Consider the following 57,671-nt stretch of genomic DNA (forward strand, 5'->3'; position numbering starts at 1 on the left):
ATCATTTTGTTGCCATGCACTTGAAGAATTTGTTCTTTGCGGATAATGCCTGTCTCAACGATCGAAGACAATGGGATAGCATATTTCTCCGACCCCAGCTTGATCAGCATTGCGGAAATAATGGATAGCGTAAGCGGCAATTGAACAGAAAATTTCGTTCCTCTACCAAATGCAGAATCTATCGTTACGTTTCCGCCTAGAGAAGTAATTTTTGAACGAACGACGTCTAGACCAACACCGCGTCCGGATATGTCCGAAATTTTATCTGCGGTACTGAAGCCAGCCGCAAAAATAAGCATATTAATTTCATCCGGCGTCAGCAGTTTTGCTTCGTCAGCCGTGACGACGCCATTTTTAATGGCTGTTTTTAGCACTCGTTCATGGTGTATACCGCGGCCATCCTCTTCCACTTCAATGAAGACATGATTTCCGCTATGGAACGCGCGCAAGAAAATCGTACCGGTTTCTGGCTTGCCTGCTGCAATTCTCTCTTCCACCGTTTCGATTCCATGATCAACCGAGTTGCGCAATAGATGAACAAGCGGATCTCCAATTTCGTCGATAACCGTACGGTCAAGTTCCGTATCGGCTCCAGTAATAACAAGATCGATTTTTTTGTCTAGCGATTTAGCTAAATCTCTAATCATACGAGGGAAACGATTGAATACCGAATCCACAGGTACCATGCGAAGCTTAAGTACAATACTTTGAAGATCAGAACTTACGCGTGCCATATGTTCCACAGTTTCAGTCAAATCACTGCGTTTGATTTCACTAGAAAGCTGTTCCAGCCTAACACGGTCAATAAGCAATTCGCTAAACAAGTTCATGAGCGTATCGAGCCTCTCAATGTCTACACGAATCGTCTTCGACACATTAGCTGGTGTGCTGGCAGCAGGTGCCGATCGAGCTTGTCCTTTTGCTGCTTCAACAGATGTAACTGCTGTTTCGGTTTGCGGCGCAGCCGTTTCAGCAACTTCGACAACCTCTACTGCCGCAGCTGCGTTAGATTGGCCAAGCACGGCTAATGACTCTGCATCCAAAGAAGTTACAACAGCGGATTCAATTTCTGAAATATTAAGCAGCTGCGCTTGAAGATCTTCCTGCTGCAAGCGTGAAATCGTAAATACCGTAAAAGTGAAATTGAATTTTTCTTGTTCAATGTCTTGAACAGATGGATCTGATTTAATAACTTCACCATTGCGCTCTAGCAAATCAAATACCATATAAGCACGAACGGCTTTTAGCAAGCAATTATCGCGAATAGCGATTTGAATATGAAAAACATTATGTCCTGTTTCTATCGATTGAAGCAAAATCGAAGATTGAAACTCATCAAGCAGCATCGCCCCTGATGCGCTTGATTCTGCAGCACTTGGTGCATTAGCCGCTACGGTTGGAGCCTGAGTCGCTTTGCTTGCGCTATAATCACTTTTCAAGATGATTTGCAGCGATTCAACGATCGAGGTAACGTCTGCTTTCCCTGTACCGCCGTCCACAATATCCTGAACCATTGCTTCAAGCGCATCTAACCCTTTAAACAAAGTGTCAAAAATAAAGCTGTCCATTTTTAACTTGCTGTTGCGAACGAGGTCAAGCACATTTTCCATTTCATGCGTCAGCGCTGCTAAATCTTCAAAACCCATCGTAGCTGACATTCCTTTGAGCGTATGCGCTGAACGGAATATATTTTGAACGATACTAAGCTCCTCAGGCTCGCTTTCCAGACGAAGCAAATTTTCATTCAAGGATTGCAGGTGATCATTAGATTCATCGATAAACATCGATAAATAGGCATTCATATCCATTTCCTAGCACCTCCTGTTAGTATGGTGAAGCCATTCTAGCCTATCTATTTCAGCACTGCTTGCTTCAGTTGCGATGCAATATGCTGCAGTGGCAATACTTTACTCACACATCCAGCTTCAACAGCCGATCTCGGCATTCCATAAACGACACAGGTTTCTTCAGCTTCTGCTATGGTCGTTTCAATTCCACATTCGGATAACAGCTTCATTCCCTTCGCCCCATCGCTGCCCATGCCTGTCATTATGACCGCATGACGCTTCAGTTCGCGATGTTCAGCCAAGGATTCAAACAATACATCTACAGAAGGACGATGTCCGTTGCGCTGCGGCTGTTCAGTGAGCGCAATCGAGTAGCTAGAAGCATCTTTGACAAGCTCCATATGAAAGCCGCCAGGTGCGATATAGGCAACGCCAGCAACTACTTTCTCTCCCTGCTCTGCTTCTACGACATGAATCTCGCTAAAGCTGTCTAGCCGCTGTGCCAACGATTTGGTGAACTTAGGAGGCATATGCTGAACAATAAGCACCGGTGCTGGGAAATCAGCTGGCAAAGAAGTGATTACCTCATGCAAAGCTCTAGGACCGCCTGTCGAAGTTCCAATGGCTACGATATGTTTAAAGGTAGAAGCTGTCTGGACTGTCTTTGCTTTTTTTGTTGAAGGTGGCTCAGAGAAATGAGATTTAGGTTCAGCCTGCGGTGCCTTTTCGACTGATTTGCGAGGTGCAATCTTAGATTTGGCATCGTTAGGCTTTGCTTCATCTTGCATATTGCTTGTAAGCTTATTATGTAAAGGGGGAACCGAGCGCTGTTGCCCTTGTTTATCTTCCGCTTTCTTGAACGGCAATTTGTTCCGATCTTTAGCAGGAGTAGACAATGCTTCAAACGGCAGCTCCTCATGGTGTAAAATGTTGTTCGAAACTACTTCTTTTTTCGCTTTTGGCAAGCTGCTATCATCTGCTTTTGTTTCTTGTTTCTCGCTAATCGTAATCACTGGCTGATAACGCTTCGTTAATACTGCGATACGCAATTTCTCAAGCAGAACCTCTCCAACTTGGCGAATATCATTAGAGATCGTTGCTGATGGTTTTCTAATGAAGTCGAATGCACCAAATTGCAGTGCTTTAATCGTTTCTCTTGTATTGTCTTCACTTATACCCGAGAGCATAATGACAGGAGTTGGATGATCCTTCATAATAATCTGCAATGCGTCAATTCCGTTCATTAACGGCATTTCAAGATCTAAGGTAACGACATCCGGTTTCCATTCACGAACCGCTTCTATTGCTTCATGACCGTTTTTAGCTGTAGCTACGATCTTAAACTGTGAATCTTGAATGATTAAATCACTAATGATCTTTCGCATAAATGCGGAATCATCTACAACTAGTACGCGATAAGGAACCATTCCATTTCCTCCTCACTTCCAAAGGATTATCTTGAGAGTCTGAACATTTTATGCAGAAATCCTTTGACACCGCCGTTAATTGCAGTATTCTGTGGTATTTCAAGAAATTGCTTTGCGATCCGGTCAATAGCAACGGATGCTTCGCTTCCAGGATAGGCTACAGTAAAGGGCACTTGACGCTTCACAGCTTTTGACACATTTGGGTCATCCGGCAAAATACCAAGATGAGGCAAATCGGATTGAAGAAACCTGTGTGCAACCATGCTAATTTTATCAGCGGTTTGTTTTCCTTCACGGAAATCAGCGGCTCGATTGACAATTAATTTGAAGTGAACATCCACCTCCATCGCTTTAACCATCTTAATTAAGGCGTAAGCATCTGTAATTGAAGTAGGTTCGGGCGTTGTCACAACGATTGTTTCTTGCGCTGCAGTTATAAATTTAACCGTTTCCTTCGATAGGCCTGCGCCAGTATCAAACAAGATCACATCATACCTGCCATGCAGCTTGCTAATCTCATCAGCGAAACGGTCAAGCTGCTCTGTAGACAAATCCATCAAATCTCTAAAACCAGAACCACCTGCAATAAAGTTCAGCCCTTCCGGGCCTTCCTGCACGATTTCCCAAATTGTTTTCTCCTGCTTGAGCAGATGATACAAATTGTACGTGGACGAAACGCCCATAAGCACATCGATGTTGGCCATTCCGATATCTGCATCAAAAACGAGCACTTTTTTACCCAATCGTTGGAGCGCTAATGCAAAATTCAAGCTGAAATTCGACTTTCCAACTCCGCCCTTTCCGCTCGTTACCGTCACTACACGAGTCGTGCGGCCTTCATCTTGAAGCTCCTGCTGCTTGACTAAATTACGTAATGCTTCAGCTTGATCCATCATAAACCGTTGCTCCCGAGCAGCTGCTTAACGTATGAATCCACTTGAAACTTCTCGATATCGTCTGGAACGGTCTGTCCACTCGCCATATAGGTAGGAAGCAATTCAAAATTCATAATGAGATTAAAAATTGCTCCGTAAACCGAAGTTTCATCAAGCTTTGTAAACAACACTTTTCGAACGCCGTATTTGCAAAAATGATTGGCTACTGCTGACATATCCTTCGTCTTGCCAGTCATGCTAAGCACAAGCACCGTTTCGTTAGCCTCGGTCGTTTGAAGCAAGCTGCTGACCTCTGATACATGAAGCTCGCTGCGAAAATTCCTTCCAGCTGTATCCATATAAATGAGCTCTCGCTCTTCAAGCTGCTTGAAAGCACGGGGCAAATCCATCTGCGAGAAAACGACCTCTAGCGGCACGTTCAAGATGTTGGCATAAGTCCTAAGCTGATCCACGGCTGCAATTCGGTAGGTGTCCGAAGTAATGAACCCCACTTTCCTGCCCTGCTTGATTGTTTGTTCAGCTGCAAGCTTCGCAATAGTCGTCGTCTTGCCAACTCCGGTTGGACCAACAAAATGAACCACTCTTACATGACTGCTAATACTGCTGCCACTGTAGGGTTGCAGCCACTCTTGCAGCAGCTCTGCCGCATGCTCCCATACTTGTTCCTTTGAAAAAACGATTTTTTCTTCGGATTCTTTGTCAGAAATAGCTTGTATCAAACGCTCAATCCACTGCAATTCCATTTCTTGTTCTATCAAGTGTTCTCTCAGTGCAATCAAGTGCTCTGACATAGAAATAAGATTGTTTTGCTGTTTCGAGAGTTTTAACATGTATTCTCTTAAATCTCGAATCTCATCAATGATGAATTGCTCTCGTTCTATTTTGTCCTTCTGAGGCTCTGCAATCGGTACTGAAGAAACTGCTTGAACGTTTGGAGGCTCCATTACAGCCGTTGCTGTTCGCTGCGCCGTTTGCAAAATTTGCTCAACGACCGCATCCACTTGAGGATCCGGGTTTCGCTGAGGTTTTGCTTGGGGATTCGATTGATTCGATTCGATAGCGGCGATAACCTCCATCTTTTTCTTACGAAACATCCCCATAAAGCCGCCAACTTTAATTTCCTTCGTATTCAATATAACTGCATCTTTCCCAAGCTCGCTTCGAATCAGAGAGACCGCTTCTGGCAATGCACTGACGACATATCGTTTTACTCTCATAGATTCACCACCCCGACACTCTGAACTTCAATATTTGGTTCAAGCTCACTGTAAGAAAGTACGGGTACATCCTGCATCGTTCTCTCCACAATTTGTCTCAAATACATCCGAATGGTAGGTGATGCGAGTACAACAGGCTGTTGGCCAGCTTGAATCTGACGATTTACATGCTCATTGAGCTTCTGGTAAATCTGTTGAGTGGAAACGGGATCCAGTGCAATATAGCTGCCTTGATCCGATTGCTGCACAGACTCAGCAATTTTTTTCTCAAGCTGCGGTCCAACTGTTATCACTCGTAACATATCGCTACCAGATGAAAACTGCTGTGTAATTTGTCTTGATAGCGACTGTCGTACATACTCTGTCAATATATCAGGGTCTTTCGTATAGTTTCCATGATCCGCTAATGCTTCAAAGATGGTAACTAGATCTCGTATAGACACCTTTTCTCTTAGAAGCTTCGACAACACTTTTTGTACGTCGCCAATGGTAAGAATAGACGGTATAAGCTCATCAATAAGCGCAGGATAGGACTCTTTTACATTTTCTACGAGCTGCTTCGTTTCTTGACGTCCAATCAACTCATGTGCATGTCGTTTAATAATCTCAGTTAAATGCGTAGCAACGACTGAAGGCGGGTCAACGACTGTATAGCCGGAAAGTTCGGCACGTTCCTTCATTTGCTCGTCAATCCAAATCGCAGGCAATCCGAAGGCTGGCTCAGTTGTTTCAATACCAACGACCGAATCGTCCTCAAATCCAGGGCTCATGGCCAAATAATGATTAAGCAGCAAATCGCCGCGAGCGACGGTGTTGCCTTTAATTTTGATGACATACTCATTTGGCTTCAGTTGAATGTTATCCCTGATCCGGATGACTGGTACGACGAGCCCAAGCTCCAGCGCACATTGCCTGCGTATCATGATGATTCGATCAAGCAAATCTCCTCCCTGCTGCGTATCCGCAAGCGGGATAAGACCATAACCAAACTCAAATTCAATCGGATCGACCTGCAAGAGGCTAATTACACTCTCTGGACTGCGAACCTCTTCAATTTGCTGTTCTTCGACAAGCATTTCCTCTTGCTCTTGTTGCTTATGTATAGCTTTCTGCATGTACCAGCCGCCAAAGGCTAGCATAATAGCGAATGGCCAAGTTCTTAATGGACCGATTGGTGTAAGACCTAGCAAAGCGATTGTTCCAGCTGCAATAAATAGCAGCTTCGGGTATTTGAATAGCTGAGCGGTTACATCCTCTGCCAAGTTCCCCTCTGATGCCGCTCTAGTTACGATAAGACCAGCAGCTGTGGAAATAAGCAATGCAGGTATTTGACTGACGAGACCATCACCAATCGTAAGGATCGAGAACGTCGAAAGCGACTCGCCAAAGCTCAAGCCATGAATCGCCATACCAATGATAAATCCGCCAACTAAGTTGATGACTAGAATGATAATGGAAGCAATTGCATCACCCTTTACAAACTTGCTGGCACCATCCATTGCCCCGTAAAAGTCCGCTTCACGTTCGATTTTTGAACGACGTGCTTTCGCTTGATGTTCATTAATCAAACCAGCATTCAAATCTGCATCAATACTCATTTGTTTACCCGGCATCGCGTCGAGCGTGAATCGTGCTGCAACTTCCGCTACCCGTTCAGAACCTTTCGTAATAACGATGAACTGCACGACTACGAGAATGAGGAAGACGATAAATCCAATTGCAATTTCTCCACCGCCAACCCAACTGCCAAACGTAGCTACGACTTCCCCTGCTTCCGCATGTGACAAAATATTTCTAGTAGTAGAAACGTTCAGCGCAAGTCGGAATAAGGTAGTGATTAGTAGAATTGCCGGAAATATAGAGAAATCAAGAGCTTCCTTTGTATTCATTGCAATAAGTAATATCATCAATGCTATCGAAATGTTTAAAATGATGAGTATATCGAGTAGTAGGACTGGGATCGGGATTATCATCATGAGTACAATTCCAATTACGCCAAATAGTATTACAAAGTCCTTTGCTTTCATGACGCCTCCACCTCCCGTAGTGTTATGATTTCAATCGGCCTTTCATCTTATATACATATGCGAGCACCTCAGCCACAGCTTGGAACAGATCTGGAGGTATGACATCCCCAATCTCCGCTCGTTCATAAAGCGCTCTGGCAAGCGGTTTATTTTCCATTGTCACAACACCGTTTTCTTTCGCTATTTCTCTAATGCGAAGCGCTACATGATCCATACCTTTGGCGATGATTCTTGGCGCTTCCATTTTGGTTGCATCATATTTCAATGCAATAGCGAAGTGTGTAGGGTTGGTAATGATGACATCCGCTTTAGGAACCTCTTGCATCATACGCTGCATGGCCATTTTGCGTTGACGCTCACGAATGCGGCTCTTAATGATCGGGTCACCTTCAGATTTTTTGTATTCATCCTTAATATCCTGCTTAGACATTCTCAAACTTTTGTTATGCTCATAACGCTGATAGAAAAAATCTGCTAATGCGAGTACGGCGAGCACCACACCAATTTCTATACCTAGTTTTATCGTTAAACCCGCGGTAAAACTAAATATTTGTTGGATTGGCAAGCTAGCAAGCACTAATATACGGTTCCATTCTTTGGATATGGTCATATATACAAGCACCGCTACAATAAGCAGTTTTAAAACACTTTTCAAAAATTCGACTACTGTTTTAGCTGAAAAAATTTGCTTAAAGCCGTTGATCGGGTTCAATTTGCTTAATTTCATTTTTAGAGGATCACCGGTTAGCAAAAAACCGTACTGTACAACGTTGCCGAGGACACCGACAAGAACGGTTACCGCAAAGATTGGCAGTAAGATTAGCAGCATTTCAATTGCCACATCATTGAAGAGCGACATAATGTTGCCTGTCGTAACATCCATCAACAGCCAGTCTTCAAACAGATTGCCGAAGAGCATCATGATATGTGTCTTGAAATAATTGCCCATCATAATGAAGCTCATAAAAACAAAAATTAATATTAATGAACCCGGTAAATCAGCCGATCTCGCAATTTGACCCTTTTTTCTTGCTTCATCCTTTTTCTTCGGAGTTGCTTCCTCAGTCTTCTCTTGACTGAAAAGCTGCAAATCAAGCTCTAGACGGTAATTTCGCATGGGAAGCTTCCTCCTATTTCACGTCAGGCGGCGGTCCTTGCACGATACCGAATAACTGCTCCAAAGCATCAAACATGATGGAAAACAATCTTTCGAATATGCCAGCAAGACTTGGCATTAACAACACTAGTAAAATCATACCTATAATTAGCTTTAGAGGTATCCCAATTACAAAAACATTGAACTGAGGAGCTGTTTTGGTTAAGAAGCCTAATCCAACATCCGTCAGAAACATCGCTACTACTAATGGCGCTGACACTTGAATGGCCAGCAAAAACGTGTTTGCGAATGTTCTTGTTAAAAAATCAGTAATGCTGCCGCTCATTATTCGGCTAAATAAATCATTGGACAAAGGCATCCATTCGTAACTGTCCATAAGGCCTGTTAATAAAAAATGATGACCGTTCATCATTAAGAAAACAACTAAGATCATCATGTATTTAAAATTGCCGAGCAATGGGGCTGACGTACCTGTATGGGGATCTACGATATTTGCCATTGCAAAACCAACCTGCAAATCCATTAAGGCTCCCGCGGTCTGAACGACCGTGAAGAACAAGTAGACTACATACCCAAGCAGTACGCCGACCAATATTTCTCGAACCAGAACCAAAATATATTCAGCGTCCGGAACCATCGTCTGCTTCACGCCGTACGTCAAGAAAACGATAAACGAGATAAAAAATCCGAGCCCAATTTTGAAAACATTCGGCACGCCTCGCGACGAAAAAACAGGCGCTACGACGAAAAACGCAGTTATTCGACAAAAGATTAACAAAAAAATAGGGAAACCCTGTACGATCGCGTTCATACACTCACAACCTAACCGATGTAATTATGAAGATTGTTCAGCAGATTGTAAGTGAAGTCGATAACCGTATTTAGAATCCATGGGCCAAAAATGATGATGGACACGAAAACCGCTACAATTTTCGGAACAAATGCCAGCGTCTGCTCCTGAATCTGTGTTGTTGCTTGAAATATGCTGACTAGTAACCCTACGACCAAAGCAAGAACGAGCATTGGTGCACTGGCTTTCAAAACAACGAATACGGCCTGGCTGGCCAACCCGATTATGAAATCAGTACTCATCAAAAGTCCCTCCCTGCTAGTATCACGTGTTGAAACTTAACAACAAAGATTTTACGATCAAATACCATCCATCTACTAATACAAATAGCAGTATCTTAAACGGCAAGGAAATCATAACAGGAGGCAGCATCATCATCCCCATTGCCATCAATGTGCTTGCGACAATCATATCGATGACTAGAAACGGAATGAATATCATAAATCCCATTATAAAAGCTGTTTTCAACTCGCTTATGGCGTATGCAGGTATTAGTACTGTGATCGGAATCTCTTCAAATGAAGCCGGCTTCTCTGTTTTCGTATAATTCATAAAAAGCATTAAGTCCTTTTCCCTCGTATGAGAGAACATAAACTTCTTCATCGGAACGGAGGCTTCCTTAAAAGCTTCTGTTTGAGAGATTTGACCTTTTAAATAGGGCTGCAATGCAACATCATTTACTTGAGAGAACGTTGGAGCCATGATAAAGAAGGTAAGGAACATTGCCAGTCCAATCAATACTTGATTGGGCGGCATTTGCTGTGTTCCAAGCGATGTTCTTACAAAGCCTAGAACGATAACGATCCTAGTAAAGCTTGTCATTAGCACCATAATCGCTGGTGCGATACTTAGTACTGTAATTAATAGAAGAATGGATAATGCGCTAGTATCGGGCGTGTCACCGCTTCCGTTGCCAATATTGATGGATACGTCGGGTAACGGCTCGGCAAATGCTTGATTATGTAATAACATCGCAAGCAATTGAACAACAACGATTGATATCCACCACTTATTTTTCATCATCCATCAACCGTTCATTTGATTTAGATTCATGCAATAACGATTCCAATTGCTGCTTGCGGTCAGCTTGCTGACTAAGCTTATTTTGCAACAAATCCTGAAAGGAAGACGTCTTGTTCCACTGCTCGTTCGTAGGATCAGAGCCATTCGGATTGTTGCGATTTTTGAACTTCTTAAGTATTTGTGAGACTAGATCCTTTGACCAAGCCGATTCCTGTTGCCGCTCCAGCGCTGAAATAACAGCACTTGCTTGCTCAGGATCATCTAGCTTGTCAATTAGAGTTATGTTCTCGCCGACGCCAACGATATAAATCCGACCTGCAATCTCGACGACTTGTAACGAGTTATTCTGTCCAAGCGCAATACCGCCGAGTGAACGAAGCGATCGATTCGTTCCCCACATGCGATTGCGCTGCGACAACCATTTAATGACTAAAATAATTAATACGATAACGATGGCAAGCGATACGATAACCCAAATCATGTTGCCCGCTAGATCATTTGTTCCGGTAAACATCATTTGTCCTTCATCGTTTGCGCTGCTGCCGCCTTGTGCCGCAGCAGCCGCAAATTGTGGCCCAATCGCCATCCCAAGAGCAGACACCATTGAAATGCGCGAAGCTATGTTAAACATAATGTCTAACCGTTATCCGAGTGTTTTCTTGATCGCTTCAATTACACGATCAGCTTGGAACGGTTTGACGATGAAGTCCTTTGCGCCTGCTTGAATCGCATCAATTACCATTGCTTGCTGACCCATTGCTGAACACATAATTACTTTAGCATTGCTATCAATTTTTTTAATTTCTTTCAGAGCGGAGATTCCGTCCATCTCAGGCATCGTAATATCCATTGTTGTCAAATCAGGTTTCAATTCCTTGTACTTCTCAACTGCTTGTGCGCCGTCTTGGGCTTCACCGACGACTTCGTAGCCGTTCTTTGATAAAATATCACGAATCATCATGCGCATGAAAGCTGCGTCGTCTACGATAAGAATGCGGTTTGCCATCTTTTTATCCTCCTAGGATGCTATTGTAATTTTTGAATGCGGTCCCATTGGCTCACGATATCCGTTACACGAACACCAAAGTTTTCATCTATGACAACAACCTCGCCTTTTGCGATCAGCTTGTTATTCACTAGGATGTCGACTGGTTCGCCAGCTAGCTTGTCCAGCTCAATAATAGAACCTTGCGACAGCTCCAAAATATCTTTTATCTGCTTTTGGGTCCTTCCTAATTCTACCGTGACCTTAAGCGGTATGTCGAGAAGTAAATTGAGGTTTGTCTCATCTGGCTGAATAATTGGCGCATTGCCAAAATTAGCAAATTGCACAGGCTGTACATTAACATTTCGACTAGCTGCATGACCATATGTATGAGGCCCCGGCGGCTGCATCGACATGTCGTAGCCAGCTGCAGGTGTTTGATACGGCATAGAAGGCATTTGAGGCGCCTGTGAAGCCATATTCATTTGCGGCGGCACAGCGTTCAAATGAGCTGCTGCAGCCGTTTCTTGCATTGCCATAGCTTGTTGTGCTGCCGGCGCTGCTGCAGCCGTTTGAGGCGCTGGAACAGCAGGCTGAGCTGGCTGATCTTCTACCACTCCCATTAATATATCAACCATTTGTTTCGCAAACGGAATGGGCAGCAGCTGCATGATTGTTGAATCTATGAGATCTCCAATCGTAAGCCGGAATGATATTTTTATAAACATATCTACCGGTGGCAAATGCTCCATGCCATCACCGTTATTAACATCTAGAATGTCAATGCCCGGCGGCGAAATATTGACAAAACGATTAAATATCGTTGACATCGACGTAGCAGATGATCCCATCATTTGATTCATCGCTTCTTGAACTGCACTAATGTGAATTTCATTAAGCTCTTCTACAGTGATGTTGGTGCCTTCACCGCCAAGCATCAAATCAGCAATGATTTGGGCATCTTTTGTTTTTATGACAAGTGAATTAATGCCTTGAAAGCCGTCTACGTATTGCACGCTAACTGCAACATGAGGCTTAGGGAAAATGTCAGCAAGCTCATCTTTTCTTACAATAGTAACTTGTGGTGTAGTAATATCTACTTTCTTGCCAAGCAACGTTGACAATGCTGTTGCCGCACTGCCAAATGTTATGTTTCCAATCTCACCCAGAGCAGACTGTTCCATATCGGATAAAAAGTCTGAAAGTTGTGTTCCGACTTCAGTGTGCTGCTCCGGTTCCGGCTCACTGGAGGATTGACGTAGCAATGCATCAATTTCCTCTTGTGACAAATAGTCCTTACTCGTCATAATCTTCTTCCACTCCTTCAGTGACAATCTCATCTACTTGAACAGCTAGCCGATCCTTAACAGAGCCTGCACTGCCAATGAATTTAAGCTTGTCTCCAACTTTAATGTTGAGACCATCATTAACTGATTTATTCAATGAAATAACATCACCAATATTCAGTCCTAGAAACTCTTGAATGGTTAGCGACGATTCGCCAAGCTCGGCTACGATAGGAAGCTTCGCTTTATTTACTCGCTGCTCCAATATTTCAACTTCCTCTGGCGCGCGAGCTTTCTTCTGCGATACAAACCAGTGATGAACAGACAGCCTGGACATAATCGGTTCAATAACGACATGCGGAATACAAAGGTTAATCATACCCGTCGTATCGCCGATTTTGGTGCTGAATGAAATGAGAGCGATCGTTTCATTGGGCGATACAATCTGCATGAACTGCGGGTTCGTTTCCAATGCTTCCAGCCTAGGAGAAATATCGATTACTGTTTTCCAAGCCTCCTGCAAGCCTTCAAACGTTCGACTGAAAATTTTCTCCATAATAATGGTTTCAATTTCAGTTAAGTTGTTGATTTTGGATGGCGCTATGCCTTGTCCGCCTAACATTCGATCCAGCATTGCGTACGCTACGTTTGGATGAACTTCAAGCACCATACGACCTTCCAGCGGCTCCGCTTCAAAAATGTTCAATATCGTCATCTTTGGTATCGAACGAATAAATTCATCGTAAGGCAATTGCTCGACCTGCACGACATTAATTTGAACAAATGTGCGAAGTTGTGCTGAGAAATAGGTTGTCAAATACCGTGCGAAGTTTTCATGAATCCGCGTCAAACTTCTAATATGATCCTTCGAAAAACGTACGGCGCGTTTGAAATTATACACACTGACTTTTCGCGTCGTTTCTTCCTTCTTTAAATCCTCTGCATCCATTTCACCGGAATCCAAGGCAGCTAGTAGCGCATCAATTTCATTTTGCGATAAAACATCAACCAAATATCTCACCTCCTTCGAGGAATGTCTGCGTAGTCAGTTAAAGTGGAGCAAGTGTAAAGTCTGTGATTTCTACCTTAATCAACTTACCTTTAGGAATAATAGGATTGATTAAGTTGAGAAGCTTCGACTCAAGTGCGTCTTCACCTTGAGAACCCTGCAGCTCATCTGCTGTCATATCAGCAATAACACGGTTAATAATTGGGCGAACTTCAATCTCAAGCAGTTTATCAAAATCTTCTTTTGTTTTCTTCTTGTCGAGCTGGAAAGCAAAACTCAAAATAACGACATATTCACGATCTTTCAGATTTCTTCTGAATTCCTTTAATTCAGAAGTTACGGCCACACGCTCATCAGCCGATAAAGCTTTAACCTCAATCGTTTTTGTCTCCGTCGCCTGCTCCTTAGGGTCAGTAAAAAACGACTTGAACAAGATGATTGAAACAATGGCGATTAAAGTTATGGATAACAAAATCGTAATTAACCAAGGTAGCATTTTCTTCATGACGATGGACCCTCCGTTTGCTCACTCTTTTGGGCCGCCGCAATAAGGCCAATTGTGCGAAGATACTGCCCATTAAGCTGCAACAGTTCCGTTGTTTTTTCTTTTACAACCAGCTTCTTGCCCGTCGTAAGTGTAATCACCGTATCCGCTGATTCTTCAATCATTTCAATTAATAAAGCATTTATTGTGACCTTTGTTCCGTTCAACCGCGTTACGGTAATCATCAGTTGCCCCCTCACACCTAGGGGAGGCGTTAAGCCTCCCGCTCGTTATGACTTACTTATCGTTTTAGATTAACTACCTCTTGCAAAATTTCATCAGAAGTTGTGATAATACGTGAATTCGCTTGGAAACCACGTTGTGCAACGATCATTTCTGTAAATTCAGCAGTTAAGTCAACGTTAGACATTTCCAGCTGACCGGCAATGATTGCGCCTGTACCGAATTCAGGATCAGTCGCGAACGTCATGAAATCCTCAATAGAAGCATCCGGATTAGCATTCGCTGTAACACGGTACATATTGCCGCCCAGTTTCTCAAGACCACTAGGATTTACAACTTTGGCTACGCCAAGCTGTGCAACGGCTTCCGTACCATCCGCTGTTACACCCATGATCGTTCCGTCTTGACCAATGGAAAACGCCGTAATTGCCTCATCAAGTACGATAGGCTCTTGATCAACGCTTAGTACGAAATAGCCATCGCCTGTAACAAGCTGTCTATTCGAGTCAAGCGTAAAGTTGCCCGCACGTGTTAAAAGCATTTCAGAATCTTCGCTCGCTCTAACTACGAAAAATCCGTCTCCGTCAATACGAAGGTCTGTCGGTTGGTTCGTTGTCATTGCGCTTCCTGCGGTATGTACGGTATCGATAGAGCCGATAGACACGCCGAGTCCGATTTGTTTTGCGTTAACGCCGCCGCGTACGCCTTCCTCAGGTGCGGTAACGCCCGCAACCGTTTGGCTCAAAATATCTTTGAACATGACGCGACCTGCTTTAAAGCCAACCGTGTTCACGTTCGCAATATTGTTACCAATAACGTCTAGCTTTGTTTGGAAGCCGCGCATACCGGACACGCCCGAATACATCGATCTTAGCATTTTCGTAATTCCTCCTAGGGAATGGATTAAAATCTTATGGGCTTCAAAAAAATGTTAGCACTATAATAAACTGCTTCAATCGGTCCACAGCTTGAGGCTCCCTGATAGGTCCAGCCTTACGATAATATAATAGCGCTGTCTATTTGCGTAAATACGTTGCTTCGCATTTGCGCGCCATCCATTGCAGTCACAACTGTACGGCTTGGGACATTCACAATCATTGCAATGTCTCGGAAAACGATTAATGAATCCTGAGCGCCTTTGGATGCAGCCTCTTCGACCGCATTCATTATTTTGGTTAATGACTCTGGTTGCAAGTTAATGCCTCGCTGCTGCATTCTAACCTCGGCATGATGACTAAACTTTAAAACCTTGCCATTAAGTATTTCTTGAAATTCAGATGGCTGAGCTGAACGGTTGACAACTGTCTTACTAGGCTGCAGAGGTGTCGACTTAACCGGGAAAATATGACCGATTTTTATGCCTTCACTCATTATTTATCAGCCCCTTCCTCAGCACCAGCTGGATCCGAAGGATTCTTGTCTACGCCGTTATCTTCCCCTGTAGAATCCTCTGGCGTTGGTGTTTCACCCGTTGTTTCCGAGATAGAGTTGACATAATCAAGAGCAATCTCGGCTCCGGCTACCCTTGCATAAAGGAGACCATCCTTCGAAATAATGGAATCAACTACGCCTTTGGCGGTCTTGATTGCACCAGCATCATCATATTCATTCCATTCAATCGTTTTACCGATTAAGCTGGATGCTGAACCAATGTTTTGACGCATTAAAGATAGCTCGGTGGACATATTCATCAGCTGCTCTACAGAAGTAAATTGTGCCATCTGAGCGATGAACTCTTTATCCTGAAGCGGCTGCATAGGATCCTGGTTGCGAAGCTGCGTAACTAGAATACTTAGAAATTGATCTTTTCCAAGCGTATCCGTGTTTTTTTTGTTTGCTGCAGCTTGTACATTCTCTTTGCTGTAATTCGGCCAAACTACGCGAGTAGAAACGCTATCTGCCATTTCCGATCACCTCCGATCTCTCTAACCCTCTACTAACTCCACTACGCTTTAACGTTGATGCCTCTGCCAAATCCAAGACCCTGAATTGTCGCTTGTTGAACCATTTCGGTTTCAAATTGAGACTCATTCAAAGTATCTTCAGTGTTCACAGTATTACGATTGGATGACTGCTGCTGATTGCTTCCTTGTCCATGCTGCTGTTGAAACAGCTGCGCAGCTGATTGACCTTGCGAAACCTCAAGCTTATCTACCATAAGGCCTTGTGCTTGAAGCGCTGACCGCAGTTGAGCCATTTGATTATCCAGCATGTCCTTGGCCATTGCCGTATCCGTTTGGAAGATCGCGGTTAGAAGTCCATTTTGCATCGTTATTTTAACGTCTACTTGCCCTAAATGTTCAGGGTATAACATGAGCTTCGCTTCTGAAACGCCATTCAATGTTGTAAGATCAAATTTCTGTACGATCATACCTGTCATGGATTGGGCAAATTCATCAGCGACAACAAATGAAGTAGCTGCTGCTGCATTAGCAACAAGAGAAGTAAACGTCCGCATTGTATCCGGATTGTTTGTTCCAAGCTGCATTTGCGGAATCAATTCAATAGAAGAGTCAGATACATCTGATGCGATTGCCTGCTCCATACCCTGAACTGCAGTTGTTAATAATGCAGGATGGGCGGTTTGCTGTGACAGTCGTTGCAATAGCGTACTAACGTCAGCTTGCTGTACATTTTGAGCCGTAAACAGTTGTTGTGTAAAAGCGGTCGATTTCGTATGAGTCTTAGTCGTATCCACCGGCTCGCCTTCCAAAATCGCTGTTAACGCCTTAAGCTGTTGTGCCACCAAAACCGTTGGCTCTTGCTGTCCAACCAATTTTGTTGTTCCCTGCTGCAGCATCACTTGCATTTGCAGCAACGTATCCTGCAGGCTTGATTTGATATTTACTGCATTTTTCCCCTCTAATGAAATAGAGGAATCTTCCTCACCGCTAGTCGGTTGACCAATCGGTTGCTGAATGACAGGCACTGGAATGCCAAGCAGAGCAAGCAAAGCATTCATTTGATCAAGCACGTCTTCCAACTGTTGGAGCTGCTGATCATCTTCAAGAGGAGCCTTGCCGTCTTCACCATTAGTTGCATCCAATTGTGCTAGCAAACCATCGATGATTGACATGAGGTCAGATAACGTTGGTGCTGCAGCAGCGCCATCCACCAAAGCCATAGCTTCCTTAGATACGTTTGCAACTAAAGGTGCAGCTTGTGTCTGACTGCTGGTGCCAGCAGTTTCACTATTAATTTGCTGCACTAACGTTTTCTGAAACGCTGCTCCGCTTGTATTGCCGCTTGCTTGTCCCGTTGTTGTACCTTGTGCTTGCGGTTGTACTACAGCAACTTGTGAAATGTTCATTTCCATTTTTCTCACCTCCTTTCAAATAGAGGGAAAACATTAGGTCAGACATTAACTTCCTGTCATTAATTTAGCTACAATTTTCGCTGTAGTCGTTTCATTAATTCCAGACATTTCTGCAATAATGGATGATCTTGTTTGATTATCCACCGCATTTAAAATCCGAAGCACTTTGCTTGGACTCACATCTATCATTTTGATAAGAAGCTCTGCAGCGCTCTTTGCATTCATAGCTGTAAACGTTGCACTTAATTGCTCTTGATCAAGAACAGAGGAAGCAGGCTTCGTTGTTGGCGATTTCTGCGAATCAAGTCTTGCTTGAAGCGCGGCAATTTGCAAATCCTTTGCCTGCACGTTATCCTTCAGCTTCATCGCTGCATCAGCTGCCGTCTGAGGATTCATCTTCTCCATAATGCGCACTCGATCGTCAGGCCGCATATTTGCAAATACGAGCACCATTTCATCTAAAGTCATGCTTTGCAAGATTGGAGCAGCTTTACTTGGCGTAATTTTGGAAAACATGCTTGCCAGTTCTTGAATTTTCGCTTGATACTGCTCGTCCTCAAGCAATTGATCATCGTTTACACCTTTAAGCTGGATGTTATCACTTTCCAAGTCCTTTACTTCTTGCTCAAGCGTCGCTTTCGTTTGATTCGCAGCTGCCAGTTCGCTTTCAATTGCAGTAAGCTGTGTTTGCAAATCTGCAATTTTTGCTGACATATTCGCTGTCTTCAAAGCATCATCATTTCCAGGCCCGCCTGCAACCTTTGGCTCGGGAAGCACGTCTTTTAGAAAGGGAACTGAGTTTCCGGCTTCCAGCATTTTATTGCGGAAATCAATATTGAACAAGGTGTACAAAACACCGAGCAATACGATTGCGAATAAAATTGGTGTCATCAAAAACATAATTCTCTCTAGCGTGCTATAGCCTTGCTTTTCATTATCCATACCCGCCAATTCCACTCACTCCCTCTAGCCGGTGTCACGCATCACTTTATGGGGTTGGTATCATGAAACGGACGCTTGCCATCTCATCTAGTTCGTTCTGCTCTTTGATTTGCATCGCATACTGGAACCGATCACGCGCATGATCTTTTGCTTTAAGCCACACTTTCTCATCTTTCATCTTGTCTGAAAGCTTAAGTCGGCTTTGCTCAACCGCCTTCTGTGCATGCAACACATCTTTCAATTTGCTTGTAATGCAAGTGACCAAATAGTCCAAATATTGCTGAATAACTTGAAGCTCAGATAAAGGAACAGCAATCTGTGAAGATTCAAGCAGCTTGCTTTCCCATTCTTGCTGCTTCGCACGCAATTGCTCTAACGACAATTCTTCAGCCGCTAGAGCGCCAATGGCCGATGAAAGAATCCATTCCGCCTGTGTTTTTTCACTAGATTTTAAATCAACAACCTTTTGAAAAGTATAACGAAACGATGCCATCTCGTGATTCAACTCCTGTAGAAGTCATTAATTAAACGACTTTGCGCTTCCTCTAAGCTCACCTTTTCATTGGTCTTTTGCTTTGTGTAGCTCTGAATCGGCTCAATAAATTCTAGCGCCATATCAATTTCTACATTTGATCCTCGTTGGTACGCCCCTATATTGATCAGGTCTTCCGAATCTTTATATGTAGCTAGCATTTTTTTTAGTTCATTCGCCGCATCTTGCTGTTCTTCTGTGACAATTTCCTTCATAACACGGCTGACAGAAGCTAAAACATCGATGGCAGGAAAATGACCCTTATGCGCTAGCTGACGACTTAAAACGATATGACCATCCAATATTCCGCGGACAGCATCCGCGATAGGTTCATTCATATCGTCACCATCAACAAGAACGGTGTAGAAGGCGGTTATAGAGCCTGTTGGCCCTGTCCCTGCACGTTCCAGAAGCTTTGGCAGTGCAGCGAATACAGAAGGTGTGTAACCTCTAGTAGCAGGCGGTTCACCAATAGCCAGACCTACTTCACGAAGAGCCATTGCGTACCTAGTAACGGAATCCATCATCAACATAACGTCCAGACCGCGATCACGGAAATATTCAGCAATGGATGTCGCAATTAATGCGCCCTTCATGCGAATGAGTGCTGGCTGATCTGAAGTTGCAACAATAACGACCGAACGAGACAAGCCTTCTGGGCCAAGATCCTTCTCGATAAATTCGAGCACTTCACGACCACGCTCGCCGATCAACGCAATTACGTTAACATCAGCTGAAGTATTGCGAGCAATCATGCCAAGCAGTGTACTTTTCCCTACACCGGATCCGGCGAATATGCCTACACGCTGACCACGCCCGACGGTAAGAAGCCCATCGATCGCTCTTACACCGATACCGAGTGGTTCAACGACGCGCGGACGTTTAAGCGGATTGCTTGGTTCATTATAAGTAGAATAATGCGGCATACGCCTTGGCAAAAATGAACCATCCAGCGGATTTCCAAGCCCATCGAGCACTTTACCGAGCAGCTCTGATCCGACTTGAACAGTCAAAGGTTTGCCTGTACCTACAACATCACAGCCCGGGCTAATGGACTGAAGATCACCGAGAGGCATTAATATTACTTTATTATCACGAAAACCAACGACCTCTGCCTTGATAGGCTTTGCGCCTTTGGATGGATAAATAAAGCAAACATCGCCTATGCTCGCATCAGGTCCTTCAGACTCCACGGTTAGGCCGATGACCTGAGTGACTTTGCCATTGACCCGAATGGGATCAAGCGGCTGCAAATGCTCGATATACTTAAGCACATCTAAATTATTCACTATCATAGGCTTGACCTCGTTCTTCGCCGCTATGATGAGCAAGATGTATTAATTCTTTTTTGATCTCAGCAAGCTGCGTGTCAATTCGAGCGTCTATGCTTCCAAATGAAGAGCGAATGACACAACCATTGTCTTTAACCGTCGAGTCAGGCAAAATTTGCAATTCCGCTTGAGAATCGATGGCCATATGAAGCTCTTCTCTAGCTGCTTGCACGAATGCAAGCTGTCCAGGTGCAACACATAGAGTAATAACTCCTTGCTCTCTGCGTCTAGACAATGATTTGCGAATGAGCTCGATTGCCATTTCAGGTGCCGTAGATAGCTGCTGCCCAATAATTTTTTCGGCAATCGCACAACTTAGTTCAACAAGAAAGGGTTCTGCTTCCTGAATGATTTGTTCTCTCATTTGGAATGCAGTTTTTAGCACATCCGATGCTTCAGCCAGCTTTTGCTCCCAGATCTCACGCATTTCCTTTTCGGATTGCGCGGCTCCTTCGGCATAACCAAGCTCATAGCCTGATTGCCTGGATGCTTCTGATGCTGATTCATCTTCTGTACGTTTTTCGAGCCACCATACATCGATTTGCTGCTGTGTTTCAGCAAGAAGCTTTTCGCTTTCTTCTGCTGCATCACGCAGTCTCTCTTCTGCGTATAGCTGAGCATCATTTAATATTTGATCTCGCAAAGTTATCGTTTCTTCATCAGGAACGGGTTCCATATCCTCTTCCTGATCCAGCGATTCATTGATTTCAAGATTCCGTTGATGCAACCATTCAAGTTGCTTCAATTGATCAAGAGTAATCACACTCGAAGATTTGATCAAATTAGACAATGATATCGTCTCCTCCACCACGGGCGATGATGATTTCACCTGACTCTTCTAATCTGCGAATCGTAGCAACAATGCGTGTTTGCGCTTCTTCAACATCACGAAGCCGCACTGGTCCCATAAATTCCATTTCTTCTTTGAATGTTTCGGCCATACGCTTCGACATATTGCGGAAGATCGCTTCTCTAACTTCTTCACTTGCCACTTTAAGCGCAAGCTGAAGATCGGAATTCTCGATATCGCGAATGATTCGTTGAATGGAGCGATTGTCGATATTGACAATGTCCTCGAAAACGAACATCCGTTTTTTGATTTCTTCTGCAAGCTCTGGATCTTGAATTTCAAGCGCGTCGAGAATCGTACGCTCCGTCCCGCGATCGACACCATTCAATATTTGAACGATAGAGTCGATACCGCCAGCATTCGTGTAATCCTGGGTAACGGTTGCGGACAGTTTTTGTTCAAGCACTCTTTCTACCTGCGAAATGACTTCTGGCGATGTGCTATCCATCAAAGCAATTCGCCTCGCAACCTCTGCTTGTTTCTCTTGCGGCAGCGATGAAAGAATGTGCGAAGACTGCTCCGATTGCAAATACGATAATACCAAAGCAATCGTCTGCGAGTTCTCATTTTGAATAAAGTTCAAAATTTGTGTAGGTTCCGCTTTTCTAGCGAAGTCAAATGGTCTTACTTGGAGCGTTGCCGTTAACCGGTTAATAACTTCAAGAGCTTTTTGTTCACCAAGCGCTTTCTCCAAAATGTCTTTGGCATAAGAAATGCCGCCTTGCGTGATATACTCTTGAGCCATACAGATTTGGTGAAACTCGCTTAAAATCGTTTCACGATCACTACTGTCCACTTTACGGACATTTGCGATTTCAAGTGTTAGCTGTTCAATTTCTTCATCTCTTAAATGCTTGAATATTTGAGAGGATACATCAGGTCCAAGCGTAATAAGTAAAATGGCAGCTTTCTGTCGACCAGATAATCCTTGCATTGATTTTGACACATGAACCACCTCTATTCATCCACAAGCCATGTGCGAAGAAGGTTAACGAACTCATCCGGTTTTCGTTTGGCAAGTGTTTCAAGATTTTTTCTAGCCTGACTGTCGTTGTTGACACTTTCCAAATCAAGTGTTGGATATTCCACTTTAGCTGGAGCAACCAATTCGATTTCTTCCTCGGCAACCTTCTTGCGTCTGCGTGCTAACATGTAGATGAGTCCGCCAATGATAGCAAGAGCAGCAACACCAATTCCGATAATCCAAGGTGTTGATAGTAGGCTCGATTCCTTAGCAGAACTGCTTCCAGAAAATGTTCTTGCAATAAGAGCAACTTTTTTCTCTATCAATGCGTCATTGGTTACATCTTGACCAGAATCAGCTAGTTGTGCGCGCACCAATGCAGTCAAATATGTCATAATGGCCGTTCTGCTTGCTTCATCATTCATTTGTGACTGTTCAATGCCGATACTAATAGAAAGGTCTTTTAAAACAAAAGGTCCGGATTCGATGTTGTTGTTGATTCGAGTCACATCATAATTCCGAATGGTCGAGTTCGATTCTGAAGAATTGCTGCCCGTCGCAGCCGCTTCGTAGCCTGGTACGTCAGTCTCTCCAGTTCCTGCAACACCGCCAGCGTCTCCTGAATTGCCAGTCGAAGTACTGTTATTCAGCTGTTCACTAATGATAATGCCGTTATTGTTGTTATTGTCTAGCGGCTTCACAACAGATTCTTGCGATGTCTTCTTATCGAAGTTCATGCTGCTAGAAACTTGAACGACTAAATTATCAGCTCCAACGATTGTTCCTAGAAACTGCTGGATATTTTTCTTGAGCTCAGCCTCATATTTGCGCTGAATGACGAATTGGGACTCAACCGCATCTGAATTATTAGCTATTCCGCCAGCAACATCAGAGTAGATTAATTCGCCTTGAGGGCTTGAGATCGTAATATCCTTAATTGCCAAATCCGGAACCGCTGTTTTTACCAGGTTGTAATAGCCGTCGATTTCCTTCTGACTTGGACGATAGCCAGACACGAACTTCATCATAATCGATGCTGATGCTTGCTCCGCGTCTTCTGCAGATAGAAATACACTTTCTTTTGGCAAGTTAACCAAAACCTTCGAACTGTCCACACCTTGCATCGCATTCAGCAACTGTTGAACTTCACCGTTCAAAGCATTCAAATATTTTACATTGAATTCATTTTCGGTTGTGCCAAACTGGCTTGAGCTTGCATTAAATGCTTCAAAACCAATGGAACCGTTTTGAACTAAACCTTGAGAACCTACATCTACTTTTATTCGTGCTGCATCTGTGCTCGGTACTGAAATGCTTTTCCCATTGTTGCTGAGCTGGTAAGGTATTCCGCTTCCGTCTAAGTAAGTCATAATAGCAGCTGCGTCTGTTGTATCCAAACCTTGAAAAGCAATTTCGTATTCCGTTCTCGTAAATACAATCGTTAACAAAATAATTGCTAACAATAGTCCACTAATAGATGCCCCCAACCAAATTTTTTGTTTTCTGCCCGTCTGGCTCCATAATTGTGTAAGCCTACCTCGAAACTGGGCGATTCTCTCGTTCACATTTTCACCTCACCCAAATACTATGCTAGGTCTTCATGATGGTTAAATTTGCATCCGCATCATTTCTTGATATGCCTCGACCATTTTGTTGCGGACTTGTGAGGTAAGCTGCAAACTTAGTTGCGCCTGCTCAGAAGCAATTAAAACCTTTGAAACGTCAACCTGACCTATTAAGTATTTGTCGTTAAGCTTATGAACGTTCTTTTCCTGATCACTTACATTATTAATTGCCGTTTCTAGATATTGACCAAATGATTGCGTCAATTGTGCCGGAGTCGCTTCTTGAACCGATTTAGTTTCAATGAGTTTGGTTGGCTGAACCGGGCTAAGCGACATCGCTTGTATCATCATTACTCCCCCAATACTTCATATGGAATTGTTAATCAATTACTTTCCTATTTCTAGTGCCTTAATAAACATTGATTTGGTAGCGTTTAGCGCGGTTACGTTTGCTTCGTAAGATCTTGTAGCTGCAATCATATCTACCATTTCCTTCGTTACATCCACATTCGGCATATTTACATAGCCGTTTGCATCAGCATCAGGATGCGTTGGATTATAAATGAGCTTGTTTGGCGATTGATCTTCTTTAATTCTCGTTACTTTAACTCCTTGAGCAGCGGAGTTTTCATTCATTTGCTGAGAAAGCACATTTGAGAAGGACTGCTGCAGAGGTTCAATGACAACCATCTTTCGTTTGTACGGCTGGAATTGTCCATTTACAAAACTGCCTCTCGTCGTTTCAGCATTCGCTATATTAGAAGAAATTACATCCATCCGCAGTCTTTGTGCTGATAGAGCCGAAGCGCTGATATCAAACCCTGTGGACAATTTCATCGTTAAGCTCTCCCTTCAATCGCTGTGCGCATCATTCTTACCTCATGATTAATCTGTTGGACATAAAAGTTGTAGCTTAATTGGTTTTTAGCTAGCAAAGACATCTCACGATCGACATCAACATTATTTTCATTGTTGTTCATCGAAGTTGTTTCATCGGTAATAAGTTTGGGTATAGGTACATTAGAAGAACTTGCTCCAATAGCAATATGCTTTTGATTCGTTCGTTTGCCGATCAATTGCCCTTGCGTATTTCCCATTGATTGCTCTAATAATTCCTCAAACAAAACCTCTGACCGTTTGAAATGCGGCGTATCACCGTTTGCCACATTGTTAGAAATGACGCGCTGCCGCATTTCAGCTGCTTGAAGCGCACCTTCCATTCTTCCAAATGCTGCGCCATTCAACAAATTCACGTAGTTTCACCACTTTCACATAGGGGATCTTCTTAACGTATTCAACAGATTACTGCTCATTCCTTCTTTGTTCGACAGTAAATATTAAAAAAATGAGATACATGTGTCGATTTTTGCCGACATGATAATATTCAACAATTTCCTAAATTATTACAATAAGAAAAAAGCCCTATCTTTAAAATCAGATAGGGCAAAAATGGTCTAAACGTCCTATAATTATCGCTTCATCTTATCTAATTCTTGCAATAATTGGTGATTTAATATTTTAATGTATGTGCCTTTCATGCCTAATGACCTTGTTTCTATGACACCAGCACTCTCCAGCTTCCTAAGCGCATTTACAATAACTGAACGAGTAATTCCTACTCGGTCAGCGATCTTCGATGCGACAAGCAAACCTTCCTTGCCATCAAGCTCCTCGAAAATATGCTCGACCGCTTCTAATTCGCTAAATGACAACGAACCGACCGCAACGGCAACGACTGCACGACTGCGAACCTCTTGCTCAATCTCATCCGCGCGCTCCCGTAAAATCTCCATGCCAACAATCGTTGAACCATATTCAGCTAAAATAAGGTCATCGTCATCGAAAGTACCAGACAAACGGGTCAGGACCAACGTACCTAGACGATCTCCTCCGCCAATAATAGGTACAACCGTCATAATTTCTTGATCACCTAACCGCGGAAAAGTTTCGTAAATTCCCGAATCTGGCTTCACATTCGTCATCGATTCCTGCATATCAAGAAACCGAACGTTGCTCTCTTGCGGGAAACGAAGCTCATCAGCTGATAACGTTCGCATGAAATCGTGATCAAACGCATCTACTGCGGAGCAGCCAAGTATTTTACCTCTCCGGCTGACGACAAACACATTGGTTTGAATCGTTGTACAAAGTACTTCTGCCATTTCCCTGAAACTCAGCGCTTTGCCAGCTGCGCGTTGCAACAACCGGTTCAGCGTTCTAGTCTTCGTTAGTAAAGTCATTCTAATGCCTCCCAAAACTCATAACAACTACAGTATATATTGACTCAAATCGCGATTTTGCGCAATGCTTCCGAGTTTTTCTCGAACGTATTCCGGCGTAATCGTCATTTTTTCGAGCGACAGCTCAGGCGCTTCAAAAGATAGATCCTCCAGCAGCTTCTCCAAAATCGTATGCAAGCGACGCGCGCCAATATTTTCAGTATTGCGGTTAACATCTGCGGCAATGGACGCAAGCTCACGAATCGCCTCATCAGTAAATTCGATCTGAATGCCTTCCGTTTCAAGTAGAGCTGAATACTGCTTCGTTAAAGCATTTTTTGGTTCTTTCAAAATACTTACAAAATCGTCCAAGCTAAGACTAGTCAGCTCTACCCGGATCGGGAAACGACCTTGAAGCTCTGGTATCAAATCCGAAGGTTTGGCAACATGAAACGCGCCAGCAGCGATAAACAACACATAATCCGTTTTAACGGGACCATATTTTGTCATGACAGTAGAGCCTTCAACGATAGGCAAAATATCACGTTGAACACCTTCCCTAGATACATCTGGGCCAGATCCACGTGATGGGCTCGCAATTTTGTCAATTTCATCTATGAAAATAATGCCAGATTGCTCAGCTCTTGTAATCGATTCGGTAATGACATCATCCATATCGATTATTTTGTTAGCTTCCTCCTGCGTCAACACCTTGCGAGCTTCCTTTACAGGCAGCTTGCGCTTCTTCGGCTTCTTCGGCATTAATTGACCGAACAGCTCCTGCATATTCATGCCCATGCCCTCTGGGCCCTGGCCTGAAAGCATATCCATCATATTAGGTGAGGAGTCCTCTACCTCAATTTCAATGATTTCGTTTTCCAGCTTGCCAGCCGCGAGCTGCTCTTTAATTTGCGAACGTTTTTGAAAGAGCGCATTTTCCACTTCCGGCTCTTCCTTTTGCTCTTCTGATTGCTGTTGATTGCCAAACAACATTTCAAATGGATTTTTTTGCGATTTAGCCTTAGCCGTTGACGGAGCAAGCAAAGAAACGATGCGATCATTAGCTAGCTTTTCTGCTCTGTCTTTTACTTTTTCCGTTTTTTCTGTTTTCACCATACGTATAGCTGTTTCCACTAGATCGCGGACCATTGATTCAACATCACGGCCTACATATCCGACCTCAGTAAATTTCGTCGCTTCTAGTTTCACAAATGGTGCCTTAACCAGCTTTGCCAAGCGGCGTGCGATTTCCGTTTTACCTACTCCGGTAGGTCCGATCATCAAAATATTTTTCGGAACGATTTCATCGCGCAGCGTTTCATCGAGCAAACTTCTCCGGTAACGATTGCGAAGCGCAATGGCTACAGAACGTTTCGCTGGTTTTTGCCCAACAATATACTTATCAAGCTCCGCTACGATCTGACGAGGCGTCAGTGCATCATTTCCCATTATAAAATCCCTCCGATTTCTATTCTTCGCTAAGACTTTCCGAAGTTTGGCCTTCTATCCAAAATCCTGTTACTCGATTTATACGATCTCTTCAACAATAATATTATGATTCGTGAATACACAAATTTCTGCCGCTATTTCTAGCGATGAACGTGCGATATCCTTTGCTTCCATTTGAGGTGCATGACGCTGAAGCGCTCTTGCTGCCGATAATGCGAAGCTGCCGCCTGAGCCGATTGCTAGAATGCCGTCATCTGGCTCAATGATCTCACCGTTGCCTGAAATAAGCAGCAAGCCGGTTTTGTCCATAACGAGCATCATCGCTTCCAATCTACGAAGGACACGGTCTGAACGCCATTCCTTGGCAAGCTCAACAGCTGAGCGCTGCAAGTTGCCGTGATGCTCCTCCAGCTTTGCCTCAAACTTCTCGAACAAAGTAATGGCATCTGCAACTGATCCTGCAAAACCTGCGACGACTTGACCGCGATAAAGCCTTCTTACTTTTTTAGCAGAGTTTTTCATGACCATGCTATTCCCAAAAGTGACCTGACCATCCCCGGCAATTGCACCTTTTCCCTCATGACGAACTGCGCAAATCGTTGTAGCGTGAAATTGCATTTCCATTGCTTTGCCTCCTCAAGGTTCCAAATAATTAAATTGCCATGCCTTCATTACGCAATATTATTGCAAATGTTCCTTTTTAAATTGCTCAATACCTTCCAAAGCGCGATTCGCAATCATTTCGTTCTTTTCTTTTTTGCTGCGGATCTTCTTCTCAAGCGGTGGAAATAAACCGAAATTAGCATTCATCGGTTGGAAATGCTTGAAATCGGCTGTTGTAATATAATGAGCCATACTGCCAAGCGTAGTTTGCTCCGGCAATACGAGTGGTTCAAGATCTCGAGCTAATCTTGCAGCGTTGATTCCAGCAATCAAGCCGGAAGCAGCAGATTCCACATAACCTTCAACACCGGTCATCTGGCCTGCAAAAAATAAGGTATCGCGGTTGTTAAGCTGATAGGTAGGCTTAAGCAAACGAGGTGAATTGATAAACGTATTGCGATGCATAACGCCGAAACGAACAAACTCAGCATTTTCCAGACCTGGTATTAATGAGAAGACGCGTTTTTGCTCTCCCCATTTGAGATGAGTCTGGAATCCAACTAGGTTGTATAATGTTCCTGCAGCGTTATCCTGACGAAGCTGAATTACAGCATGTGGCAGCTCACCCGTGTGCGGATTTACAAGTCCAACTGGCTTCATAGGTCCAAACAATACGGTTTGTTTGCCTCTGCTTGCCATAATCTCGATCGGCATACAGCCTTCAAAGTAGACTTCCTTCTCAAAATCTTTTACTTCTGCTTTCTCAGCTGTTGTCAGCGCTTCGTGGAAAATTTCAAATTCTTCTTCTGTCATTGGACAGTTCAAATAAGCAGCCTCACCTTTATCGTAACGGGAAGCTAAATAAACCTTGCTCATATCGATCGAATCTTTTTCAACAATTGGCGCTGCAGCATCATAGAAATAAAAATACTCTTCGCCCAGCAGCTCTTGAATTTGTGAAGACAAGCCCGGTGCTGTCAGTGGGCCTGTAGCAATAACAACAATTCCATCCTTCGGAATTTCTGTTACCTCTTCATTCCGTACTTCAACAAGTGGATGCTCATGCAGTCTGCGAGTAACTTCACCAGAGAAACCGTCGCGGTCAACCGCCAGCGCTCCTCCTGCAGGTACAGCGTGCTGATCAGCACAGCTCAAAATAAGCGAGTCTAGTCGGCGCATCTCTTCCTTTAATACTCCAACAGCATTTGCAAGACCATTAGAACGCAAGCTATTGCTGCATACAAGCTCTGCAAATTGATTCGTATGATGAGCAGGTGTTTTTGTGACTGGACGCATTTCATACAAAACGACAGGTACTCCTTGTGATGCAATTTGCCATGCTGCCTCGCTGCCTGCTAGTCCTGCTCCGATGACGGTTACTTTTTGTGGTTGTGACAAAATATATTCAATCCTTTCAGATATAGTTCACGTAGGTTGACCTTTGGCGCTACTACCTTGCCTTCAAAGGTTTTTTTATTGTAAATTAATAATTTCGAACCTTCCAATAATTTCAAACATTTTGAATGTTGTGAAGTTTTTCAACTTTAAAACTTTATAAGCTTTTTGAAGGATGAAAGAGCTTTTAGAGCCTTTCAAGCTTTACAAAACTTTTAAAACACTTTTTGTATTTTAAAACACTTTTACAACAATTTTATAACAGTTTTACAAGCATTTTAAAACATTCAATTCCTTTTTAAACATCAAACCTTTTAAAACTTCAAATCCTTTTAAAACTTAAAACTCCCACAAGCTTTTCGAACCCACCCAAACCCTCCCTTCCAAGGGAGGGCCCCAAGGACTGCGTCCTCTGGACACCTGCAATTGGACTAACCTCTGTGTTAAACAGTCGGTTATCCATCCCAATGCCGTAAGATCGCTTCCGTCACTTCGTGACACGCTTCCAGCTTGCGCTAACATAGATCTCATCCATCAGTTCGTGATACGAGTTCAGCTTGCGCAAACTTTTTTATCACATGACTAAAAAATAGTAGAAGCTTAGGCGCGATTTGAGCGATTTAAGCCATTTGAATCATCAGAATGATTGAAACCATTATAAATCGATTACAGCAGCTTAATAGCCCGTTTAACAACGGTGTCCCCCCTTTGTGAAGGGAGGACGGGTATGGCGGTTGTCATTCGATTCTGTAGTATGGTTGCTAATGCTAGCTCATGCTTAATTAATCCGTATCAGTACCTTGCTCGTCTTCATCCAATACCTCTTCGGAATAATCACATGTTGGGCAAAGCAGCTTTGCTCCGCTGCGATTGCGCTTTTCAACAAGCTTGGACTCGCCGCATTGCGGGCAAGGTTTGTTCGTCGGTTTATCCCATGACACATAATCACAGCCGGGATATTGATCACAGCCATAAAATATACGTCCCTTTTTGCTCCGACGCTCAATGATTTTGCCTTCTGCGCATTTCGGACATGTCACACCGATATCCTTGACGATCGGTTTCGTGTTACGGCAATCCGGGAAGCCCGAGCACGCAAGAAACTTGCCAAATCGGCCCATCTTATAGACAAGGTGGCGTCCGCACTTCTCACAAAGCTCATCAGACACTTCGTCTTGAATTTCAATTTCCTTCATTTCATCTTCGGCAACTTCTAATCTTTTCTCAAAGGATTCGTAAAATGTAGCGAGCACCTTTACCCAATCCTCTGTACCTTCTTCCACATGGTCGAGGTTGCCTTCCATGTTCGCTGTAAACTCCGCATCCAAAATTTCAGGGAAAAACTCTTCCATGAGCTGAATGACAAGATCTCCAAGCTCAGTTGGCATGAATTTTTTCTCTTCCATTGCAATGTATCCGCGCTTCTGAATCGTTTCCAGTGTCGGCGCATACGTACTTGGACGACCTATACCGAGCTCCTCAAGCGTCTTTACTAGTCGTGCCTCCGAAAAACGTGGCGGCGGCTGCGTAAAATGCTGTTTTGGATCTATCGATTCTGATTGAATGACATCTCCAGCGGCTAGCGGCGGCAAGAACTTATGCTCTTCAACCGTGCCGTCATCGTTGCCTTCCACATATACCTTCATAAAGCCGGCAAATTTCACTTTAGAACCAGTAGCTCTAAACGTTGTATCGCCTGCCTGCAAATCCACAGTCATCGTGTCGAGCACTGCCGACTGCATCTGACTCGATACGAAACGTTCCCATACGAGCTTATACAGTCGCAGCTGATCACGACTCAAGAACGGTTTCATTGATTCGGGATCTCTTAATATGGACGTTGGCCGAATCGCTTCATGCGCGTCTTGAGCGTTGCTGTTTTTCTTTGTGTAAATGCGTGGTTGTTCAGGCACAAAAGCTTCGCCATACTTCTCAGATATGAATTCTTTCGCTTCTTCTTGAGCGATAGGCGAGATGCGCGTAGAATCGGTTCTCATATAAGTAATTAAACCGACTGTTCCTTCTTTACCCAGCTCAACGCCTTCATACAGCTGCTGTGCTACTGACATCGTCTTAGAAGCCCGGAAGCCAAGTTTCCTTGCCGCTTCCTGTTGAAGGGAGCTCGTTATAAATGGAGGCGCTGGATTGCGTAGACGCTCCTTCTCTCTCACGTCAGAGACTGTGAGCTTGCTGCCCTTCATCGCTTGGAGAACTTCCTCAACGTCAGCTTCCTTGCCTAACTCACGTTTTTCTCCAAGAATGGAATGATATTTCGCATCAAAAGGAATTCCTGCATGAGTCAGCTTCGCAGTGATGGACCAGTATTCCTCAGGGATGAATGCATCGATTTCGTTCTCACGATCGATGATGAGCTTAACGGCAACCGATTGAACCCTGCCGGCAGACAAGCCCTTCTTCACTTTTTTCCAAAGGAGCGGACTAATCTTGTAACCAACCAATCGGTCCAAAATCCGTCTCGCCTGCTGCGCGTTAACTAAATCCATATTAATCTTTCGCGGTGTCTTAAAAGCATCCTTCACGGCCTGTTTCGTAATTTCATTAAATACAACGCGGCAAGTATCAGTCTCATCCAGCTCCAAATAATGCGCCAAATGCCAAGCAATCGCTTCACCTTCGCGATCCGGATCGGCTGCTAGAAAGACATGTTTTACTTTTTTGCTGGCATCCTTCAATTCCTTGAGAATGCTGCCTTTGCCGCGTATGGTTATGTATTTAGGATTAAAATCATTTTCAACCTCGACGCCGATCTGGCTTTTGGGCAAATCGCGAATATGTCCCATAGAAGCTTTAACGATATATTTACTACCAAGATATTTACCAATCGTTTTGGCTTTCGCGGGTGATTCGACGATAACTAAAGAATCTGCCATGTAAGGCGCCTCCTCTCTCCATTGCAAGCTATAAAGCAATATATATTGATCCGGGCTGCAATTCAATTTTGCGTTTTATACATAAATTTAGCAGAAGTGCGTTCAAATGTCCAAACGGGAAGGCGGAGAGCTCGTGCAACTCATTAATAGATAAGGGCTGATCTCGCAAAAAAGCAATCAATTTACTCTCCTCAGGCGTGAGCTCTGGCTTATTTAATTCCTGTTCGGACTTGCTCGCTGCATCTGCTTCCTTGTAAGCTTTAAGCGCTTCCGGCAGCCAATTCAGCTCATCGATAATATCTTCAACGCAGCTAATAAGCTTTGCTTCTCCGCGTTTGATGAGCGCATTTGGCCCCTCACTCTTTGGCGATGAGTTTGGACCGGGTACAGCAAACAACTCCCGAGACATGTCCATCGCATGCTGTGCTGTTATCAGAGAGCCGCTCTTCGTTGCGCCTTCCACAATAACCGTTCCTACAGATAATGCCGCAATAATACGATTGCGCTGTGGAAATTGTCCAGGATGCAGCGGAGTACCGATCGGCGTTTCTGAGACGAGCAAGCCATGCTCGGCAATTTTGTGAAACAATGATAGATTCTCAGTTGGATAACACTTATCAATAGGCGTAGGAAGAACAGCAATCGTTCCTCCCGCTCCGTACAACGCTGCTTCATGAGCTTTGCTATCGACACCTTTGGCTAGGCCGCTAACCACCGTCAAGCCTGCAGAGGAAAGCTCCTGTGCCAGCGTAGTCGCTGATTGCCTGCCATATGCGGTCGGCACTCTTGTACCTACTACTGCAATTGCTGGACGCTGCAGCAGCTCAAGACGTCCTCTAGCATACAAGACCCAAGGCGGCTGTGCAATCTCTCTTAAAATTTTCGGATATTCGGTATCATAAGGCGTTAATGCGATTGCATTTACTGCAGCAACTGCTTCTGACGGATCTTCTGTCAAAATCCATGGCCGCTCTGCATAACGTTCAGCCGCTGCTTTCGCTTGACCACGATGCAGGCCTATAGCAAGTAAATCTTCTATGCTCCATGATCGTTTATTCCAAAATTCATGGTGAACAGCCTTCTGAATTGCATGCCATCCTATGCCAGGAATTTCGTGAAAGGCAATAACCATTTGTCTACGAATATCTTGTTTTTTAGTCATCAGTACCAAGCCCCTTCTCTACTCGGGCTGGCCTACATACTTATCTATTGTGCGGTAGATAGCATAAGAATGCAAGTCAGCCGATAAAATAATGGCAATCCGCAAAAAAAAAAGCAACCTTCCAACTCCCGTTATCGGGTCGTTGAAAGGTTGCTTACCTTAGATCAAACTATATAATTATTTGCGAGTGATACATTTTTCAAGAAGGCCTTGCTCTTCAAGAACACTCACAAGCGTTGAACCCATCTCAGATGGTGTTGGAGCTACTTTAATGCCGCAAGCTTCAAGCGTTGCGATTTTTTCAGCAGCTGTTCCTTTACCACCGGAAATGATTGCGCCAGCATGTCCCATCCGTTTGCCCGGAGGCGCTGTTGCGCCGCCAATGAAGCCGACAACTGGTTTTTTCATGTTTGCTTTAATCCACTCAGCAGCTTCTTCCTCTGCTGTACCGCCGATTTCACCAATCATGATTACCGCGTAGGTATCTGGATCTTCATTGAAAAGATTCAAGATATCGATAAACTCAGAGCCCTTAACCGGGTCGCCGCCGATTCCTACTGCAGAAGATTGTCCAATTCCACGAGTCGTCAATTGATGAACCGCTTCATAAGTCAATGTTCCTGAGCGAGAAATTACGCCAACATGTCCAGCTGTATGAATGTAACCAGGCATAATGCCGATTTTGCATTCATCCGGCGTAATTACGCCTGGGCAGTTAGGTCCGATAAGAACGGTTTTGCTGCCGTCCATGTAACGTTTAACTTTTACCATATCAAGCACGGGAATGCCTTCTGTAATACAGATAACAAGATCAAGCTCAGCGTCAACCGCTTCCATGATTGCATCTGCAGCAAATGCAGGTGGTACATAGATAACTGAAGCATTAGCGCCAGTAGCAGCTTTTGCTTGAGCAACCGTGTTGAAAACAGGCAATGATACGAGCGTGCCGTTATCAAGTGTAATATCAACGTTTGTGCCACCTTTACCAGGTGTTACGCCGCCGACCATTTGCGTACCGTATTCCAATCCGCCTTTGGTATGGAACAAGCCAGTTGCTCCTGTAATACCTTGGGTAATGACTTTTGTATCTTTATTAACCAAAATGCTCACTCTTAACTCACATCCCCTGAATGAATTCGTATGCGGCCTATGCCACACAGCAAGTTATCTTATTTCACGAGAGCGACAATCTTCTGCGCGCCGTCCGCCATGGAATCCGCAGCCACGATGTTCAATCCCGATTCTTTCAAAATAGTTTTGCCGAGGTCTACGTTAGTACCTTCTAGACGAACAACGAGCGGACGGTCAAGACCGACTTGCTTCGCTGCTTCGACAACGCCATTTGCAATTACGTCACAACGCATAATGCCGCCGAAAATGTTAACGAAAATACCTTTAACTTTTTCATCAGACAAAATGATTTTGAACGCTTCTGTTACCTTCTCAGCTGTAGCACCGCCCCCTACGTCTAGGAAGTTGGCAGGGTCGCCGCCGTAATATTTGATAATATCCATTGTTGCCATCGCTAGGCCTGCACCGTTGACCAAGCAACCGATGTTGCCGTCAAGAGCGATGTAGCTAAGGTCGTATTTGGACGCTTCAATTTCTTTTGCGTCTTCTTCTTCCAAATCGCGAAGCTCAACGATATCTTTGTGACGATAAAGAGCGTTTGAGTCGAAGTTCAATTTAGCATCAAGAGCAATAACTTGTCCGTCGCCAGTTACAACAAGCGGATTGATTTCTGCAATGGATGCATCTTTCTCAACAAAAGCGGTGTAAAGAGAAATCATGAACTTAACTGCTTTGTTAACAAGCTCATTAGGAATGTTGATTGCATAAGCTAGTTTGCGCGCTTGGAACGCTTGCAAGCCAACAGCAGGATCAACGATCTCCTTAATGATTTTCTCCGGGGAGTGTTCAGCAACTTCTTCAATCTCAGTGCCGCCCTCTTCCGAAGCCATCATAACGACACGACCTGTACCACGGTCTAATACTACGCCGATATAATATTCTTTCTTAATGTCGCAGCCTTCTTCGATCAGAAGACGTTTGACTTCCTTGCCTTCTGGACCTGTTTGATGCGTAACAAGCACTTTACCTAGAATCTCACTAGCATAAGCGCGCACTTCATCAAGATTTTTTGCTACTTTAACTCCGCCCGCTTTACCACGGCCGCCAGCGTGAATTTGTGCTTTCACGACAACAACCTTTGTTCCGAGCGATTTAGCCGCTTCAACAGCTTCGTCTACAGTGAAGGCTACTTTACCTTCAGGTACGACGACACCATACTGTTTAAGGACCGCTTTCCCTTGATATTCATGGATATTCATTGTTGAAATCCTCCATTTCACAGACTGAAATCAGTCATATGTACACAAACCTCTATTATTGTAGCACCTTTCCCCGCCAGTTACCTTACTTTCACACATAATTAATACGGCTTTTTTGATATGGGTTTCATCTCAAAATGAGATTAAAGCGATAAAACCAGCTGAAATGCTCGTTTTATAAGGGAAAATACCACGCCATTTAGTATGACCCAATCCTAAAAATCATACCCGAAACATTTTAAATATTGACAATGCGAAGATAACTAAATTATGATATTGGCAAATTCATAACGATGGAACGGAATCGTAAGGAAGCACCTTCATTCACACATATGGGGGTGCTTTTTGTCGTGTTTAGTTTAATTCAGAGCGCAAGCGTTTATGGAGTAGATGGTAAAAGCATTTCAGTTGAGGTTGATATTTCCAGCGGCCTGCCTCAAATCAACGTAGTGGGTTTGCCTGATCCTGCTGTTCGCGAATCTGTTGAACGTGTTCGAGCCGCTCTAAAAAATAGTGGTTTTACTTTTCCTATGGACAGAATTACGGTTAATCTAGCTCCTGCCGACTTGCGCAAGGAAGGCACATCCTTTGATTTAGCCATTGCGGCGGGCATCTTAACTGCAAGCGGACAAATTAGCGTTGCCCCTTTTGAGAATACGCTTCTTCTTGGAGAGCTCTCACTTAACGGCAATGTCCGTCCGGTAGCCGGTGTACTTGCCATGATTGAACAAGCGAAACGACTTGGCTTTACGCGTGTCTTACTGCCTGTAGCGAACGTCAAGGAAGCCATCTGGATTTCTGATATGGAATTGTTTGCGTTAAGCCACCTGAAAGAGCTTGATTTAATCAAAAAGAAACAATCCGACTGGAACGATATTCGTGTCGATCATAGAAACGATTCCAGCTTTAGTCAAAGTGAAAACAAAGCATATCTAGATAAGCAAGATGAAATTGGTGATTATGGAGATGTTATCGGTCAGCATCAAGCCAAACGAGCTATGCTTATAGCCGCGGCTGGCAAACACAATATTTTGCTCAGCGGACCTCCTGGCACGGGTAAAACGATGATGATTCGGCGTCTTCCGGGGATATTGCCCTTATTGACTGAACAAGAAGCGCTGGAGGTTACGAAAATATATAGTGTAGCTGGCAAGCTGCTGGATAGCTCCCACGGCCTTATTACTCATCCACCATTTCGCGCTCCGCATCATACCATATCGTCCGGCGGACTGATCGGCGGCGGCTCTATCCCGAAGCCGGGAGAAGTTACACTCGCTCATCGCGGCGTGTTGTTTCTTGATGAATTGCCAGAATTTCCGAGACAGGTGCTTGAGGTTTTGAGACAGCCGCTGGAGGATCGTATAGTAACCATTTCCCGCTCCAAAGCTGTATTCCAGTTTCCAGCCAGCATTATGCTGGCTGCCTCCTTTAATCCATGTCCATGCGGCTATTATGGGCATGAGTATGGCGACAAACGCTGCACTTGCAGCGCTACACTCATTAGCCGTTATCGATCTAAAATATCAGGGCCATTGCTTGATCGAATAGATTTACAGCTAGAAGTGCCAAGACCTATTTCTCTAGAGCATGCTTCAACTGGCCCATCACTTAATACTGCCCAAATGAAGCAGCTAGTGCTGGGTGCATATGCCTTTAAACAAGATCGCACAGCAGGCATCAGTCTCAATCCTATTGGATCATTAAACGGCGCTGCCCTTCGAAGGTCTGTAAATATAAAGCCAGAAGCCGCAAGCCTGCTGGAAAGTGCTTTTGAAGCGCTTGGAATCAGTATGCGGGCATACGATAGAATGCTGAAGCTGGCACGCACCATAGCCGATCTTGAAGCAAGCGACGCAGTCGATACAATGCATATCGCGGAAGCTATTCAATATCGCGGGCTTGATAAGCCGCTTTCATAATAAAAAAACTTTCTCTGTAGGTTAGCTCCCGTCAGAGAAAGTCCAATTTGTTACCCTTTTAGAACGCTGCCTCAAAATGCTTAAAAGAAGTGACGATCTCATCTGCACGGCTCAACGTTATCGCAACTACATCAAAGCGAATGGATGCATCTGAGCGCCCGACACTGCGTAAATAAACTTGAGCCGCTTCCCTAACCTTCTGTTGCTTGCGATAATCCACCGACTCCGCGGCTGTGCCGTATTTGCCGCCTTCTTTTCTCGTACGCACCTCTACAAATACAAATCTATCAGAATGTTCAGCAATAATATCAATTTCTCCTATTCTACATCGCCAATTCCGCGTGAGAATATTATAATTAGCTTCTATTAAATACAAACAAGCTGCTTCCTCGCCAAGCTGACCCGTAGCTTTCCTATTATCTAGTTTCCGCGTCCCATTCGCTCTTCCCTCATCATCACCCATCTATCATTTCCCTCGCTTTTCGGTCAGAACGATAAACAAAGCTTAAAATTTCTGCGACGAGCGTATACAGCTCACCCGGGATTTCTTGATCGATATCAAGCTTAGAGAGCACTTCTACTAACGAGGAATCCTCTTGAACAGGAATGCCATTTTCCTTCGCTTTCTCAAGGATGAGATCCGCTAAATGCCCTTTCCCTTTAGCAACCATAACCGGAGCAGTGCGCTCGCCTGGCTCGTATTTTAAAGCGACTGCTTTCCTGACTTTCGTTTGTGGCTGATTTTCACTCTGATCGCTGCTCATATACGATAATCGACTCCTTTGTAACGATTGGCTGCAAAGGCGCTCATATCCGTCATTTGCTGGTTCTTAACTGCTGCTGATGCTGCTTCCACCTTCGATTCCCCCGCTTTGGGAAGCGGAGTTGTTCGCAGTGAAAGCAGCTGATAACCTGCTTGCTGAAGGCTGGCAGCAATTTCATTTCGAGATCCTTCTGCAAGCGATGAGATTGCAGGATGATCATTCCACAAGTTTAAACTTACAATTTTGTCCATCACATTTACATCAACCATCGTATCGCCCAGCGTATTCATCGACAAATTAAAGAGCAATCTGCAATTCGAAGCGTCAAGCTCTCCTTTTCGTCCTCTTCTTGTCTGAATGTGAACCGAAGCGGTTTGTTTGCCGTCTGCGTTATTGATTGGAATAAACATCGTCACATGCGTGAGAACGGAGCTGTTCCGCTCAGGAGTAAGCAAAAGCTGCTGGCCTGTTATTTGCTGTACAAGCTGCTGCGCTGTCTCTTTGAGAGCAGGAGGTGTATGATCCGATGAAACAAGAGCTAGCAAGGCACTTTTCAATGATTCCTGCTGAGCAGGCGGAGAAGAATCTGTCATTGGAATGCTGTCTGCAACGGTCGAAAGAACCGCTAAGGCTGCTCGTTCAACCATATGCTTTTGATCCGGCAGCCTTGCTTGCTGAGAATCAGCGGTTTCAAACTCTGCTGCTTTTGCCAGCATTACGGTTGGAGCAGCTTCTTTGTTGTTAGCCTCGACGATAGGAGTCTGCAGCGGTGGTGCTGAAGCATACGTTACAGTCGCCGGCTTCGCAGCAGTTTCCGTTGTTGCTGGCTGAGAAGCCGGCGCTTGCTGACTCAATTGAGTATCCGCTGTAAAAACTTTGGCAAGCTGAAGCTCATGATCGACGCCCATCCATTTCATTATCTGTCCCAGCCAGTTGGGCTGACTTGACTGACTGGCTAATGCTCTAGCCGCATGAGGATTAGCTTGTTGATCCGGAGCTTCGTCCTCAGACATAGCGACAGGTGCTGCTGTTGCCTGCGGCAAGTCCGTTTTGACGATTTGCGCGTTTAATTGCTTTGCAGTCGGAATGTCCTTTGTAACGGCTTCTCCTGATCTTGCTGCACCAGACTCAGCCGTCACTCCACGAAGCAGCTCGAGCCCTTCCGTCAGAAGCGCTTGCACACGTGCAGCTGCTTGAGTTGCGGCTTTTGTTTCAACTGTCCCTTCATCCGAAACACTCGTGAATGAAGTAATTTGCTGCTGCAACGTCTCAAGCAGCTCATGCGTGCTGCGCCCGAACATAACCTGCTGCATCGCACCTACAGTAGCACCAGTCATAGGCAGCCCTCTTTTAAAGGTTGCGGCAGCGGACTGCATCCATTGCTCCGCATCTCCACCAGCCGGCATCGCGGATGCAGCCTGTTGAAAGGCTTGCGCAACATCGCGGTTCAGAATCACGCCTTCCTTCCGCAAATCCTTTACGATCTGCGCTGCCCATTTCTGCTCTGGCAACGCCAGCTGTTTAGCCCATTCCTTGAACGTATCATCAGGCAATCCCACTTGACCAGGTTCAACCTGTTTAAGCATTACAAGCGCTCCGCTTGATTGAGGCTGCACTTGGAGCATTGCTGATTGTCCCACTTGAAGCGGCAGCTCTAGCTTCGCACGCACTTGTACACCGTTAATTTGTACGAGCGCTTCGTTATTTTCCATCACCTGCAAGATGACGCCTCTTACCACTTGTCCAACTTTAAGCTCCACAGCTCGTGTATCCGCACTAGAAGCCTCTCCTAAGAAGCTTCGCATCATTTGACTTATATTCATTTGTTCATTCGCCTCCGTTGCTCCAGCGCCATTCTATGCGTTTGCTCTTTGCACTTAAGCGAGCTCTTTACATATGCATGTACGACTTCATTAAACCTATAAGCCTTATATCGGTCAAAATGAGCAAAGCTTGTAGCCGTTCTCCCCAAAAAACAGCACAAAAACAAAATAACGCCCGATAATTACACTAGGCATCTTTTGCCTCGCACAATCAATCGAGCGTCATATAATATGTGCTGCGAGATGCAGCTAGAAGAGAAGCAGCTGCTCCTCTGTAAATAAATTGCCGAGAAACGATCTGCGATGCAGAGGACTTGGTCCATTAGCTAGCAATCGCTCCCGATGAAGCTTCGTTGCATATCCCTTGTGTATAGCAATGCCATAAGCTGGATGTTCCTGCTCCCATTCGGTCACACAAAGCCTATCGCGCGTAACCTTGGCAACGATAGAGGCTGCAGCGATCGATTGGCTTGTAGCATCCCCTTTAATGATCGAGAGCTGCGGCAGACTAACATCGACCTTCTCCGCATCAACAAGCAAATAGTCAGAAGGAACCTGTAACGATTCCACTGCAATTTTCATTGCAAGCCTAGCTGCCTGCTTAATATTGATTCGATCAACCGTTTCAGCATCAACACGAGCAGCCGACCACGCTACACATTCCTGCAAAATAATATCATACAGCTGGTCACGCTTTTTCTCGGAAAGCTTCTTGGAGTCGTTAACCCCTTCAATCACAAGCCCTGGCGGTAAAATAACGGCAGCTGCCACGACGTCTCCGAACAAGCAGCCTCGGCCAACCTCATCTACACCAGCAATCGCTTTAAATCCTTCTTCCCATAACGACTGTTCATATTGCAGCACGTTACGTTCCCCCGTTTCACATCAATAAGGTGGCGCTTCGAGCGTAATTCTTCCTAGCTTGCCTGAGCGCAAATCACGCAAAATGATTCCGGATGTTTTCTCCAAATCGACGTGTCCACCGCTAACAAGGCAGCCTCTCCGACGTCCGATATCTTCCATCACACGCACGATTTCATCTGAATCCGTAGCGTCCTTAGGTGGCGTTTCAAGCTCATAACGCTCTTTCATGTTAGGCCAGTAACGATCTACCAGCTCACGCATTGCAAAAAAGGCAATATCGTCAACGTTCAAAATTTGCTCTCTAATGGCACCTGTCATAGCAAGCCTGTATCCGACGAGCTCGTCTTCAAACTTTGGCCACAATATGCCCGGTGTATCGAGCAATTCCATTTCAGTTCCAATCTTAATCCATTGTTGTCCCTTCGTAACGCCAGGACGGTCGCCGGTTAAAGCAATAGCGCGTCCAGCGAGCTTGTTGATCAACGTGGATTTCCCGACATTCGGTATACCTACAATAAGTCCGCGAATTGCACGCGGATTTATGCCTTTTGCAATTTGACGTGCAATTTTCTCATGCAAAATTTGCTTTGCCTTGAGCGGAACCTCATTTACCTTTGTGCCTGTTGAGGAATCAATTGCGATCGATTCATGGCCTTCATTACGGAAATAAGCCATCCATTGCTCTGTCGTTTTTGGATCAGCCAAGTCGGATTTGTTTAATACGATCAATCTTGGCTTGCCGTTCAAAATTTCCTCAATCATCGGATTACGGCTAGATAGTGGAACCCGTGCATCCAATAGTTCGATGGCAAGATCGATTAGTTTGAGCTTGTCTTGTATTTGCCGTTTCGCCCGCGTCATATGACCCGGAAACCATTGAATGGTCATTTACTCACCTCATTTAGTCCAGTGCTTTATAAACTCTAGTTTGTTCAGCGGCCAAAAAATAATATCGGCACGTCCAACAACCTCTTTATCCGATACAAATCCGATAACCCTGCTATCTGTACTATCGCTGCGATTGTCGCCAAGTGCAAAAATCGTGTCCTCAGGAACAGTGATTTCAGATACATCGGAATTTATTCCTTTTTCGTTGTATAACTTGCCTTCGGCATGTGCTGCCGCAATTGCTTCTTTTAAATAAGGCTCGTCTATTTTTTTATCATTAATATAAAGGTCATCGCCTTCAAGTCGAATTTTATCACCCGGTACGCCAATCACTCGTTTTATAAATTTTCGGCCTTGCTCTGGAACATCAAACACTACGACCTCACCAAATTTCGGTTCGCGTATCGTATACAAAATTTTATTTACTATTAACCGTTCGCCGGTCTCGAAATTAGGCTTCATGGAAGGTCCGTCGACGATGAATGGTGAAAACAAAAATTGACGAATGAGAAATACGAGAACGACCGCAATGACTAAAGCCTTGATCCATTCTACGACTTCTTTATAAGCTCCGCCCTGTTTTCCTGAGCCGGATGCATGGGCTGCTGCACGGTTTGGTAAATTCTGCTCAATGTCCGCATGTTCCTGCGTATTTTTCATTTCATGATCATTGCCATTGTCCAGCCCGTCATTTCGCTGCTGTGAGTCCATTCAGTCCGCCTTCTTCCCATATGCTGTAATATGTAAATGACCTTTGAGAAAAAACGAAAAGGAGCTTGTTTGCGCAAGCCCCTCTTGTCGTTTGTTCTTAACGAATTTCTTTAATACGAGCAGCTTTTCCGCGAAGACTACGTAGGTAGTACAATTTCGCGCGACGTACTTTACCACGGCGAGCCACTTCGATTTTTTCGATTTTAGGCGAGTTAAGCGGGAAAGTTCTTTCCACACCAACACCGTAGGAAATTTTACGCACTGTAAAAGTTTCGCTGATTCCACCGCCGCGACGTTTGATTACAACGCCTTCGAACAATTGGATACGCTCACGAGTTCCCTCGATAACTTTTACATGAACTTTTAGCGTGTCACCTGGACGAAAGTTCGGTAGACCTTGGCGCAGATTTTCTTGCGCGATTGTTTGCAAAAGATTCATTTGATTCACTCCTTCCACCATAGACGTTCTTATAAGCTCACCGGATTCCTCTGAATCGGTTCATCGCTGATAGCGGACCGTCCGACTTTACGAACAACATTAGAAATTTTACCATAGCTAGCCCAATAATACAACACGATTTTTTTATTCATAAATCATGTATACTAAATGATGACAAACACCGACATGAAGAGGTGACAAAATTGCACCATAATAAACAATCTTTTTGTAACAAAACAAAAGGGGGAATCGCATCTGTACTATTAATATTAACCATTTCTGCACCATTGCAAACCTCTGCTGAATCCTTGGCTTTTAAAGATACGAATGGACACTGGGCTGGCTCCTATATTTCTTGGGCTGTTGATCAGAAATTAGCTCAAGGTTATGGGGATAATTCCTTCAAGCCAAACAAGGTTGTTAATGAAGCTGAGTTTCTTGCTATGTTATTGAGAGCCTATGGATTAGTCACAACATCATCTTCCAGCGCCAGCAATTGGACCAAGCCTTATTACGATTATGCGAATAATTTGGGCTGGCCTATCAATAACGCTTCACAAAATGTCGAATTCCGACGTGGACAAGCTGCGTTGCTTCTAGCTTCCGCGGCAAATGGAAAGGAATTTACAGAGCAAAGCGCAATTCAGTGGCTGCTTGATGAGAAAATATCGAACGGACGCACCTCTGCCACCGTTAGCGGCTTCATACCAGATGGAAAACTTACACGCGCTGAGGCGCTTACCTTCTTCTATAACCTCAAACTTCACTCAAAAGCGTTGTCCGATGCTAAAATTATTAACACCGTTGATCGCCTTCATGAAATAACGTTAAACGATTCGCTGCAAAAGCTTCAACAAACGCTCGGAAAACCGTCAAGAATTGATCCAAGCGAATATGGTTTCTCCTGGTACGTTTATAATAGCAGCTATACCAACTACATGATGTTCGGCATCCAAAATGATCGGGTAATCGCACTTTTCTCCAATGGCAAAGATAGCTGGGCGATGAAGTCGGGCATCCAGATCGGTCAAACGATTGGTAATGCCAAAAAGCTGGTTGGCGAAGCAACCAATGTCGAGACAAATAACGATTATTATGCTTACACTACAAAAAAAGTACATACCGTTCTCTTCATTGACCGACGTGATGGAAACAAAATAGCTGGTGTCATGCAAATGGATCAAGCCGTTTCCAAATCCACAGCGTTAAAATCAGCCAATACATCCAAGCTGGCAGACGCATATGAACAACAGCTCTTTGATCTTACTAACGCTGAGCGCGCTGTTCGCAAAATACCTCTGCTGCAATGGGACAAGCTCGCTGCTGCCTCTGCGCATGGTCACAGCAACGATATGAGTGCACGTAAATTTTTTGACCATACGAATCCAGACGGCTCGTCTCCCTTTGACCGAATGAAAGCAAATGGCGTTAAGTATCACTCCGCTGCTGAAAACATAGCTGCCGGATACAAAAATAGCATTTTTGCTCACTATGGCTGGGTCAATTCAACAGAAGGCCATCGTGAAGCACTATTAAACAGCAAGCTTGAGCGACTAGGTACAGGTGTTGCATTAGGCGGAACCTATAACGTCTACTATACCCAAAATTTTTACACGCCATAATCATCAAATACTTCTAAATAAACAAAGCCGCAACGAAATTCGTTGCGGCTTTGTTTATTAGCTAGGGTCGTACTATTTGCCTGTCTTATTAGGCTCCTGCTTTAACTGTGAAGCCACCCATTTGCGTTCCTTGTCCGTAAGCGGGGCGCTCTTCAGAAGGTCAGGACGGCGCTGCAGCGTCCGCAGCAGCGACTGCTCACGACGCCACACCTCAATATTCGCATGATGACCAGATATAAGAACATCCGGGACATCCCAGCCGCGGAACGACGCAGGCCGAGTGTAATGGGGATGCTCAAGCAAACCTGTGCTATATGAATCTGTAACGGCAGAAGTTTCATTGCCAAGCACTCCTGGCAGTAATCTAACAACGCTATCGATGAGCACCATTGCAGGTATTTCTCCACCCGTAAGCACGTAATCACCAATCGACAGCTCGTCTGTTACAAGATGCTCGCGTATACGCTCATCATAACCTTCATAGTGACCGCAAATAAGAACCAAATGCTGTTCCTTTGCAAGCTCTTCAGCCTTCTTCTGCGTAAACTGTGCTCCTTGCGGGCATAGAAGAATAACACGCGGCTTTATATTGTCATCCAGCTTTAGATCCTCTACTGCAGCAAAGACCGGATCTGGCTTCAAGACCATGCCGCCACCGCCGCCGTATGGATAATCATCAACCGTGTTATGCTTATTGCCTGAATAAGCACGGAAGTTGATTGCTTGAGGGGATACGATCCCCTTCTCTTTCGCTTTTCCTAAAATGCTCGAATTGAACACGCCGTCGAACATTTCGGGAAACAGCGTCAGCACATCTATTTTCATCGGTTAAATCAATCCTTCCATCAAATGGACCGTCACGATTTTCTCTTTTGTGTCGACATTGACTAAGACATCATCAATAACAGGCAAAAGCAATTGCTTCCCCGAGCCTTTCGGACGATCCACTACCCATACGTCATTTGCTCCTGGGCTTAGAATTTCCGAAATCGTGCCCAGCTCCTCGCCTTCCTCGGTAACGACGCGGCAGCCTATAATTTCGTGATAATAATATTCGCCTTCTTCAAGCTCAAGCTGCTGGTCGGCTGAAATTTTCAGTACCCAGCCTTTATATTTCTCAACCGCATTAATATCAGTGAAGCCTTCCAGCTTCAATATGTATACGTTTTTGTTCGCGCGTGAGCTGATTACTTTAACTTCCAGTGAAGCTCCGCTTTCCTCGTTCACCATAAGCAGCTTGTTTCCAGAAGCAAATCTATCCTCTGCAAAATCCGTTTGCGAAAGAATTTTCAGCTCTCCGCGGATACCGTGCGTATTAACGACTTTCCCGACTGTAAACCATTTTTCGTTCATTAGAACCAGCCCTTCATATGTGTATAGCCTTATTATACATGCAAAAACGGCTTCGTTCCATGTTGAAGAACGAAGCCGTAATGATTAGCGACATCCATGGATAAGTGTACATATTGAAAAGAAGGTTAGGACATTCATCCCAACCTTCTCTTTATACGTACATCATGACATAATGTCGACGATGACACGCTTTTGCGATTTCACGGAAGCAGAAGTCACTACCGTGCGAATCGCTTTCGCTATGCGTCCCTGTTTACCGATGATTTTACCGATATCCTCGGGGTGAACCGAAAGCTCGTATATCGTGCCACGGTCATCATCCTTCACATTGATTTGCACCTGTTCAGGATGATCAACCAATGCCTTCGCTATGACAAGAATCAATTCTTTCATCTCAAGGCCCTCCGCTATTCAACAGTTATTTCTGTTGCTTAAGCTCATGGAACTTTTTAAGAACACCAGCTTTGGAAAGCAAGTCACGAACGGTATCAGAAGCTTGCGCTCCAGTTTGCAACCATTTTAGCGCTTTCTCTTCATCAATCTTAACTTGAGCCGGTTGTGCAACCGGGTTATAAGTACCGATTTCTTCGATAAAACGACCATCACGCGGCGAACGGGAATCCGAAACTACTACGCGGTAGAAAGGAGCTTTGTGAGCACCAATTCTTTTCAAACGAATACGTACTGCCATTAAAAATTCACCTCCTTCAAAGAGTAAACAACCATTAAAACGGGAACTTCATATTTTTGCCGAGCATACCTTTCAGGCCCTTCTTGCCGCCCTTAGGTCCTTTCGGTCCCATCATCGATGAGAATTGCTTCATCATTTTTTTCATATCGTCAAACTGCTTAATGAGGCGGTTTACCTCAACGATCGTTGTTCCGCTGCCTGCAGCAACACGCTTGCGGCGACTGTGATTAAGCAGCTCTGGCTTTTGCTTCTCCTCTTTCGTCATGGAGCGGACAATCGCCTCGACGCGGCCGATTTGTTTCTCATCGACCTTCATATCCTTCATGCCCTTCATCTTGTTCATGCCGGGCAGCATATCCATAATTTGATCAAGCGGCCCCAAATTGCGAACCTGCTCCATCTGCTCAAGAAAATCGTCGAACGTAAACTCTGCTGTACGCATTTTACGTTCCATTTCCTTCGCTTTATCTGCATCAATATTCGACTGCGCCTTCTCAATAAGCGATAGCATATCGCCCATGCCGAGAATACGAGAAGCCATACGCTCTGGATGGAACGGCTCCAAGGAGTCGATCTTCTCACCCATTGCTGCGAATTTAATCGGACAGCCTGTAACTGCTTTTACCGACAGCGCCGCGCCACCGCGAGTATCGCCATCGAGCTTCGTTAGTACAACGCCTGTTAAAGCGAGCTGTTCATGAAAGCTCTGAGCAACGTTTACAGCATCTTGTCCTGTCATTGCATCAACAACGAGGAGAACCTCATCCGGCTTTGTGACCTGATGAATTTGCTTAAGCTCTTCCATCAGCTCTTCGTCGATATGTAAACGACCGGCGGTATCAATGATGACATAGTCATTGCCGTTCTCTTTGGCATGCTGTAGTCCAGCACGCGCAATCTCTACAGGTGAAGTCTGATCACCCAAGGAGAAGACCGGCGCATTGATTTGTTCACCAAGCACTTGAAGCTGCTTAATGGCTGCAGGACGATAAATATCACAAGCGATAAGAAGCGGCTTATTGTTGCTCTTCTGAAGCAATTTTGCCAGCTTGCCTGAAGTTGTTGTCTTACCCGCACCTTGCAAACCCGCCATCATAATGACTGTCGGAGGCTTATTAGCCTTAACCAGCTTGCTCTGCGTGCCGCCCATCAGCTCGGTCAGCTCTTTATTTACGATATCGATGACGACCATGCCGGGCGTGAAGCTCTTGGATACATCGAGGCCAATAGCCCGTTCCTTCACCTTCGCAATAAAGTCCTTCACGACTTTAAAGTTAACGTCTGCCTCTAGAAGCGCCAAACGCACTTCACGCATTGCTTCGCTAACATCATCCTCGGAAACCTTGCCTTTGCCCCTCAGCTTGCTGAACACATTTTGAAGCCGACTCGATAAGCTCTCAAATGCTGCCATGTACCGTCACCTCCATTCTTCATGTTTTATTCGGCTAATTTAAATTGTGCAATAACACTCATAAGCGCCTGCTTATCCTGCTCTGCAATGGAAAGCTCGTTAACGCTGTTCACAAGCTGCACAGTTAATTGTTGAAAGGATTCATGTCTTACAAGCAAGCCTAGCTTGCCTTCATAACTTTCTAGCACTTGTTCTGCACGCTTGATGTGCTCATATACCGCTTGTCTGCTAATTCCAAACTCGCCAGCAATTTCCCCAAGTGTGAAGTCGTCGTGAAAATAATATTTGAGAAACGTCCGCTGCTTCTCTGTCAAGAGCGGCTCGTAAAAGTCGAACAACAAGTTTATTCGGGTTGTCTTGGACAAGGCATCTGGTTCATTTGCTTTCATCCCCTCAGCCCCTCCTGTTATTTGCTTGTTCTGCCGACAAGGTAAATACCTTTACACCAGCAACGTCTTTTATAATACATGACACTATAGGCTGCTGTCAAGTATTTTCCCTTGTCACCTTTACGAGCTGTTTTAACTGCTCCAAACCATCTTTAATCGCCGCTTACTCCGCCGTTTTTTCAGCTTCAGAATCATCTTCACGCTGGATTAATCCAGCAAACAAAGCATGAATAAATTGCTCTGAATCGAATTGCTGCAAATCTCCCATTTTTTCGCCAAGACCTACAAGCTTAACCGGGAGGCTTAGCTCATTACGAATAGCAATTACGATTCCGCCTTTAGCTGTGCCATCAAGCTTAGTCAGTACTAGACCGGTTACGCCGCTTTTCTCGCCAAACAATTTTGCTTGGCTAAGTGCGTTTTGGCCAGTCGTTGCATCAAGCACAAGAAGAACCTCATGAGGAGCGTCAGGAAGCTCGCGCTGAATCACGCGGAAAATCTTGTTCAGCTCTTCCATCAAATTTGTTTTGTTTTGCAGCCTGCCAGCCGTATCGCATAACAGAACGTCTACGCCGCGCTGCTTTGCAGCTTGCACCGCATCGAACATCACTGCTGCAGGGTCAGCTCCTGATTGCTGCTTAATGACATCGACACCAACACGCTGTCCCCATACCTCCAGCTGCTCAATAGCTCCTGCGCGGAACGTATCGCCAGCTGCCATAAGCACACTCTTGCCTTCGCTCTTAAATTTATGAGCAAGCTTGCCAATGGTCGTCGTCTTGCCGACGCCATTTACGCCAACGAACAAAATAACAGTGATGCCGCTTGGTGCCATCCGCAAGCCGGAATGATCGTCACCCTTCATCAGATGAATCAGCTTCTCAGAGAGGATCGGCTGTAAATCCGAAGCATCCTCGATCTTCCGTTTTTTCACTTCGGCCCGCAGGTCGTCAATAAGCTGCATGACAGTATTCACACCAACGTCGGCGCCAATTAATATTTCCTCTAGTTCTTCATAAAACTGCTCATCGATTTTTTTGCGGCGTGTGATTAGCTCTTCTACCTTTTCAACAAAAGCCGTACGCGTCTTCGATAAGCCTTCTTTGAAAATATTTGTCACCGCTTCTGTCTTTGTAGCGATGCTTTCCTTCAGCTTCTTAAAAAAACTCATTGTTCCAACTCCCCATCCTCACGTTGCCGTTTTTTCTATAAGTTATGCGGATACCGGCTCTTCATCCTCTAAGCGCACAGAAACGAGCTTCGATACGCCGCCTTCCTCCATCGTAACACCATATAGCACATCCGCTTCCTCCATCGTGCCTTTACGGTGAGTAACGACGATAAACTGCGTAAGCTCTGAAAACTCACGCAAATATTGAGCAAAGCGTGATACGTTTGCCTCATCAAGCGCAGCTTCAACCTCATCAAGCACGCAGAACGGAACGGGTTTCACCTGTAAAATCGCAAATAACAAAGCGATTGCGGTCAAAGCTCTTTCTCCACCAGAGAGCAGCTGTAGATTTTGCAGTTTTTTGCCTGGCGGCTGAGCAACGATGTCGATTCCTGTATCAAGAACACGATCCGGCTCAACGAGCACAAGATCAGCACGGCCACCACCGAACAGCTTCGCGAATACGATAACAAAATGACTCCGAATCGCTTCAAACGTCGCTTTGAACCGTTTGGACATCTCATCGTCCATCTCGCGAATGACCTGGTACAACGTCGTTTTTGCGTCGATCAAATCATCCTTCTGCTCTGACAAAAACTCAAAACGTTCGCTGACTCGCTCATACTCCTCGATTGCGCCTAAATTCACTTCGCCAAGAGCGGTTATCTGACGTTTAACGTCTCTAACCTCATTTTGTGTACCGAGAACATCCTCAGGTATAGGGTACTGCTCCTTAGCGAGTTCATAGCTAAGCTCATATTCCTCACTGAGCTTCCGAAGCAAATTATCAAGCTCCACGTCTAGACGGTTAGCCGCTATTTCGGTCTGCCTCATCTGCTCTTCAACCGTCCGAAGTTGTCCGCGCTGCTCCTTCGTTTCACTCTCGCCCAAATCGAGCTCGGCAATTCGCTTAGCGCGTGCTGAACGTTTGAAATCCGTTTGCTCTGCACATTCCTGCTTCTTCAAACGCAGGTGATTGAGATGTTCAATCTGCTGTACCGTTTCATCGGCATGCCTTGCGATTTCTTCCTCTTGCTGAACGGACAAGGAACGCAAGCTTCCAAGCTCTTGCTTCGCTCGACCAATTTCCGCACGCACTCTCGCTGATTGATCTTCGAACGATAATTTCTCTTGATCAGTCTTCGCTGCAGCGATCTTAATATCGGTAAGCTGGCCTTGCAGCTCTTCCTTCGCAAATTCGCTAGCTTTACGCCGCTCTTCTGCCATACGAATCGCTTCCTGCAGCCGCGCTTCATCTACAACCAGCTGTTCTAAACGGAGCTCTGCAGCTTTAGCTGCTGCCTGAACATCTTTCTGCTCGGACAAATGAGTGTTACGATCTGCTGAATACAGCTGACGCTGCTCGTCGAGATGCTTGGCCTCATTGTGAAGCTGCTGAAGCTCAGCTCTAATTTGCTGCTCTTCAATACGGCTTTTCTCGCCTTCTGCACGCAGCTCCTCAATATTATGCGTGCGAATAGAATGTTCTTTGCGCAAATCGCTTAGCTTATTACGAAGCTGCTCTACCATCTTTCGAGCATCTGCAATCTCTTGATCAAGCGCGTCGATTTGACGTTGACGACCAAGCAGGCTGGCGCCTTTCTTCTGCAAGCTGCCCCCCGTCATTGAACCACCAGCATTGACAATATCACCTTCAAGCGTGACGACGCGGTATCGATATTGACATTTCGATGCAATCCGGTTGGCTTGCTCCAGCGTTTCGGCTAGCAATACATTGCCAAGCAAACTGTTCACAATCGCTGAATAGCGGTCATCCGAGCTTACCAAATCAGCAGCAACGCCTACGAAGCCCTCAATGGATTCGGCTATACGCTTGTCATGCTCAGGAACTTGTCTGCCACGTATGACATCGAGCGGCAGGAAGGTAGCTCGTCCCAGCTGACGCTGCTTCAAGAATGCGATAGCTGCGCGAGCCGTTTTCTCATCCTCCATGACCACATGCTGCAAGGCCCCGCCCAGTGCAGTCTCAACGGCAGTCTCAATGCGTTCAGGAACACGAACAAGCTCCGCAACCGCGCCATGAACACCGCTGATTCCGCTATTGCCGCGTCTGGAAGCTTTGAGAACTTCCTTTACGCCCTGCATAAAGCCATCAAGCGCGTCCTGCATTTCTTTCATGGTATCGCGCCTAGAAACATGGCTGTCTAACTTCTGCTCCCACTTTCGCATAGCTAAAGTGACCTCTTCCAAACTTTGAGAAATCTTTCTCGTTTGTTCAGATTCCGAAAGCGTTTTGTTTCTTGCCTGCTCTAGTCGCGCCAGCGTAGATTCAAGCGCAGCCGCAAGTGCAGAGCGTCGCTCGTCCAATTTTTCCTGCTGCTCCAGCCATTTGGTCTCATCCTCGCTAATTCGCTCCATCCGTCGCTGCAATGCTTCTTGCTGCTGCGAAGCATAACGAATTTCGTTGCGGTGCTGCGCCATCGAGCTGAGCACTTCCAATAGCTCGCTTTTGAGTGTTTCTTCCGCATCAACGACTGCTCCGCCTGCAACGCCTACCAGACGCGCTTCTTCATCGGCTATTTTCGAGCGCAAATCTGCTAGCTGCAGCTGCAACGCAGCTGCGCGGCTGCGAAATTCCGCTTCTTCCTGCGTCATGCTGACAATGCGAGCGTCCTGTGCAGCGATTGACTCTTCAAGCTGACGTTTATTTTGCTCCAAGTTGCGCTTGCGTTCCTTCAATACCTCGCCGTATCCTTCACATTTCTCGAAATCCTCACTAATTTGCAGCATCGCTTCATGAAGCTGATCAAGCTCGAGCTCAAGCTCCCGCAGCTGCTGACGATCCTTCTCCAAATGTGCATCATGCTTGCTGACAACCGTAGATAGCTGAAGCTGCTCCTGCTGCAAACGCTCAAGCTTGCCGTTTGCCTCCGTCCATGAACCGTGAATCTGTTCGATGTTATGTACGTACATAGAGATTTCCTTCGTTTTCAGCTGTTCCTTGAGCGCTTTGAAGTGAATGGCTTTCTCCGATTGCTTGCGAAGCGGGCCAACCTGATCTTCGAGCTCCGTCACCAAATCATGAATGCGAAGCAGATTCTGCTCAGTTTCATCAAGCTTTCTCTGCGCTTCGCGCTTACGCGACTTGTATTTGACGATGCCGGAGGCTTCTTCAAATATTCCGCGACGATCCTCCGAGCGCGTGCTTAAAATTTCTTCAATTCGGCCTTGTCCAATGATGGAATAAGCTTCTTTACCGATACCGGTATCCATAAATAGCTCGGTAATATCTTTTAGCCTGCATGGCTGCTTGTTTATTAAATATTCGCTATCTCCGCTGCGATGTACACGCCGTGTCACTGTTACCTCGTTATACTCGAGCGGCAATGCCCCATCCGAGTTATCAAGAGTAAGGGATACCTCGCTGTAATTGACAGCTTTCCTAGCATCGCTTCCGGCAAAAATAATATCTTCCATCTTGCCGCCGCGGAGGCTCTTTGCGCTTTGCTCGCCGAGCACCCAGCGTATGCCGTCCGAGATGTTGCTTTTTCCGCTGCCGTTCGGCCCTACAACCGCAGTAATACCGGTTACAAACTCCATTTCGGTCCGATCAGCGAAAGACTTAAAGCCTGATAATTCAATCCGTTTCAGAAACATGTCTTGGTTTTCACCTCACCCCTCATTGTACCACATCTTATGGGCCTTGATAACCATTTAAGCTACTAAAAGCAACCAAATGCTGCGTTTATCACCTTATTTCAGCTGGTTAATCCGCTCTTCCTTTTTATCAGGGCCACATAATAAACGTTCATAAAAAAAGAGAGCGCCCGGCAGGTCAGAAGACCTTCCGGAAACTCTCTATGCTGATTAGCCTTGTTCCTGCGATAGCGTGCGCCATGCTTCAGCTGCAGCACGCTGCTCCGCTTCCTTCTTCGTCCTCCCGCTGCCGACGCCAAAACGCTCTTCACCGAGATATACTTCAACGACAAATTCACGGTCATGCGCAGGTCCACGTTCTTCAATGATTCGGTATTCCACCGCACCAAGCCCATGATGCTGCGATCGTTCCTGCAGCTTCGACTTGGAGTCTTTAACAAGAAGACCATAGTCGTTTGACTCAACAAAAGGAAACATATGCTCATTAAGAAAAGCTCTCGTTTCCTCAATTCCTGCGTCAAGGAAAATGGCACCGACAAACGACTCGAACAAATCAGCTAGCAATGCTTGCCTTTGCCGACCGCCTAGCTGCTCTTCACCGCGTCCGAGAAGCACATGCGAACCGAGCTCCAAGCGTTCAGCAAATTGGGCTAAAGATGGCTCGCAGACGATTGACGCACGCATTCTCGTGAGCTCGCCCTCAGGCCGCTGCGGATACGTTGCAAACAAGTACTCAGAAACGAGTAATTGAAGCACCGCATCTCCCAAAAATTCCAAACGCTCATTATCCTGAGCTGACCCGCGCTTGTGTTCATTTACATAAGAAGTATGAGTGAAAGCTTGCCTCAGCAGCTTTGTCCGCTTAAAACTGAGCTGCAGCCGCTGCTGCAGCTCATAGAAGGAATCACGCTTCATAAACTTTCATCACGATCGATGCATTGTGACCGCCGAATCCGAATGAGTTGGACAATGCTATCCTTACATTCGCTTCACGCGGTTTATTAGGTACATAATCAAGATCGCACTCCGGATCTTGATTGTCTAAATTAATAGTCGGAGCGATGATTCCGCTTTTGATAGTCAAGCCGAGAATTACGGCTTCTACGCCGCCAGCAGCACCTAGCAAATGACCTGTCATCGATTTCGTTGAGCTGACCGCTACTTTATAAGCATGGTCGCCGAGCGCTTTTTTGATCGCTTTTGTCTCTGAGCGATCACCGACAGGTGTCGAAGTGCCGTGCGCATTGATGTAGTCGATCTCAGAAGGATCAATTCCAGCATCCTTAAATGCTTTCACCATGCAGCGAGCTGCACCATCTGGATCTGGCTCAGTCATGTGATGAGCGTCACCGCTCATACCATAACCGATAACTTCAGCATAAATTTTTGCACCGCGTGCCTGCGCATGCTCAAGTGATTCAAGCACGAGTACACCAGCGCCTTCGCCCATTACGAAACCATCACGGTCAACGTCGAACGGACGACTTGCTTTTTCAGGCTCTTCATTGCGAACGGACATCGCACGCATTGAGCAGAAGCCTGCCATGCCAGTCGGTCTGATCGTCGCTTCTGCTCCGCCAGCAATCATCACGTCAGCGTCGCCGCGTTGAATCAATTTGAAAGAATCGCCGATGGAATGAGTGCCCGTAGCACAAGCGGTTACCGCCGTACTATTTGGACCTTTCGCACCAGTAAGCATGGATACTTGTCCAGAAGCCATGTTCGCGATCATCATCGGAATAAAGAATGGGCTGACGCGCTTAGGGCCTTTCTCCAGCAAAATATTGTGCTGGTCTTCCCAAGTGCCAAGTCCGCCGATACCGGAACCGACCATAACGCCAACACGCTCAGGGTCAGCATTTGTACCAATTTGCAAATCAGCATCTTTAACTGCCAATTGACTAGCTACTGCAGCGAATTGTACGAAACGATCCATTCTGCGTGCTTCTTTTTTATCTAAACCGTAATCTTCGGGATTGAAATTTTTAACTTCTGCGGCAATGCGCGTAGGATACTCAGAGAAATCGAAAGCTTCAACAACCGATACACCTGATTTTCCGTCCAGCAAGTTACCCCAGAACTCTTCCAAATCGGAACCGAGTGAGGTAATAACCCCCATACCCGTAACAACAACTCTTTGTTTCATTCGATTCACCTCTATGTCCAGCAAATTTGATGCGCAAGCTGCGTCACCTTTGTTAATCGGTCAATGTTGCTATATTGCGTATACCCTGCTTATATTTCTCCGTAAATACAAGCCTAGCCGTACCAAACGGCGAAACCTTTACGCTTGAAATATAAGGAGGTATAAATGAGATGCACATAAAGCCATTCACGCTTCTTTATATAAAAGCTGCCTTGCTTGCTTAAGTGTAATGCATGAAACTGCCTAGATGGAGAGAAGTCCCGTTTATTAAAAACGGGACTTGTCCTTCTTACGTATGAGATTGTATGTATTTAACTACTTCTCCCACAGTGGTGATAGTCTCAGCATCTTCATCAGAAATTTCCATATCAAACTCGTCTTCTAGCTCCATGACCAATTCAACGACATCAAGAGAGTCAGCGCCGAGGTCATCTTTAAATGAAGCTTCAAGTGTAACTTCCGCTTCGTCTACGCCTAGTCGGTCGATGACGATACGTTTTACGCGATCTACTACTTCGGACATCCGGTTCACCTCCTCCATGGTATTATACGAGAATTAAAGATAAAATGCCATACGTAACCGTTTTAATTCATTATTGCTGAATTATCTGGTGTTACATATACATGCCGCCGTCCACATGAATCGTCTGTCCAGTCATATAGGCTGAAGCATCCGAAGCAAGAAAACGGACTGCGTTTGCGATGTCGCTCGGATCTCCGAGACGGGCAAGCGGAATTTGGCCAGATAAAGATTGGCGCATTTCTTCCGGCAGCTTGTCCGTCATTTCGGTTTGAATAAATCCTGGGGCTACACAGTTAACTGTAATGCCGCGTGACGCAAGCTCGCGGGCACTAGCCTTAGTAAGACCAATGACACCAGCTTTGGCTGCGACATAGTTAGCCTGCCCAGGGTTTCCGAGCACACCAACAACAGAAGAAATGTTGATGATTCGGCCGGAGCGTTGTTTCATCATAGAGCGAGTGACCGCTTTAATGCCATTGAAAACCCCTTTTAAGTTGGTTTCAATGACTTGGTCAAACTCGTCTTCCTTCATACGCATGATTAAATTATCTCTTGTAATGCCCGCATTATTCACTAATATGTCAACCGCTCCGAATTGCTCGATGACTTCCTTGACCATCGCTTCAAATTCATCTACTTTGCCAACATTAGCTTTTATTACAATAGCGCGTCTACCGAGTGCTTCTACAGCTTGCGCCGTTTCAGCTGCTGCCGCTTCGCTGCCTGAGTAGTTAATGGCAACATCCGCGCCTGCCTCGGCGAGGGCAATAGCAATCGATCTGCCAATGCCCCGCGATGCGCCTGTTACGAGTGCTTTTTTTCCTTCCAAGCTAGCAAACATCGAATCCCCTCCATCCTATTGTTCATTCACCTGCAGCGCTTCAAGCGCACTGATGCTGTTAATCGAGATGACGCGTAGATTTTTGTCGACTTTTTTGATGAGGCCGGCAAGCACCGTTCCCGACCCGATTTCCACAAATGTATCAACGCCTTGCTCGACTAAATAACGTACGCTATCTTCCCAAAGGACAGGTGAGCACACCTGTTCTACGAGCAGACCACGTATCTCATCCGCCGATGTTACCGCATTGGCAGTGACATTCGCCACAACAGGAACTTTAGCATCCTTCATCGCTATATCAGCTAATGTCGCTTGAAGATTTACAGCTGCAGGCTTCATTAGGGATGAATGGAATGGACCGCTTACTTCAAGAGGAATAACCCGTTTTGCTCCAGCCTCTTCTTTGCCGCGCTGGACAACAGCATCGACACCTGCTGCAGTACCTGACACCACAATTTGACCCGGACAATTCACATTTGCAAGCTCAACAGCCGAGCCTTCAGCTGTAATTGCCGCACAAAGCGCTGCGAGCGTATCGCGTTCAGCGCCGAGCACTGCTGCCATTGCGCCTTGGCCGCTAGGAACAGCTTGCTCCATA

General features: G+C 45.1%; 58 protein-coding genes (2 of these 58 cut by a window edge). 2 read left to right on the forward strand and 56 right to left on the reverse strand.

Translation table 11 applies throughout. From position 1 onward, the window contains the following. The 36 genes from AB4Z50_RS19900 to sucC all read right to left on the reverse strand — a co-directional run. Positions 1 to 1,808, reverse strand: partial view of a chemotaxis protein CheW gene (locus AB4Z50_RS19900; RefSeq protein ID WP_441881268.1) — the 5' portion only. Its footprint begins 277 nt before the window's first position; the window shows 1,808 of its 2,085 coding nt (coding positions 1-1,808); its start codon is at positions 1,806 to 1,808; its stop codon lies off the left edge, out of view. Between the two features lie 44 nt (positions 1,809 to 1,852). Further along, the gene (locus tag AB4Z50_RS19905) at positions 1,853 to 3,214 is read right to left on the reverse strand and encodes a protein-glutamate methylesterase/protein-glutamine glutaminase (RefSeq protein ID WP_441881270.1); all 1,362 of its coding nucleotides are present in this window, start codon (positions 3,212 to 3,214) and stop codon (positions 1,853 to 1,855) included. 26 nt (positions 3,215 to 3,240) lie between these two features. After that, positions 3,241 to 4,110 carry a MinD/ParA family protein gene (locus AB4Z50_RS19910; protein WP_339208931.1) on the reverse strand — a complete coding sequence of 290 codons (870 nt, stop codon included), beginning with the start codon at positions 4,108 to 4,110 and terminating at the stop codon, positions 3,241 to 3,243. Continuing rightward, the gene (flhF, locus tag AB4Z50_RS19915; RefSeq protein ID WP_441881272.1) at positions 4,107 to 5,327 is read right to left on the reverse strand and encodes a flagellar biosynthesis protein FlhF; all 1,221 of its coding nucleotides are present in this window, start codon (positions 5,325 to 5,327) and stop codon (positions 4,107 to 4,109) included. Before flhF ends, AB4Z50_RS19910 begins: the two co-directional genes overlap by 4 nt. Continuing rightward, positions 5,324 to 7,354: a flagellar biosynthesis protein FlhA gene (flhA, locus tag AB4Z50_RS19920; protein WP_441881274.1), complete on the reverse strand. Its 2,031-nt coding sequence runs from the start codon at positions 7,352 to 7,354 to the stop codon at positions 5,324 to 5,326. Before flhA ends, flhF begins: the two co-directional genes overlap by 4 nt. A 22-nt stretch (positions 7,355 to 7,376) precedes the next feature. Next, the gene (gene flhB, locus AB4Z50_RS19925) at positions 7,377 to 8,471 is read right to left on the reverse strand and encodes a flagellar biosynthesis protein FlhB (protein ID WP_076269161.1); all 1,095 of its coding nucleotides are present in this window, start codon (positions 8,469 to 8,471) and stop codon (positions 7,377 to 7,379) included. Positions 8,472 to 8,484: 13 nt separating this feature from the next. Then, positions 8,485 to 9,282, reverse strand: a complete 798-nt coding sequence (gene fliR, locus AB4Z50_RS19930; protein ID WP_076269160.1) for a flagellar biosynthetic protein FliR — start codon at positions 9,280 to 9,282, stop codon at positions 8,485 to 8,487. 11 nt (positions 9,283 to 9,293) lie between these two features. After that, positions 9,294 to 9,563 (reverse strand): flagellar biosynthesis protein FliQ, encoded by a 270-nt coding sequence (gene fliQ, locus AB4Z50_RS19935; RefSeq protein WP_054028974.1) that lies wholly within the window; start codon positions 9,561 to 9,563, stop codon positions 9,294 to 9,296. Between the two features lie 22 nt (positions 9,564 to 9,585). Next, positions 9,586 to 10,293 carry a flagellar type III secretion system pore protein FliP gene (gene fliP, locus AB4Z50_RS19940; protein ID WP_372239010.1) on the reverse strand — a complete coding sequence of 236 codons (708 nt, stop codon included), beginning with the start codon at positions 10,291 to 10,293 and terminating at the stop codon, positions 9,586 to 9,588. A gap of 37 nt (positions 10,294 to 10,330) precedes the next feature. Beyond that, a complete protein-coding gene (locus AB4Z50_RS19945) occupies positions 10,331 to 10,975 on the reverse strand; it encodes a flagellar biosynthetic protein FliO (RefSeq protein WP_441881278.1) in 645 nt (214 codons plus the stop codon). A gap of 12 nt (positions 10,976 to 10,987) precedes the next feature. Beyond that, positions 10,988 to 11,350 carry a response regulator gene (locus tag AB4Z50_RS19950; protein ID WP_076269158.1) on the reverse strand — a complete coding sequence of 121 codons (363 nt, stop codon included), beginning with the start codon at positions 11,348 to 11,350 and terminating at the stop codon, positions 10,988 to 10,990. Positions 11,351 to 11,370: 20 nt separating this feature from the next. Further along, complete coding sequence (gene fliY / locus AB4Z50_RS19955; RefSeq protein WP_441881280.1) at positions 11,371 to 12,636, reverse strand: flagellar motor switch phosphatase FliY; 1,266 nt, start codon at positions 12,634 to 12,636, stop codon at positions 11,371 to 11,373. Beyond that, positions 12,626 to 13,627, reverse strand: a complete 1,002-nt coding sequence (gene fliM / locus AB4Z50_RS19960; protein WP_054028979.1) for a flagellar motor switch protein FliM — start codon at positions 13,625 to 13,627, stop codon at positions 12,626 to 12,628. The genes fliY and fliM overlap by 11 nt, the downstream gene beginning before the upstream one ends. 37 nt (positions 13,628 to 13,664) lie before the next feature. After that, entirely contained in the window at positions 13,665 to 14,129 is a 465-nt protein-coding gene (locus tag AB4Z50_RS19965) for a flagellar basal body-associated FliL family protein (RefSeq protein WP_076269156.1), read from the reverse strand. Next, positions 14,126 to 14,353: a flagellar FlbD family protein gene (locus AB4Z50_RS19970; RefSeq protein WP_054028981.1), complete on the reverse strand. Its 228-nt coding sequence runs from the start codon at positions 14,351 to 14,353 to the stop codon at positions 14,126 to 14,128. The genes AB4Z50_RS19965 and AB4Z50_RS19970 overlap by 4 nt, the downstream gene beginning before the upstream one ends. A gap of 56 nt (positions 14,354 to 14,409) precedes the next feature. Continuing rightward, positions 14,410 to 15,228, reverse strand: coding sequence for a flagellar basal body rod protein FlgG (gene flgG / locus AB4Z50_RS19975; protein WP_076269155.1), 819 nt, complete (start codon positions 15,226 to 15,228; stop codon positions 14,410 to 14,412). 116 nt (positions 15,229 to 15,344) lie between these two features. Further along, entirely contained in the window at positions 15,345 to 15,722 is a 378-nt protein-coding gene (locus tag AB4Z50_RS19980; RefSeq protein ID WP_441881284.1) for a TIGR02530 family flagellar biosynthesis protein, read from the reverse strand. Next, on the reverse strand, positions 15,722 to 16,255 hold the full coding sequence (locus AB4Z50_RS19985; RefSeq protein ID WP_441881286.1) for a flagellar hook capping FlgD N-terminal domain-containing protein: 534 nt from the start codon (positions 16,253 to 16,255) through the stop codon (positions 15,722 to 15,724). Before AB4Z50_RS19985 ends, AB4Z50_RS19980 begins: the two co-directional genes overlap by 1 nt. A 41-nt stretch (positions 16,256 to 16,296) precedes the next feature. Next, on the reverse strand, positions 16,297 to 17,667 hold the full coding sequence (locus tag AB4Z50_RS19990) for a flagellar hook-length control protein FliK (RefSeq protein ID WP_441881288.1): 1,371 nt from the start codon (positions 17,665 to 17,667) through the stop codon (positions 16,297 to 16,299). Positions 17,668 to 17,712: 45 nt separating this feature from the next. Further along, the gene (locus AB4Z50_RS19995) at positions 17,713 to 18,609 is read right to left on the reverse strand and encodes a MotE family protein (RefSeq protein ID WP_441881439.1); all 897 of its coding nucleotides are present in this window, start codon (positions 18,607 to 18,609) and stop codon (positions 17,713 to 17,715) included. Positions 18,610 to 18,655: 46 nt separating this feature from the next. Then, positions 18,656 to 19,102 carry a flagellar export protein FliJ gene (gene fliJ / locus AB4Z50_RS20000; RefSeq protein WP_441881290.1) on the reverse strand — a complete coding sequence of 149 codons (447 nt, stop codon included), beginning with the start codon at positions 19,100 to 19,102 and terminating at the stop codon, positions 18,656 to 18,658. An 8-nt stretch (positions 19,103 to 19,110) separates the two neighbouring features. After that, positions 19,111 to 20,436, reverse strand: a complete 1,326-nt coding sequence (fliI, locus tag AB4Z50_RS20005; RefSeq protein WP_441881292.1) for a flagellar protein export ATPase FliI — start codon at positions 20,434 to 20,436, stop codon at positions 19,111 to 19,113. Continuing rightward, the gene (locus AB4Z50_RS20010; protein WP_076269149.1) at positions 20,423 to 21,262 is read right to left on the reverse strand and encodes a FliH/SctL family protein; all 840 of its coding nucleotides are present in this window, start codon (positions 21,260 to 21,262) and stop codon (positions 20,423 to 20,425) included. Before AB4Z50_RS20010 ends, fliI begins: the two co-directional genes overlap by 14 nt. Further along, positions 21,255 to 22,256 (reverse strand): flagellar motor switch protein FliG, encoded by a 1,002-nt coding sequence (gene fliG / locus AB4Z50_RS20015; protein ID WP_179089844.1) that lies wholly within the window; start codon positions 22,254 to 22,256, stop codon positions 21,255 to 21,257. The genes AB4Z50_RS20010 and fliG overlap by 8 nt, the downstream gene beginning before the upstream one ends. 23 nt (positions 22,257 to 22,279) lie before the next feature. Beyond that, a complete protein-coding gene (gene fliF, locus AB4Z50_RS20020) occupies positions 22,280 to 23,851 on the reverse strand; it encodes a flagellar basal-body MS-ring/collar protein FliF (protein ID WP_076269148.1) in 1,572 nt (523 codons plus the stop codon). A 42-nt stretch (positions 23,852 to 23,893) separates the two neighbouring features. Beyond that, on the reverse strand, positions 23,894 to 24,199 hold the full coding sequence (gene fliE, locus AB4Z50_RS20025) for a flagellar hook-basal body complex protein FliE (protein WP_076269147.1): 306 nt from the start codon (positions 24,197 to 24,199) through the stop codon (positions 23,894 to 23,896). A 39-nt stretch (positions 24,200 to 24,238) separates the two neighbouring features. Beyond that, on the reverse strand, positions 24,239 to 24,688 hold the full coding sequence (gene flgC / locus AB4Z50_RS20030) for a flagellar basal body rod protein FlgC (RefSeq protein ID WP_441881295.1): 450 nt from the start codon (positions 24,686 to 24,688) through the stop codon (positions 24,239 to 24,241). A gap of 2 nt (positions 24,689 to 24,690) precedes the next feature. Then, positions 24,691 to 25,104, reverse strand: coding sequence for a flagellar basal body rod protein FlgB (flgB, locus tag AB4Z50_RS20035; protein WP_076269145.1), 414 nt, complete (start codon positions 25,102 to 25,104; stop codon positions 24,691 to 24,693). 216 nt (positions 25,105 to 25,320) lie between these two features. Next, positions 25,321 to 26,091 (reverse strand): GTP-sensing pleiotropic transcriptional regulator CodY, encoded by a 771-nt coding sequence (gene codY / locus AB4Z50_RS20040; protein WP_076269144.1) that lies wholly within the window; start codon positions 26,089 to 26,091, stop codon positions 25,321 to 25,323. A 27-nt stretch (positions 26,092 to 26,118) separates the two neighbouring features. Further along, entirely contained in the window at positions 26,119 to 27,519 is a 1,401-nt protein-coding gene (hslU, locus tag AB4Z50_RS20045) for an ATP-dependent protease ATPase subunit HslU (protein ID WP_441881297.1), read from the reverse strand. A gap of 78 nt (positions 27,520 to 27,597) precedes the next feature. Further along, a complete protein-coding gene (gene hslV / locus AB4Z50_RS20050; RefSeq protein ID WP_076269142.1) occupies positions 27,598 to 28,143 on the reverse strand; it encodes an ATP-dependent protease subunit HslV in 546 nt (181 codons plus the stop codon). 57 nt (positions 28,144 to 28,200) lie between these two features. Beyond that, positions 28,201 to 29,520 (reverse strand): FADH(2)-oxidizing methylenetetrahydrofolate--tRNA-(uracil(54)-C(5))-methyltransferase TrmFO, encoded by a 1,320-nt coding sequence (gene trmFO / locus AB4Z50_RS20055; RefSeq protein ID WP_441881299.1) that lies wholly within the window; start codon positions 29,518 to 29,520, stop codon positions 28,201 to 28,203. A gap of 779 nt (positions 29,521 to 30,299) precedes the next feature. Continuing rightward, positions 30,300 to 32,408, reverse strand: coding sequence for a type I DNA topoisomerase (gene topA / locus AB4Z50_RS20060; RefSeq protein WP_441881301.1), 2,109 nt, complete (start codon positions 32,406 to 32,408; stop codon positions 30,300 to 30,302). Positions 32,409 to 32,436: 28 nt separating this feature from the next. Next, on the reverse strand, positions 32,437 to 33,570 hold the full coding sequence (gene dprA, locus AB4Z50_RS20065) for a DNA-processing protein DprA (protein WP_339208909.1): 1,134 nt from the start codon (positions 33,568 to 33,570) through the stop codon (positions 32,437 to 32,439). A 177-nt stretch (positions 33,571 to 33,747) separates the two neighbouring features. After that, the gene (gene sucD, locus AB4Z50_RS20070) at positions 33,748 to 34,680 is read right to left on the reverse strand and encodes a succinate--CoA ligase subunit alpha (protein ID WP_053375706.1); all 933 of its coding nucleotides are present in this window, start codon (positions 34,678 to 34,680) and stop codon (positions 33,748 to 33,750) included. A 59-nt stretch (positions 34,681 to 34,739) separates the two neighbouring features. Beyond that, positions 34,740 to 35,900 carry an ADP-forming succinate--CoA ligase subunit beta gene (gene sucC / locus AB4Z50_RS20075; RefSeq protein WP_076268348.1) on the reverse strand — a complete coding sequence of 387 codons (1,161 nt, stop codon included), beginning with the start codon at positions 35,898 to 35,900 and terminating at the stop codon, positions 34,740 to 34,742. Positions 35,901 to 36,193: 293 nt separating this feature from the next. On the opposite strand from sucC, the gene AB4Z50_RS20080 reads away from it, so the two are divergent. Beyond that, positions 36,194 to 37,819, forward strand: coding sequence for a YifB family Mg chelatase-like AAA ATPase (locus tag AB4Z50_RS20080; protein ID WP_441881304.1), 1,626 nt, complete (start codon positions 36,194 to 36,196; stop codon positions 37,817 to 37,819). Positions 37,820 to 37,877: 58 nt separating this feature from the next. Here AB4Z50_RS20080 and AB4Z50_RS20085 read toward each other — a convergent pair whose 3' ends face one another. The 7 genes from AB4Z50_RS20085 to rplS all read right to left on the reverse strand — a co-directional run bounded on the left by AB4Z50_RS20085 (position 37,878) and on the right by rplS (position 43,308). Beyond that, positions 37,878 to 38,282: a YraN family protein gene (locus AB4Z50_RS20085; RefSeq protein WP_441881306.1), complete on the reverse strand. Its 405-nt coding sequence runs from the start codon at positions 38,280 to 38,282 to the stop codon at positions 37,878 to 37,880. After that, positions 38,275 to 38,583 carry an EscU/YscU/HrcU family type III secretion system export apparatus switch protein gene (locus AB4Z50_RS20090; RefSeq protein ID WP_076268346.1) on the reverse strand — a complete coding sequence of 103 codons (309 nt, stop codon included), beginning with the start codon at positions 38,581 to 38,583 and terminating at the stop codon, positions 38,275 to 38,277. The genes AB4Z50_RS20085 and AB4Z50_RS20090 overlap by 8 nt, the downstream gene beginning before the upstream one ends. Then, a complete protein-coding gene (locus AB4Z50_RS20095) occupies positions 38,580 to 40,406 on the reverse strand; it encodes a hypothetical protein (RefSeq protein ID WP_441881308.1) in 1,827 nt (608 codons plus the stop codon). The genes AB4Z50_RS20090 and AB4Z50_RS20095 overlap by 4 nt, the downstream gene beginning before the upstream one ends. A gap of 249 nt (positions 40,407 to 40,655) precedes the next feature. Further along, a complete protein-coding gene (locus AB4Z50_RS20100; RefSeq protein ID WP_441881310.1) occupies positions 40,656 to 41,270 on the reverse strand; it encodes a ribonuclease HII in 615 nt (204 codons plus the stop codon). A 21-nt stretch (positions 41,271 to 41,291) separates the two neighbouring features. After that, positions 41,292 to 42,158 carry a ribosome biogenesis GTPase YlqF gene (gene ylqF, locus AB4Z50_RS20105; RefSeq protein ID WP_076268343.1) on the reverse strand — a complete coding sequence of 289 codons (867 nt, stop codon included), beginning with the start codon at positions 42,156 to 42,158 and terminating at the stop codon, positions 41,292 to 41,294. 9 nt (positions 42,159 to 42,167) lie between these two features. Beyond that, positions 42,168 to 42,869: a signal peptidase I gene (gene lepB / locus AB4Z50_RS20110; RefSeq protein ID WP_339208903.1), complete on the reverse strand. Its 702-nt coding sequence runs from the start codon at positions 42,867 to 42,869 to the stop codon at positions 42,168 to 42,170. A gap of 97 nt (positions 42,870 to 42,966) precedes the next feature. Further along, the gene (rplS, locus tag AB4Z50_RS20115) at positions 42,967 to 43,308 is read right to left on the reverse strand and encodes a 50S ribosomal protein L19 (RefSeq protein ID WP_053375699.1); all 342 of its coding nucleotides are present in this window, start codon (positions 43,306 to 43,308) and stop codon (positions 42,967 to 42,969) included. Between the two features lie 203 nt (positions 43,309 to 43,511). Between rplS and AB4Z50_RS20120 the strand changes: the two genes are divergently transcribed. Then, entirely contained in the window at positions 43,512 to 44,930 is a 1,419-nt protein-coding gene (locus AB4Z50_RS20120) for a CAP-associated domain-containing protein (RefSeq protein WP_441881313.1), read from the forward strand. A gap of 72 nt (positions 44,931 to 45,002) precedes the next feature. Here the strand turns inward: AB4Z50_RS20120 and trmD are convergent, their stop codons facing one another. The 13 genes from trmD to fabD form a co-directional block, all read right to left on the reverse strand. Further along, positions 45,003 to 45,755, reverse strand: coding sequence for a tRNA (guanosine(37)-N1)-methyltransferase TrmD (gene trmD, locus AB4Z50_RS20125; RefSeq protein ID WP_339208901.1), 753 nt, complete (start codon positions 45,753 to 45,755; stop codon positions 45,003 to 45,005). Between the two features lie 3 nt (positions 45,756 to 45,758). After that, positions 45,759 to 46,283, reverse strand: a complete 525-nt coding sequence (gene rimM / locus AB4Z50_RS20130; RefSeq protein WP_076268340.1) for a ribosome maturation factor RimM — start codon at positions 46,281 to 46,283, stop codon at positions 45,759 to 45,761. Between the two features lie 162 nt (positions 46,284 to 46,445). Then, the gene (locus tag AB4Z50_RS20135; RefSeq protein WP_076268339.1) at positions 46,446 to 46,676 is read right to left on the reverse strand and encodes a KH domain-containing protein; all 231 of its coding nucleotides are present in this window, start codon (positions 46,674 to 46,676) and stop codon (positions 46,446 to 46,448) included. Positions 46,677 to 46,701: 25 nt separating this feature from the next. Further along, positions 46,702 to 46,974, reverse strand: coding sequence for a 30S ribosomal protein S16 (rpsP, locus tag AB4Z50_RS20140; protein ID WP_053375694.1), 273 nt, complete (start codon positions 46,972 to 46,974; stop codon positions 46,702 to 46,704). A 34-nt stretch (positions 46,975 to 47,008) separates the two neighbouring features. Continuing rightward, complete coding sequence (gene ffh, locus AB4Z50_RS20145; RefSeq protein ID WP_076268338.1) at positions 47,009 to 48,385, reverse strand: signal recognition particle protein; 1,377 nt, start codon at positions 48,383 to 48,385, stop codon at positions 47,009 to 47,011. 26 nt (positions 48,386 to 48,411) lie between these two features. Continuing rightward, on the reverse strand, positions 48,412 to 48,774 hold the full coding sequence (gene ylxM, locus AB4Z50_RS20150; protein WP_076268337.1) for a YlxM family DNA-binding protein: 363 nt from the start codon (positions 48,772 to 48,774) through the stop codon (positions 48,412 to 48,414). Between the two features lie 163 nt (positions 48,775 to 48,937). Next, on the reverse strand, positions 48,938 to 49,945 hold the full coding sequence (gene ftsY / locus AB4Z50_RS20155; protein ID WP_441881317.1) for a signal recognition particle-docking protein FtsY: 1,008 nt from the start codon (positions 49,943 to 49,945) through the stop codon (positions 48,938 to 48,940). A 42-nt stretch (positions 49,946 to 49,987) separates the two neighbouring features. Continuing rightward, entirely contained in the window at positions 49,988 to 53,563 is a 3,576-nt protein-coding gene (gene smc / locus AB4Z50_RS20160; protein WP_441881319.1) for a chromosome segregation protein SMC, read from the reverse strand. 210 nt (positions 53,564 to 53,773) lie between these two features. Then, positions 53,774 to 54,478: a ribonuclease III gene (gene rnc / locus AB4Z50_RS20165; RefSeq protein ID WP_076268334.1), complete on the reverse strand. Its 705-nt coding sequence runs from the start codon at positions 54,476 to 54,478 to the stop codon at positions 53,774 to 53,776. After that, positions 54,468 to 55,709, reverse strand: a complete 1,242-nt coding sequence (fabF, locus tag AB4Z50_RS20170; protein WP_054029014.1) for a beta-ketoacyl-ACP synthase II — start codon at positions 55,707 to 55,709, stop codon at positions 54,468 to 54,470. The genes rnc and fabF overlap by 11 nt, the downstream gene beginning before the upstream one ends. Before the next feature lie 289 nt (positions 55,710 to 55,998). Beyond that, the gene (locus AB4Z50_RS20175; RefSeq protein ID WP_053375686.1) at positions 55,999 to 56,232 is read right to left on the reverse strand and encodes an acyl carrier protein; all 234 of its coding nucleotides are present in this window, start codon (positions 56,230 to 56,232) and stop codon (positions 55,999 to 56,001) included. A gap of 91 nt (positions 56,233 to 56,323) precedes the next feature. Next, entirely contained in the window at positions 56,324 to 57,073 is a 750-nt protein-coding gene (fabG, locus tag AB4Z50_RS20180; protein WP_076268333.1) for a 3-oxoacyl-[acyl-carrier-protein] reductase, read from the reverse strand. A gap of 15 nt (positions 57,074 to 57,088) precedes the next feature. Beyond that, positions 57,089 to 57,671: the 3' portion of an ACP S-malonyltransferase gene (fabD, locus tag AB4Z50_RS20185; protein ID WP_441881323.1), read on the reverse strand. Its footprint extends 356 nt past the window's final position; only the last 583 of its 939 coding nucleotides appear in the window; its start codon lies beyond the right edge, outside the window; the stop codon is at positions 57,089 to 57,091.

The organism is Paenibacillus sp. 2TAB26 (assembly GCF_052115145.1).
GTDB lineage: Bacteria > Bacillota > Bacilli > Paenibacillales > Paenibacillaceae > Pristimantibacillus.

Excerpts from the sequence above, each read along its gene's own strand:
- AB4Z50_RS19905 (WP_441881270.1), bottom strand. The coding sequence starts at position 3,214 with ATGGTTCCTTATCGCGTACTAGTTGTAGATGATTCCGCATTTATGCGA.
- AB4Z50_RS19910 (WP_339208931.1), bottom strand. The coding sequence starts at position 4,110 with ATGATGGATCAAGCTGAAGCATTACGTAATTTAGTCAAGCAGCAGGAG.
- flhF (WP_441881272.1), bottom strand. The coding sequence starts at position 5,327 with ATGAGAGTAAAACGATATGTCGTCAGTGCATTGCCAGAAGCGGTCTCT.
- flhA (WP_441881274.1), bottom strand. The coding sequence starts at position 7,354 with ATGAAAGCAAAGGACTTTGTAATACTATTTGGCGTAATTGGAATTGTA.
- flhB (WP_076269161.1), bottom strand. The coding sequence starts at position 8,471 with ATGCGAAATTACCGTCTAGAGCTTGATTTGCAGCTTTTCAGTCAAGAG.
- fliR (WP_076269160.1), bottom strand. The coding sequence starts at position 9,282 with ATGAACGCGATCGTACAGGGTTTCCCTATTTTTTTGTTAATCTTTTGT.
- fliQ (WP_054028974.1), bottom strand. The coding sequence starts at position 9,563 with ATGAGTACTGATTTCATAATCGGGTTGGCCAGCCAGGCCGTATTCGTT.
- fliP (WP_372239010.1), bottom strand. The coding sequence starts at position 10,293 with ATGTTATTACATAATCAAGCATTTGCCGAGCCGTTACCCGACGTATCC.
- AB4Z50_RS19945 (WP_441881278.1), bottom strand. The coding sequence starts at position 10,975 with ATGTTTAACATAGCTTCGCGCATTTCAATGGTGTCTGCTCTTGGGATG.
- AB4Z50_RS19950 (WP_076269158.1), bottom strand. The coding sequence starts at position 11,350 with ATGGCAAACCGCATTCTTATCGTAGACGACGCAGCTTTCATGCGCATG.
- fliY (WP_441881280.1), bottom strand. The coding sequence starts at position 12,636 with ATGACGAGTAAGGACTATTTGTCACAAGAGGAAATTGATGCATTGCTA.
- AB4Z50_RS19965 (WP_076269156.1), bottom strand. The coding sequence starts at position 14,129 with ATGAAGAAAATGCTACCTTGGTTAATTACGATTTTGTTATCCATAACT.
- AB4Z50_RS19970 (WP_054028981.1), bottom strand. The coding sequence starts at position 14,353 with ATGATTACCGTAACGCGGTTGAACGGAACAAAGGTCACAATAAATGCT.
- flgG (WP_076269155.1), bottom strand. The coding sequence starts at position 15,228 with ATGCTAAGATCGATGTATTCGGGCGTGTCCGGTATGCGCGGCTTCCAA.
- AB4Z50_RS19980 (WP_441881284.1), bottom strand. The coding sequence starts at position 15,722 with ATGAGTGAAGGCATAAAAATCGGTCATATTTTCCCGGTTAAGTCGACA.
- AB4Z50_RS19985 (WP_441881286.1), bottom strand. The coding sequence starts at position 16,255 with ATGGCAGATAGCGTTTCTACTCGCGTAGTTTGGCCGAATTACAGCAAA.
- AB4Z50_RS19990 (WP_441881288.1), bottom strand. The coding sequence starts at position 17,667 with ATGGAAATGAACATTTCACAAGTTGCTGTAGTACAACCGCAAGCACAA.
- AB4Z50_RS19995 (WP_441881439.1), bottom strand. The coding sequence starts at position 18,609 with ATGGATAATGAAAAGCAAGGCTATAGCACGCTAGAGAGAATTATGTTT.
- fliJ (WP_441881290.1), bottom strand. The coding sequence starts at position 19,102 with ATGGCATCGTTTCGTTATACTTTTCAAAAGGTTGTTGATTTAAAATCT.
- fliI (WP_441881292.1), bottom strand. The coding sequence starts at position 20,436 with ATGATAGTGAATAATTTAGATGTGCTTAAGTATATCGAGCATTTGCAG.
- fliG (WP_179089844.1), bottom strand. The coding sequence starts at position 22,256 with ATGCAAGGATTATCTGGTCGACAGAAAGCTGCCATTTTACTTATTACG.
- fliE (WP_076269147.1), bottom strand. The coding sequence starts at position 24,199 with ATGATACAAGCGATGTCGCTTAGCCCGGTTCAGCCAACCAAACTCATT.
- flgC (WP_441881295.1), bottom strand. The coding sequence starts at position 24,688 with ATGAAATTGTCCACAGGGTTTGATATCAGCGCTTCGGCTCTATCAGCA.
- codY (WP_076269144.1), bottom strand. The coding sequence starts at position 26,091 with ATGACTTTACTAACGAAGACTAGAACGCTGAACCGGTTGTTGCAACGC.
- hslU (WP_441881297.1), bottom strand. The coding sequence starts at position 27,519 with ATGGGAAATGATGCACTGACGCCTCGTCAGATCGTAGCGGAGCTTGAT.
- hslV (WP_076269142.1), bottom strand. The coding sequence starts at position 28,143 with ATGGAAATGCAATTTCACGCTACAACGATTTGCGCAGTTCGTCATGAG.
- topA (WP_441881301.1), bottom strand. The coding sequence starts at position 32,408 with ATGGCAGATTCTTTAGTTATCGTCGAATCACCCGCGAAAGCCAAAACG.
- dprA (WP_339208909.1), bottom strand. The coding sequence starts at position 33,570 with ATGACTAAAAAACAAGATATTCGTAGACAAATGGTTATTGCCTTTCAC.
- sucC (WP_076268348.1), bottom strand. The coding sequence starts at position 35,900 with ATGAATATCCATGAATATCAAGGGAAAGCGGTCCTTAAACAGTATGGT.
- AB4Z50_RS20080 (WP_441881304.1), top strand. The coding sequence starts at position 36,194 with ATGGAACGGAATCGTAAGGAAGCACCTTCATTCACACATATGGGGGTG.
- AB4Z50_RS20085 (WP_441881306.1), bottom strand. The coding sequence starts at position 38,282 with ATGGGTGATGATGAGGGAAGAGCGAATGGGACGCGGAAACTAGATAAT.
- AB4Z50_RS20090 (WP_076268346.1), bottom strand. The coding sequence starts at position 38,583 with ATGAGCAGCGATCAGAGTGAAAATCAGCCACAAACGAAAGTCAGGAAA.
- AB4Z50_RS20095 (WP_441881308.1), bottom strand. The coding sequence starts at position 40,406 with ATGAATATAAGTCAAATGATGCGAAGCTTCTTAGGAGAGGCTTCTAGT.
- ylqF (WP_076268343.1), bottom strand. The coding sequence starts at position 42,158 with ATGACCATTCAATGGTTTCCGGGTCATATGACGCGGGCGAAACGGCAA.
- lepB (WP_339208903.1), bottom strand. The coding sequence starts at position 42,869 with ATGGACTCACAGCAGCGAAATGACGGGCTGGACAATGGCAATGATCAT.
- rplS (WP_053375699.1), bottom strand. The coding sequence starts at position 43,308 with ATGAATCTTTTGCAAACAATCGCGCAAGAAAATCTGCGCCAAGGTCTA.
- trmD (WP_339208901.1), bottom strand. The coding sequence starts at position 45,755 with ATGAAAATAGATGTGCTGACGCTGTTTCCCGAAATGTTCGACGGCGTG.
- rimM (WP_076268340.1), bottom strand. The coding sequence starts at position 46,283 with ATGAACGAAAAATGGTTTACAGTCGGGAAAGTCGTTAATACGCACGGT.
- AB4Z50_RS20135 (WP_076268339.1), bottom strand. The coding sequence starts at position 46,676 with ATGAAAGAATTGATTCTTGTCATAGCGAAGGCATTGGTTGATCATCCT.
- rpsP (WP_053375694.1), bottom strand. The coding sequence starts at position 46,974 with ATGGCAGTACGTATTCGTTTGAAAAGAATTGGTGCTCACAAAGCTCCT.
- ffh (WP_076268338.1), bottom strand. The coding sequence starts at position 48,385 with ATGGCAGCATTTGAGAGCTTATCGAGTCGGCTTCAAAATGTGTTCAGC.
- ylxM (WP_076268337.1), bottom strand. The coding sequence starts at position 48,774 with ATGAAAGCAAATGAACCAGATGCCTTGTCCAAGACAACCCGAATAAAC.
- ftsY (WP_441881317.1), bottom strand. The coding sequence starts at position 49,945 with ATGAGTTTTTTTAAGAAGCTGAAGGAAAGCATCGCTACAAAGACAGAA.
- smc (WP_441881319.1), bottom strand. The coding sequence starts at position 53,563 with ATGTTTCTGAAACGGATTGAATTATCAGGCTTTAAGTCTTTCGCTGAT.
- rnc (WP_076268334.1), bottom strand. The coding sequence starts at position 54,478 with ATGAAGCGTGATTCCTTCTATGAGCTGCAGCAGCGGCTGCAGCTCAGT.
- fabF (WP_054029014.1), bottom strand. The coding sequence starts at position 55,709 with ATGAAACAAAGAGTTGTTGTTACGGGTATGGGGGTTATTACCTCACTC.
- AB4Z50_RS20175 (WP_053375686.1), bottom strand. The coding sequence starts at position 56,232 with ATGTCCGAAGTAGTAGATCGCGTAAAACGTATCGTCATCGACCGACTA.
- fabG (WP_076268333.1), bottom strand. The coding sequence starts at position 57,073 with ATGTTTGCTAGCTTGGAAGGAAAAAAAGCACTCGTAACAGGCGCATCG.